42 protein-coding genes are annotated in these 46374 nt (G+C 59.6%); 20 read left to right on the top strand and 22 right to left on the bottom strand.

Annotated features, from left to right (window positions below):
* The first annotated feature begins 242 nt into the window (after positions 1–242).
* Together QRN38_RS16410 and QRN38_RS16415 are read left to right on the top strand one after the other, a co-directional pair.
* Positions 243–476 carry a hypothetical protein gene (locus tag QRN38_RS16410; RefSeq protein WP_005763699.1) on the top strand — a complete coding sequence of 78 codons (234 nt, stop codon included), beginning with the start codon at positions 243–245 and terminating at the stop codon, positions 474–476.
* On the top strand, positions 473–775 hold the full coding sequence (locus tag QRN38_RS16415) for a cell division protein ZapA (RefSeq protein WP_003379947.1): 303 nt from the start codon (positions 473–475) through the stop codon (positions 773–775). The genes QRN38_RS16410 and QRN38_RS16415 overlap by 4 nt, the downstream gene beginning before the upstream one ends.
* A gap of 79 nt (positions 776–854) precedes the next feature.
* Here the strand turns inward: QRN38_RS16415 and QRN38_RS16420 are convergent, their stop codons facing one another.
* Together QRN38_RS16420 and QRN38_RS16425 are read right to left on the bottom strand one after the other, a co-directional pair.
* Positions 855–1568 carry a 3'-5' exonuclease gene (locus QRN38_RS16420; RefSeq protein ID WP_024667749.1) on the bottom strand — a complete coding sequence of 238 codons (714 nt, stop codon included), beginning with the start codon at positions 1566–1568 and terminating at the stop codon, positions 855–857.
* Positions 1565–3499, bottom strand: coding sequence for a DUF294 nucleotidyltransferase-like domain-containing protein (locus tag QRN38_RS16425; protein ID WP_024667748.1), 1935 nt, complete (start codon positions 3497–3499; stop codon positions 1565–1567). The genes QRN38_RS16420 and QRN38_RS16425 overlap by 4 nt, the downstream gene beginning before the upstream one ends.
* Positions 3500–3728: 229 nt before the next feature.
* On the opposite strand from QRN38_RS16425, the gene QRN38_RS16430 reads away from it, so the two are divergent.
* Positions 3729–4175 (top strand): response regulator, encoded by a 447-nt coding sequence (locus QRN38_RS16430; protein ID WP_005763705.1) that lies wholly within the window; start codon positions 3729–3731, stop codon positions 4173–4175.
* 78 nt (positions 4176–4253) lie between these two features.
* On the opposite strand, the gene QRN38_RS16435 is transcribed toward QRN38_RS16430, so the two are convergent.
* The 7 genes from QRN38_RS16435 to QRN38_RS16465 all read right to left on the bottom strand — a co-directional run bounded on the left by QRN38_RS16435 (position 4254) and on the right by QRN38_RS16465 (position 14068).
* Positions 4254–8024 (bottom strand): coiled-coil domain-containing protein, encoded by a 3771-nt coding sequence (locus QRN38_RS16435; RefSeq protein WP_174518906.1) that lies wholly within the window; start codon positions 8022–8024, stop codon positions 4254–4256.
* 697 nt (positions 8025–8721) lie between these two features.
* A complete protein-coding gene (locus QRN38_RS16440) occupies positions 8722–9153 on the bottom strand; it encodes a hypothetical protein (protein WP_011103153.1) in 432 nt (143 codons plus the stop codon).
* Positions 9150–9596 carry a hypothetical protein gene (locus tag QRN38_RS16445; RefSeq protein ID WP_011103154.1) on the bottom strand — a complete coding sequence of 149 codons (447 nt, stop codon included), beginning with the start codon at positions 9594–9596 and terminating at the stop codon, positions 9150–9152. Before QRN38_RS16445 ends, QRN38_RS16440 begins: the two co-directional genes overlap by 4 nt.
* The gene (locus QRN38_RS16450) at positions 9593–10036 is read right to left on the bottom strand and encodes a hypothetical protein (protein WP_005763718.1); all 444 of its coding nucleotides are present in this window, start codon (positions 10034–10036) and stop codon (positions 9593–9595) included. The genes QRN38_RS16445 and QRN38_RS16450 overlap by 4 nt, the downstream gene beginning before the upstream one ends.
* The gene (locus tag QRN38_RS16455; protein WP_057418225.1) at positions 10033–10959 is read right to left on the bottom strand and encodes a DUF6402 family protein; all 927 of its coding nucleotides are present in this window, start codon (positions 10957–10959) and stop codon (positions 10033–10035) included. The genes QRN38_RS16450 and QRN38_RS16455 overlap by 4 nt, the downstream gene beginning before the upstream one ends.
* 6 nt (positions 10960–10965) lie before the next feature.
* Positions 10966–11532 (bottom strand): PAAR domain-containing protein, encoded by a 567-nt coding sequence (locus tag QRN38_RS16460; RefSeq protein WP_080269654.1) that lies wholly within the window; start codon positions 11530–11532, stop codon positions 10966–10968.
* Positions 11533–11890: 358 nt separating this feature from the next.
* Positions 11891–14068 carry a malate synthase G gene (locus QRN38_RS16465; RefSeq protein WP_057417625.1) on the bottom strand — a complete coding sequence of 726 codons (2178 nt, stop codon included), beginning with the start codon at positions 14066–14068 and terminating at the stop codon, positions 11891–11893.
* A 322-nt stretch (positions 14069–14390) separates the two neighbouring features.
* Here QRN38_RS16465 and QRN38_RS16470 point away from each other — a divergent pair, with 322 nt between their 5' ends.
* Entirely contained in the window at positions 14391–14909 is a 519-nt protein-coding gene (locus tag QRN38_RS16470) for a glycine cleavage system transcriptional repressor (RefSeq protein WP_005763732.1), read from the top strand.
* Between the two features lie 19 nt (positions 14910–14928).
* Here QRN38_RS16470 and QRN38_RS16475 read toward each other — a convergent pair whose 3' ends face one another.
* The 3 genes from QRN38_RS16475 to QRN38_RS16485 all read right to left on the bottom strand — a co-directional run bounded on the left by QRN38_RS16475 (position 14929) and on the right by QRN38_RS16485 (position 17578).
* Positions 14929–15231, bottom strand: a complete 303-nt coding sequence (locus QRN38_RS16475; protein WP_024667741.1) for a helix-turn-helix domain-containing protein — start codon at positions 15229–15231, stop codon at positions 14929–14931.
* Between the two features lie 359 nt (positions 15232–15590).
* Positions 15591–16478 (bottom strand): EamA family transporter RarD, encoded by an 888-nt coding sequence (gene rarD, locus QRN38_RS16480; RefSeq protein WP_005763735.1) that lies wholly within the window; start codon positions 16476–16478, stop codon positions 15591–15593.
* A 125-nt stretch (positions 16479–16603) separates the two neighbouring features.
* Positions 16604–17578, bottom strand: coding sequence for a serine/threonine protein kinase (locus tag QRN38_RS16485; protein ID WP_007244503.1), 975 nt, complete (start codon positions 17576–17578; stop codon positions 16604–16606).
* 195 nt (positions 17579–17773) lie between these two features.
* On the opposite strand from QRN38_RS16485, the gene QRN38_RS16490 reads away from it, so the two are divergent.
* The 6 genes from QRN38_RS16490 to QRN38_RS16515 are packed head-to-tail and all read left to right on the top strand — an operon-like array spanning position 17774 to position 23324.
* A complete protein-coding gene (locus QRN38_RS16490) occupies positions 17774–18793 on the top strand; it encodes a LacI family DNA-binding transcriptional regulator (protein ID WP_007244502.1) in 1020 nt (339 codons plus the stop codon).
* Positions 18777–19778 (top strand): ABC transporter substrate-binding protein, encoded by a 1002-nt coding sequence (locus QRN38_RS16495; protein WP_057417624.1) that lies wholly within the window; start codon positions 18777–18779, stop codon positions 19776–19778. Before QRN38_RS16490 ends, QRN38_RS16495 begins: the two co-directional genes overlap by 17 nt.
* Complete coding sequence (locus QRN38_RS16500) at positions 19778–20647, top strand: ABC transporter permease (RefSeq protein WP_005763744.1); 870 nt, start codon at positions 19778–19780, stop codon at positions 20645–20647. Before QRN38_RS16495 ends, QRN38_RS16500 begins: the two co-directional genes overlap by 1 nt.
* Positions 20644–21438 carry an ABC transporter permease gene (locus tag QRN38_RS16505; protein WP_057417623.1) on the top strand — a complete coding sequence of 265 codons (795 nt, stop codon included), beginning with the start codon at positions 20644–20646 and terminating at the stop codon, positions 21436–21438. Before QRN38_RS16500 ends, QRN38_RS16505 begins: the two co-directional genes overlap by 4 nt.
* Entirely contained in the window at positions 21435–22466 is a 1032-nt protein-coding gene (locus QRN38_RS16510; protein WP_007244498.1) for an ABC transporter ATP-binding protein, read from the top strand. Before QRN38_RS16505 ends, QRN38_RS16510 begins: the two co-directional genes overlap by 4 nt.
* Before the next feature lie 24 nt (positions 22467–22490).
* Positions 22491–23324, top strand: a complete 834-nt coding sequence (locus tag QRN38_RS16515) for a phosphodiesterase (RefSeq protein ID WP_044390896.1) — start codon at positions 22491–22493, stop codon at positions 23322–23324.
* 146 nt (positions 23325–23470) lie between these two features.
* Here QRN38_RS16515 and QRN38_RS16520 read toward each other — a convergent pair whose 3' ends face one another.
* The 3 genes from QRN38_RS16520 to QRN38_RS16530 form a co-directional block, all read right to left on the bottom strand.
* Positions 23471–25387: a PhoX family protein gene (locus QRN38_RS16520; protein ID WP_007244496.1), complete on the bottom strand. Its 1917-nt coding sequence runs from the start codon at positions 25385–25387 to the stop codon at positions 23471–23473.
* An 81-nt stretch (positions 25388–25468) separates the two neighbouring features.
* Positions 25469–26233 (bottom strand): TOBE domain-containing protein, encoded by a 765-nt coding sequence (locus QRN38_RS16525; RefSeq protein WP_007244495.1) that lies wholly within the window; start codon positions 26231–26233, stop codon positions 25469–25471.
* 191 nt (positions 26234–26424) lie between these two features.
* Positions 26425–27159 carry a ComF family protein gene (locus tag QRN38_RS16530; RefSeq protein WP_057416272.1) on the bottom strand — a complete coding sequence of 245 codons (735 nt, stop codon included), beginning with the start codon at positions 27157–27159 and terminating at the stop codon, positions 26425–26427.
* A 90-nt stretch (positions 27160–27249) separates the two neighbouring features.
* On the opposite strand from QRN38_RS16530, the gene bioB reads away from it, so the two are divergent.
* The 10 genes from bioB (at position 27250) to QRN38_RS16580 (ending at position 38544) form a co-directional block, all read left to right on the top strand.
* Entirely contained in the window at positions 27250–28308 is a 1059-nt protein-coding gene (bioB, locus tag QRN38_RS16535) for a biotin synthase BioB (RefSeq protein WP_057418510.1), read from the top strand.
* Positions 28309–28371: 63 nt separating this feature from the next.
* Positions 28372–29562, top strand: a complete 1191-nt coding sequence (gene bioF, locus QRN38_RS16540) for an 8-amino-7-oxononanoate synthase (RefSeq protein WP_057418511.1) — start codon at positions 28372–28374, stop codon at positions 29560–29562.
* Complete coding sequence (locus QRN38_RS16545; RefSeq protein ID WP_007244492.1) at positions 29555–30286, top strand: alpha/beta fold hydrolase; 732 nt, start codon at positions 29555–29557, stop codon at positions 30284–30286. The genes bioF and QRN38_RS16545 overlap by 8 nt, the downstream gene beginning before the upstream one ends.
* Positions 30279–31088: a malonyl-ACP O-methyltransferase BioC gene (bioC, locus tag QRN38_RS16550; RefSeq protein WP_007244491.1), complete on the top strand. Its 810-nt coding sequence runs from the start codon at positions 30279–30281 to the stop codon at positions 31086–31088. The genes QRN38_RS16545 and bioC overlap by 8 nt, the downstream gene beginning before the upstream one ends.
* Positions 31089–31119: 31 nt before the next feature.
* Entirely contained in the window at positions 31120–31800 is a 681-nt protein-coding gene (gene bioD / locus QRN38_RS16555; protein WP_057418512.1) for a dethiobiotin synthase, read from the top strand.
* A 154-nt stretch (positions 31801–31954) separates the two neighbouring features.
* The gene (locus QRN38_RS16560; protein WP_003382340.1) at positions 31955–32251 is read left to right on the top strand and encodes a hypothetical protein; all 297 of its coding nucleotides are present in this window, start codon (positions 31955–31957) and stop codon (positions 32249–32251) included.
* Positions 32252–32599: 348 nt separating this feature from the next.
* On the top strand, positions 32600–34405 hold the full coding sequence (locus QRN38_RS16565) for a phenylacyl-CoA dehydrogenase (RefSeq protein ID WP_005763774.1): 1806 nt from the start codon (positions 32600–32602) through the stop codon (positions 34403–34405).
* Positions 34406–34722: 317 nt separating this feature from the next.
* Positions 34723–36021, top strand: a complete 1299-nt coding sequence (locus QRN38_RS16570) for a GGDEF domain-containing protein (RefSeq protein WP_017699234.1) — start codon at positions 34723–34725, stop codon at positions 36019–36021.
* Between the two features lie 168 nt (positions 36022–36189).
* Positions 36190–37968 carry an acyl-CoA dehydrogenase C-terminal domain-containing protein gene (locus tag QRN38_RS16575; protein ID WP_007244487.1) on the top strand — a complete coding sequence of 593 codons (1779 nt, stop codon included), beginning with the start codon at positions 36190–36192 and terminating at the stop codon, positions 37966–37968.
* A gap of 414 nt (positions 37969–38382) precedes the next feature.
* A complete protein-coding gene (locus tag QRN38_RS16580) occupies positions 38383–38544 on the top strand; it encodes a YqaE/Pmp3 family membrane protein (RefSeq protein WP_002555565.1) in 162 nt (53 codons plus the stop codon).
* A 40-nt stretch (positions 38545–38584) separates the two neighbouring features.
* Here the strand turns inward: QRN38_RS16580 and QRN38_RS16585 are convergent, their stop codons facing one another.
* From QRN38_RS16585 to pqqF, 7 genes are all read right to left on the bottom strand, one after another.
* On the bottom strand, positions 38585–40417 hold the full coding sequence (locus QRN38_RS16585) for a S9 family peptidase (RefSeq protein WP_057418513.1): 1833 nt from the start codon (positions 40415–40417) through the stop codon (positions 38585–38587).
* Entirely contained in the window at positions 40380–41549 is a 1170-nt protein-coding gene (pqqE, locus tag QRN38_RS16590; protein WP_005763799.1) for a pyrroloquinoline quinone biosynthesis protein PqqE, read from the bottom strand. The genes QRN38_RS16585 and pqqE overlap by 38 nt, the downstream gene beginning before the upstream one ends.
* On the bottom strand, positions 41542–41838 hold the full coding sequence (pqqD, locus tag QRN38_RS16595) for a pyrroloquinoline quinone biosynthesis peptide chaperone PqqD (protein WP_005614032.1): 297 nt from the start codon (positions 41836–41838) through the stop codon (positions 41542–41544). Before pqqD ends, pqqE begins: the two co-directional genes overlap by 8 nt.
* Positions 41835–42590 carry a pyrroloquinoline-quinone synthase PqqC gene (pqqC, locus tag QRN38_RS16600; protein ID WP_005614033.1) on the bottom strand — a complete coding sequence of 252 codons (756 nt, stop codon included), beginning with the start codon at positions 42588–42590 and terminating at the stop codon, positions 41835–41837. The genes pqqD and pqqC overlap by 4 nt, the downstream gene beginning before the upstream one ends.
* An 8-nt stretch (positions 42591–42598) precedes the next feature.
* A complete protein-coding gene (gene pqqB / locus QRN38_RS16605; RefSeq protein WP_024667196.1) occupies positions 42599–43510 on the bottom strand; it encodes a pyrroloquinoline quinone biosynthesis protein PqqB in 912 nt (303 codons plus the stop codon).
* 97 nt (positions 43511–43607) lie between these two features.
* Positions 43608–43682 (bottom strand): pyrroloquinoline quinone precursor peptide PqqA, encoded by a 75-nt coding sequence (gene pqqA / locus QRN38_RS16610; RefSeq protein ID WP_003422658.1) that lies wholly within the window; start codon positions 43680–43682, stop codon positions 43608–43610.
* Between the two features lie 135 nt (positions 43683–43817).
* Positions 43818–46145: a pyrroloquinoline quinone biosynthesis protein PqqF gene (gene pqqF / locus QRN38_RS16615; RefSeq protein ID WP_057418514.1), complete on the bottom strand. Its 2328-nt coding sequence runs from the start codon at positions 46143–46145 to the stop codon at positions 43818–43820.
* Positions 46146–46374 lie beyond the last annotated feature (229 nt).

The raw sequence follows: 46374 nt of genomic DNA on the forward strand, positions 1-46374 counted from the left end.
CGGCGTTGAGGGCAGTCAGGGTGATATCATTTTGCTCATTGGCTGTGCGCATTTGTCGCAGTTCGGGGCGGTCTGACGAACAGCAGGAACCGGATTCCGAATACGTAGTCACAAGCCCCCTACGCGTTTACGTTATCGACATGTCAATGTCATGACAGATCGGTATCAAAGCCTGAGCGCTGGCATGCGCAGCGACTTTTCTTTATCGTACGCGCCCGTTGAAATTTGCTCGAGAAATCAAAATGTTGGAAGCCTCCCTTAGCCAATTGGAACAACTTGTCGGTGACCTGGTGCAGCAAAACCAGACCCTGCAGGACACGAATGCACAGCTCGGCGCCGAGCTGGCAAAAGCCAAGGACGAGAACGAGAACTTGCAACTGAGCCTGATGGAGCAGGAAGAAAAGCAGGGCAGTACCGCCGCCCGTATCCAGGCACTGGTTGACCGCGCGACCAGCGCAAGTGCTGTTGGCGCATGAACGTCGATGGCAACGGTGTAACCGTTCTTTCAATTCTGGGTAATGAGTACTCGGTCAAGGCCCCGGCTGGCGAAGACCTGACTCTCATGAAGGCCGCCGCGATGCTCAATGCGTCGCTGGCCGACACCAAGCGCAAATACCCGACATTGATCGGCGACCGTTTGCTGGTCCTGGCAGCCCTGAATCTCTGCTCGCAGCAGATCGAGCTTGAGCAACTGCACAAGGTCGAATTGAAGCGTTACCGCGAGCAGGTCGATGCCACGGTGGATGTGATCGCCAAGACCATTTCCCAGGGCTGAGCCCAGGTCGCTCCCACAAGGCTTATGCCGAGTGCTGAGGCGTGTGTCGTGCCAATGCACACGCGAGAAGCAGTTGCCATCAGAACGAATGCGACTGCTTGCGCCTGCGCCACTGCCCCAGTGATTCTGCCAGTCGCAAGGGGCTGTCGATCTGCTGGCGGCGGGCGTGGCTGAACAGAATCAACGCCAGCTCTGCGGTGACCAGTGCATCGGCGCTGGCGTTGTGGCGTTCTTCGGCGTGCAGGCCAAAAAACTGCGTCCAGTCGTCCAGCCCGGCGTGCCGCAGGTTGGCCTGTTCGCAGAGCATCGGGGCTATTTCGGCGGCGTCGAAAAACGCATGCTGCAAACGGTAGTCCAGGCTTTCTTTCAGCGCACGCGCCAGCATGTGCTGATCGAATGGTGCATGAAAGCCCAGAATCGGGCTGTCGCCGACAAACTCCATGAAATCCAGCAACGCCTCGACCGGCTCGCTGCCCGCTGCAATCGCACTGGGTGCCAGCCCATGAATCAGCACGGCCGGGCTGAGCTTGTGATCGACGCGCAACAGCGTGCGCTCGAACTGCTGGCCCAGATCGATGGCTCCGTCCTCAATCACAACCGCTCCGATGGACAGCACCTGATCGCGGTTCATGTTCAGCCCGCTGGTTTCCAGGTCCAGCACCACCCAGCGCTGTTGGCGCAGCGGTTTGTCGCTGAGCTTCGCGCAGACCGGCAATTGCTTGATCCGCTTCAGTTGATGAGCGTCCAAAGGGACCTTTTTCGGACGTGGCTTCAACCACTCGAACAGGTTCATAGCTGATAACGCATGGTCAGGCTCATCTGCAATCGCTGCGCCTGACGAAACGATTCACGCAGAATGCGTCGGTCCAGGTGGTTGAGTGTGTCCGGGTCGATGCGGTTGGAGTAGGCGAGGTTCTGGCGACTCTGCAATTGGTGTTGCTGCATACGGGTCTGCTGAATGAAGTGATAAGCCTCCTCGTAGGCGGCACCGTCCAGCGGGTCGATGACTTCGCGCTCGACCAGTTGCCGCAAGCGTTCCTGAGTATTGTTGACGCCGATACCGTTGGCCAGCGCCAACAGGCGCGCACCGTCGACAAAGGGCGTCAGACCTTCGGTCTTGAGGTCCAGGGTGTCTTTCTCGCTGCCTTTGCGCGCCAGTACGAAATCCTTGAAGCGGCCCACCGGCGGCCGTTGACGCAGGGCGTTCTCGGCCATCATGCGCTGGAACAGCCGATTGTCTGCCACCTGATCGAGAATGCCGCGGCGCAATTGCTCACCGCCGCTCTCATCGCCCCAGACCACGCGCAGGTCGAAGTAGATGCTCGATGCCAGCAGGTTCTCCGGGGTGGCCTCGCGAATAAAGGCCGAGAAGCGCCTCGACCATTCAAGTCGCGACAGGCACAAATCAGGGTTGCCGGCCATGATATTGCCCTTGCACAGCGTAAAACCGCACTGCGCCAGGCTCTGATTGATGCGTTCGGCAATGGGTAGCAGCAGTGTGCGGATCTGCTCTGCCTCTGTGGCATCGCTGGCTTCAAACAGAATGCCGTTGTCCTGATCAGTATGCAGCGTCTGTTCGCGTCGGCCCTCGCTGCCGAAACACAGCCAGCTGAACGGCACGCCGGGGTCGCCTTTTTCCGCGAGCGTCAGTTCGATCACCCGACACACCGTGTGATCATTGAGCAAGGTAATGATCTGGGTAATCTGCGTGGACGAGGCGCCGTGCGCGAGCATGCGATCAACCAGCTGGACGATATCGCCCCTCAAACCGGCAAGCGCTTCGATGCGCGGCGCATTGCGGATGGTGCGCGCCAGATGCACCAAATCGACCCGTTGCAGGGAGAACAGATCCCGCTCCGACACCACACCGCACAACCTCCCGTCTCTGACCAGGCACACATGGGCGATATGACGCCCGGTCATGGCAATGGCTGCGTCGAACGCGCTGGCGTCCGGGCTCAGGTGAAACGGTGAGGGGCTCATGGTGTTTTTGACCGGCGCGCTGAAATCGGCATTCACATCGGCAACCGCTTCACGCAGGTCGCGCAGGGTGAAAATACCCAACGGCGCTTGCTGCTCATCGACGATCACGATGCTGCCTACTTGCTGTTCATGCATCAGTTTTACCGCATCGCGCATCGGCATGTCGGGGCTGCACATCACCGGATGACGCATGGCCAGCTCGCCCAGGCGCGTGTTCAGCGAATACTGCGTACCAAGGGTTTCGGCGGCGCGCTGCTGGACCTGCTGGTTGACCTGATCCAACAGGCTGCTGACCCCGCGCAGGGCGAAGTCGCGAAATGTCGTGGACAGCGCGAACAGCTTGATGAAAGCCTGCTTGTTCAGTTGCAGGCAGAAGGTGTCTTCGGCGGCCAGATGCTCGGTGCGCGTGGCACGCTCACCCAGCAGGGCGGCGAGCGGGAAGCACTCGCCCGTGGTAATTTCGAAGGTGGTTTCGGTGCCTCTTTTCGCGGAATGAGGACGTTCACCGACGATTCGCCCCTGTTTGACGATGTAAAAGTGTTCTACTGGCCCATCGCCGGGCTTTATGATGCTCTCGTCTGCCGCATAAAACCTGAGCTGACACTGCTCGACGAGATACGCCAGATGAGCGTTTTCCATCTGGTTGAAAGGCGGGAATTTTTGCAGGAACTGCATGGTGCCGTGTATGTTCTGCAGCACGGCTGTCTTGCCTGCCTGGGTGAACGCATCTGCCTTGCTCATGGCCTGTTCCGCACTCTTGTTATTGGTGCTCATGGTCGGCCGCTTGTAGCCAGGTGCCCATTGGACGTAAGTCTTACGCCTGAGGCGATTGGCAAAGTGATGGTGATTGCTGGAACCGATTTGACGAGCGCAATGGACTGCGAGCGAAGACTGGCCGGGATGCCGACGAACTGCATCGCAGATTTGACAGAATCTGCTGTCGGATAGTCCAGGGAACGATGAGATTGCAATGATTGACCAAGATATTTTGAGCGACGATGAGCGCAATGCCCTCCATGAGGTCATGCTCTCGCCTGATCGCGGCGCACCGCAACGGGTCCTGATCGTTGATGACGACAGTGACGCGCGCGAGCTGCTGGCCGAGATTCTGAGTCTCAATGACATCAGTTGCATGACTGCGCCCGGTGGTGACAGCGCCCTCAAAATGATTCAGACGCGCCAGTCTATAGGCCTGTTGATCACCGATTTGCGCATGGCGCCTTTCGACGGTCTTGACCTGATCCGCAAGGTCCGCGAGTCGGACCGCGCCGAGTTGCCCATCATCATCGTTTCCGGCGACGCCAACGTGCGCGACGCCATCGACGCCATGCACCTGAGCGTGGTGGACTTCCTGCTCAAGCCGTTGAACACCAAACAACTGGTGAAGCTGGTGAAGCGTGAGCTGGGAATGAGTTGAAGCATTCGTCGTACAGCTGAATGACCAGCGTGCCGATCCCGGCATTGGCCCGCTGATCATGGGCCAGTCACCCCGTCTTCACGGCGGCGGAAACTGCGCTGCGGTGCGCTGACCGTCGACATTGGAGAGCTTCTGCCAACGCAGCAGGTTACGCCAGCCAACCACGGTTGAATCCCGCGCTCGCTCACGAACGATCAACACCAGTGGTCGCCACGTTTCTTTGGTCAGCAAAATATCGTCAATGGCCTGCTGGGCCTTTTCCGCTGCCTGCACATCCCCGCGCTGCAAAGCGAGTGCCTGAATACCGCGATAGCCGTCTATCTCGGCGCCTGCCCGGCCTTTCATCGAGTAATTGACGTTGTACTGGCAATACTTGCTGTCCTTGCCCAGACGCTTGATCGTCGCCTCGAAAGCGTCAAGGTGCATGGCCGCGCGCAGGCGGTTGTCCGGGGTGTTTTTGTTGCCTGTTTCATCCGGCTCCAGTGTTTCGATGCAACGCATCAACCACAGGTCGCGGTTGGCGGTGATTTCGGCCTGCATGTCGCGCGGCGTGGAGTAATGTCGGTCCAGATCGGCGTCCTGTTTGTCGCCAATCAGGAAGGGCGATATTTCGTTCTTTTCCAGTGCCCAGGCCAGGTCCCGGGACATGCCCAGTTGCAAACCCAGCCCCTGACCCTGAACCCCATGGTTGGCACCTTTTTCTGCTGGCGTGGCCGAGCTGGCAATCGGCGCGAAGTTCAGGTTGGCGGTGACCCCCATCCGTTGCTGAGCGGTGTCACCCTTGGCGCCGACAACGCTGATGAATCCGCCGGTTTCCGTGCGTGTTTCCTTGATTCGATCCGCTTCGACGTACACCGAGGGTTCCGGCGTCAGGGTTTGAGAGGCGTGACTGGCGCCATCCTTGAAACGTACCGCCGGGACGCGCAGTGCCACACGCGCCGCGACGTTGCGGGTGCTGGACGTCGCATCGATCTGGCTGACAGAGACCTCCGGGTTACGCGCCAGTATGGCTTCCAGCGGCCCGGCGTAACGCTGGCCCTTTTGCGGATCGATGATGTCCCAGCGCACCATGCTGTCCAGCGCGGTCAGCATGTTGCCGCGCATTTCATCGTCCTTGTGTCGGGTGCGAAAAAAGCGCATGAGGGTCGAGCTGGTTTGAGTTTCCTGAGCGGTAAAGCGGCCAGTGAGCGCAGCCTGTATCGCCACACCCTCTGCAACCGCACTTCCTGCCGCTACACCGATGGTGGCTTCGGCGGCTTCGGTTCGTGCTTTGCCGAAGGACATTTCCATGCCCAGAATCGGCATGAACAGCTGGGCAAACGCTTCGTCACTGCGAGATTTCTCTGCCGAAAAGATCGGTGACACGATGGGCGATATCAAGCTGTAGGGCAGCGACGGCAAGCCTACGCCCAGCGTGCCTCCGCCGCCCAGTCGCAGCCGGTCGCGCAGGCGGCTTTCAAGAATGAACGGCTTGAAAAACGTCACGATGTCGCTTTTCTCGCTCAAGTGCCGGGTTTTCAGCAGCTTTATCGCTGCGCTCAAGTCCTGATCAAGCACCTCTTCAACAGACTCAGCAGGTTGCAGCGCTGGCGGCAATACCTCGCGCAGGTGCTCATCGACACGATTGAGGGCTTCGTAGACCGACAGCTTGCTGTTGGCCAGTTCGCTGTACAGCTGCGGCAGTTCGATGTGCTGAGCTTTGTGCAGTACGTTGACTGCGCGCTTGCCATTCGCGTCCGGCTTATCCCATATCTGTGATAGCCGCTGCTGCTGAACGCGGGCCTTGAGCAGGCTTTGCATCGATTTGCCATCGCGCTTTTTGAGCGTCACCTGCGACAGGTGAGTGCCTTTCTTCTCCAGAGATTTAAGGTGATCGAGCATGGCGTGGGCTGCCGAGATTTCAAGTTGCAGTCCCGGTGCGCGCTTGGCGTTTTTCAGCGTTTCTTCCAGCATGCTGATACGCGCGGAAATAACCTGATCAACCTGCTTTCTGGGTGATTGCAGGCCCATGCTTTCGCCCACCGAGTAGGCCCGATCCAGCGTCGATTTGGCAAAGGGTGTCTTGTTCAGCGTGGGGACCAGGCGGCGTGGCAACGAGCTTTTCGTCGGTGCCGTTGCTGTTGCTTGCTCCGGGGTATTGGCCGCCACAGCGCGCATGACCCATTCCATCGTCGCTTTCTTCAGGCGCTGGTCATGTTGCGCATAGGGCGTGCCGGGAGCGTTGCTGAAATAACCGTTACGAACCGCGTTGAAAGCGGCGTGATCGACATCGTCGAACGACTTCTCGTCTCCATCCAGTTTGCTGCGTGCCACCTGTTTGGCGGTTTGCAGCCATGCCTTGACCTTGCCGTCGGGCTCTTTCTGCTGCGCTTCATCGGCATTCCAGAACACCCGCAAAGGCTTGGCCCGCTCGGCCACTATCGGTGCAGTGCCGTCGCTGGAGAGCACTTGCAGCATTTCCATGCCACGCGGCACATTTGCCAGTTTTCGACAGAGGTCGAGCGCGTCCCGCTGGACGCTGTTGTTGTTGTTGTTGTTGTTGTTGTTGTTGTTGGCGCTGCGGGTCCTGACCGACTTCGACATCTCCTCGGCAACGCGAGGCCAATATTCCAGTGGGTGCTGGTTCAGCAAGTCGAGCACGCGGTTGGCGCGCGTGGCGTCATTGCCCGTCACGTCTGCCAGCGCCGACGTCACCACCTCGATAACCGCAAAAGCTGGCAGCGGTGTGGGTGGCGGCGTGCCTTGCAGGCGATCGCCGATACGTTGCAGGGCCGCTTGAATTTCGTCCGCGCCGGTTGCTGCAAAAGCGTGCGCTTCACCGATCTGACTGGCGAGGTACTGCTCGCGAACGTTCTTGAGCGCGGTTTTGTCGATTCGTTCCTGAGCTTGGTCCTCTGCAGGCGCGGCGACCTGTTCTGATGCGGGTAGTTTCTGATCAAGTGTCTTGAGTGCAAAGCGCTCATCATTGACGATCGCGATTCGCTGATGAATCTCGCCCAGCTCGTCGTTCAGGCGAGCAACATCGGCATCGACCCGCACCAGTTTTTTTGCCAGCTGCTGATGCGTTTGCATGGCCTGCGAACGCGCTGCAAGCGTCTGCCCAATGGCGGTGTCCAGTCTGTCGGCTTCGTCTGACCCTTCGGGCGTTTCCTGTCGCTGGGCGCGCAAGGCAGAAAGCTGCGTGTTGGCTTGCGCGGCCGTGTGCTCGGCAGCGGTCATGTCGTGATCGAGTGAAATCAGCTCACGAGTCTGCGCCACCTTGAGTTGCAGTTCGATTTCGATAGCAGCGTGCCGGTCGGCGAAACGGACATCCACCGCCTGCATGCGTGTGCGCAACTCGCTCAGCCACTGCTGAGAAAACTCGGCTTTCTGTTCAACCTGATCCTGCCCTTCACTCAGCGCGCCCAGTTGCAACACCTCTGTACCCTGAATCAGCTCACGAAGTTGCTGACTGGCCAGGCGGGTGGTGGAGTCGGCTTGTTGAACGCGAGCCCTGGCATGGTCCAGTCGTTCGGTCGACGAGGGCGGGGTGGCCTGTTCGAGCGATTCAAGATGCTCACGCGCAGCGACCAGTGCGTGGGTGGCTGTGGCGAGCACCTTGCTCTGGTGATCGAGCCGGGTGCTCAGCTCTTTCACCGCCGCTGCGATGGTTTCAGGGCTTTGCTGTGAGTTGATCTTGATCTTGATCTTGGTCTTGGCGTTGCTGCCATTGCTTGCGACTTCGCGCAGCGGGGCAGGCTTTAGCCACGGAAAAACCTTGGTGGTAATACGCCTTACCGTTGAAGGGGCGGGACGCTCCCAGAGAGACGTCGGTGCCGCCTTCAGATGGGTCAGCGCCGACTCCACCATGCGCTGCAGTTCATGCGCTTCCTTGAGCAACGGATCATGACTCTCCTCGTTCGATACCTGCTCACCTTCCTCCGGAATCCCGCTGCGCAGGGGCCGGTTGAGAGTACGACCGGTGCCGGGAATACCAAGACTGAAATTGGTCTGACGTTCGGAAAGTTTGCCAGCGATGCGCGTCTTCAGCCCGTGTGCTTGCTGAACACCTGGCGCTGATTTAGGCGCCGCAGGATTGGCGACGGGGGGAGGCTCAGTCGCTCTTGCCGTGACAGGCGGCGGTGCCGGCTGCGACGAAGAGCCTGTTTCCAGAGGTACAACCGGGGTAGCAGAACGAGTATTGATTCTTAAGGTCATGAGCGGGCTCCATCGGCTCAGATATCAAGTTCGACAGATCAATACAGGTGGTGGTAGTAATCGACACTGCGCATTCGGTGGTGCGTAAAACGTGTTCGAAGGGCTGTCGCGGCGGAAGGCGACACTTCTTCAAACTGCCTGGGCGGCACGGGGAGGCGTGTTTGCTTGGGGGCAGAACGGGGGCTACGTTGCTGACTCGCGGTTTGCGTCCTTTGGTGGGTCAGCTGTGGCAGGTGCCTGAAACGTTTCCCTGCCTGAGCGGGAGGTTTTCGGACCTGTCTGGATGGGTGGTCGAAATATGGATTCGGTTCCGGTTTTTTATTTTGATGAGCGTAGAGATGCCGGGAATTCAATGGGTGGCAGGCTGATCACCGATGCAGTCGGGTACATTCGGGCCGATGGGGATCATTCCGGCATAGACCATGCCTGACCCACCACCCCAAGACATTGGCCCACCTGCCGACTCCAGATCATGAATCTCGGTTTCCGAGATCAGTTCGCCAGTGCGGTGATCGTAGAGACGAAAAAATGCAGGATAGCCCCACCAAGGGAGCCATTCCCGAGGTACGCCTTCGTTCGGGTCGGGCATTGTGTGAAACATCATGGGCAAAACCCAAAATGGCTTGAAAAGCTCTACGCGATAACATCCGCCAGGGCTAATGTAGGGGTCACTCAAGCGTTCGGCCAAGCCTATTTCCCACCACTCCGACGCAGCCCATATGCTGCCTGCAATGGTGATGTAGGCTGCAAGAAAGATGATGCGCTTCGATGGCGACTTCATTCTTGAGGCGCAGCACGTGTAGCTGGGCGGTCCCCCCTACAGTCAGGGACATTCGGGCCGATGGGGATCATTCCTGCGTAGACCATCCCTGACCCACCACCCCAAGACATTGGCCCGCCTGCCGACTCCAGATCATAAATCTCGGTTTCCGAGATCAATTTGCCAGTGCGGTGATCGTAGAGACGGAAAAATGCAGGGTAGCCCCACCAAGGAAGCCATTTCGGTGAATGATCTTTATAGGGGTTGGCTTTTCTATGAAACATCATGGGCAAAATCCAGAACGGCTTGAACGTTTCAACTCGATAGCATCCACCCGGACTGATATCAGGTTCGTTCAGGCTTTCCGCCAAGCCCTTTTCCCAGTACTCCGAAGCAGCCCATAGGCTTCCAGCGGTCGTGATGAAGGTTGCAAGAAAGATGATGTGTGTCGATGGCGACTTCATTTTTGGTTCGTGACATGTGAAGAGCGATCACCGATGCAATCAGAGACGTTCGGCCCGATTAGGATCATTCCTGCGTAGACGAAACCCGACTCTTCTCCCCAATCTATTCCCCATCCTGCTGTTTCAAGGTCATAAATCTTGTTTTCTGAAATTAGTTCACCGTTGCGATTGTCATACAGCCGATAGAAGCCAGGGTAGCCCCACAACGGGAACCATTTTGGCGGTACGTCTTCGTCAGGATGAGGCTTGCGATGAAACATATTCGGCAGTACCCAGAATGGTTTAAATGTTTCGAGTCGGTAGCAGCCATCAGGGCTGACGATCGGGTCACCTGACCTTTCCGCCAAGCCTTTTTCCCACCATTGCGACGCGGCCCACAGGCTGAGTGCGATAAGAAAATAGGCAGAAAGGAATTGGATTTTTCTCGCGCTTATTTTCAAATGGGAATTTCCAGATCAATGAATGGGTCGGCTTTTTTCCATAACACATCCGAATAGATAAAGAAGTCTCCGCCGTTACTTGTATTATCCCTGTATTTTCGAAAGTGATTATTGGCTATGGCCGCAAATGGCCCCTCTTTCAGGCGTATGATTAAGTTTCCTTGTGGCGTCACAGCTATAACGGTTTCTGCTTTCGTCAGCACACGGTCCTCTGTCCATGTGCCCAAGTATTGAAAGCCGTTGAAGTCGTAGTGATCGCGAATGTAAAAACCTAAGTGCTCGACTCTGAAATAATGCTGCGCTTGCTGAGTAATAGGGTGTTCTTTGGTAAAAACCTCCCCCACGACACCAACCTTGAGTGTCGCGGTGCCTAAAGCTCCGTACATGTCATCCAGTGCATCCCATGCTCCACCAAACTCGGTAAAATTTACCTGAGAGGATACGTCTATTTGTCGGGCGGTCATAAGCGTGGAACCCAGCTTAAACGGAGCGCTTCCATGCCATCCCTGCTTTTTCAAAAGCTTTTTTAACCGCAAAAGCGCATTGGGCGTAGTCAATCTGGACTCCGCCACGGCTATTGCGGTTCGACAGCGCTCAAACTGCATTGCCCACTCCATTTTCACTATGTCTTCATCGCATTGCTCAGGAGATAAGCTCATCGGATCAGGCTGTGTTTCCGGCTTTTTCCAATCCGCCGGCATCTCCCACCCCGGGCTATCAAACCATCGTTGCATCAACGCCGCAGCGATATCCCAGCCCATGTTGCGCATGGCGCCCGGGATGCGGGACAGGGCGAGGTTTTCGATGATGACTTGCTTGGGTGGCGTGTCCAAGGGTGCATAGGTGCGTGACACACCCTGTGGCAGGGCAAAGTAGGTATCGGGACCGACGGCATTGGTGCGCTGGAAATCATTCAGGGACATGTTCAGTTACTCCATCACAGGCCAAGGGGCGGAGGCGGCAAACTGCAGGGTCGAGGGGCTTGAGCTGCCATGTTTGCGGCTGTGGCCGTGCTCATCGAGGGTGCCGCGAGCCGTGCATTGGTTATGTTCCAGCAGCACATAATCCAGATGCCCAAGGCGATTGCGTTGGTGGGTGAGCATTTGAAAACGCTCGTCACACACGATTCGGCTTTGTCTGGAAGTCGACGAAGTGTAGGACTGAGCAAGCACGACGGGGGTATATGCCCGTTTCATTGGCGGGGTAACGGGTATGGGTTCGGAAGAGGATTCTCTTTCGACCAGGAAAAAGTTCTGTTGGCAAGAGACCAGTCGTGCACCGCAGGTTGTCAGGTCGCCTTCAAGCGCCAGTGGTTGGCCTTCTACGAGGTAGTCGTTCTGCCCGCTGATTATCTTGGTAGGGCCATGCAGCGGACAAATAACATCACACCCGACATGCGCCGTGGGGAACCCATCAATAATATGGCTTTCGGAGCCTGTCATGACGTGTCCTCCATGATCCGTCATGTCACCTACAACAATTGCCAATCGGTTCATGCAACTCTCCTTGAGCAGAACTGAAGTCATGGCCACTATTAACGCTCATCAATTTAAACGGCGTTGTTTAAGGGGGATGACTTTTGTTAATTCAACAGGAAGAGAGATAGCACTGTGCGTCGTGCGCGGAAATACCTTGTGTTTACGTTTTTATAATTAAAGACTCGACTTACCTATACTGATCAGGTGTCTTACGCGGGGAATGACTTTTTCCCACAAGCGGGATGAAGTTTGTTTTGCTTCTATGATGTATCGAGTTAGAAAGTATCTGGGTCGTTCAAACGAAAAAACGCGATGTTTACTCATCACCTTCCCGAAGAGGCAGCAAGCCGCCTCTCCGGTCCAATGAATGAAATCCTTACACCCGGTTTTTCGCCTTGAACTCGCGACGGCGGCGATGCAGCACCGGCTCGGTGTAGCCGTTGGGCTGTCGCGTGCCTTCTATGACCAGTTCGACGGCCGCCTGGAAGGCGATGTTGCTGTCGAAGTCTGGTGCAAGTGGGCGGTACAGCGGGTCGTTGGCGTTCTGGCGGTCCACGACAGGGGCCATGCGTTTGAGGCTTTCCAGTACCTGCGTTTCGGTGACGATGCCATGCCGCAGCCAGTTGGCCATGTGCTGGCTGGAGATGCGCAGCGTGGCGCGGTCTTCCATCAGGCCGATGTCGTTAATGTCGGGGACTTTCGAGCAACCCACGCCCTGATCGATCCAGCGCACCACATAGCCAAGAATGCCCTGGGCGTTGTTGTCCAGTTCGTTCTGGACTTGTTCCGGTGTCCAGTCGGTGTTCGGCGCGAGCGGTAGGGTCAGGATGTCATCCACCGAAGCCTGTTCGCGCTGGGCCAGTTCTGCCTGGCGGGCGAACACATCCACCTTGTGATAGTGCAGAGCGTGCAGCGCAGCCGCGGTGGGTGATGGCACCCAGGCGGTGTTTGCGCCTGCCAGCGGGTGGGCGATTTTCTGCTCCAGCATGGCGGCCATCAGATCGGGCATGGCCCACATGCCCTTGCCGATCTGCGCACGACCTTGCAGGCCGCATTTCAGGCCGATATCGACGTTGGAGTTCTCGTAGGCCGAGATCCATTTTTCAGCTTTCATCTGCGCCTTGCGCACCACCGGGCCTGCTTCCATCGACGTGTGGATTTCGTCACCGGTGCGGTCCAGAAAGCCGGTGTTGATGAACACCACCCGCTCGCTTGCGGCCTGAATGCAGGCCTTGAGGTTGACCGTGGTACGGCGCTCCTCGTCCATGATGCCGACTTTCAGCGTGTTGCGCGGCAAGCCCAGTACCTGCTCGATACGCCCGAACAGCTCGTTGGTGAACGCGGCTTCCTGCGGCCCGTGCATCTTCGGTTTGACGATGTACATCGAGCCGCTGCGGCTGTTGCTGCGTGTGTTATTGCCGTTGAGGTTGTGGATCGCAGCGAGACTGGTCAGCAGGCCATCGAGAATGCCTTCCGGCACTTCGTTGCCATGCTTGTCGAGAATCGCGTCGATGGTCATCAGGTGGCCGACGTTGCGGATGAACAGCAACGAGCGGCCGTGCAGGGTGACTTCGCCACCTTGTGGCGTGGTGTAGACCCGGTCCGGGTTCATGGTGCGGGTGAAGGTTTCGCCGCCCTTGGACACCGATTCAGCCAGATCACCTTTCATCAGGCCCAGCCAGTTGCGGTAAACGACCACTTTGTCGTCGGCATCGACGGCCGCGATGGAGTCTTCGCAGTCCATGATGGTGGTCAGCGCGGCTTCCATGACGATGTCTTTCACGCCTGCCGGATCGGTCTGGCCGACCGGGCTTGCAGCGTCGATCTGCAATTCGAAATGCAGGCCGTTGTGCTTGAACAGCACGGCGAACGGTGCCGAGGCATCGCCTTGAAAACCGACCAGTTGTGCATCGTCGCGCAGGCCGGTGTTGCTGCCGCCCTTGAGGCTGATGACCAGTCTGCCGTCGATCAATTTGTAAGCAGTCGAGTCAACGTGCGAGCCCGCCGCCAGCGGCGCAGCCTGATCAAGAAAGGCGCGGGCGAAGGCGATGACCTTGTCGCCACGCACCTTGTTGTAGCCCTTGCCTTTTTCCGCGCCGCCTTCTTCGCTGATCGCATCGGTGCCGTACAGCGCATCGTACAACGAGCCCCAGCGTGCATTCGATGCGTTGAGCGCGAAGCGTGCGTTCATCACCGGCACGACCAGTTGCGGGCCAGCCATGGTGGCAATTTCTTCGTCGACGTTTTGCGTGGTGATCTGAAAGTCCGCTGCTTCTGGCAGCAGATAGCCGATCTCCTGAAGGAAAGCTTTGTAAGCCGAGGCGTCGTGCGCCTGGCCTGCACGCGACTGGTGCCAGGCATCGATCTGCGCCTGCAATTCATCACGCTGGGCGAGCAGTGCCTTGTTCTTTGGCGCGAGGTCGTGGATCAGTTGGTCCGCACCGGCCCAGAATGCGTCCGCATCGACGCCGGTTCCGGGGGTTGCTTCGTTCTGCACGAAGTCGAACAGGACTCTGGCGACTTGCAGGTCACCGACTTGAACGTACTCAGTCATTGCACTTGCCTCACTCTGCTCAGCAGGGTCGAGCACACTCAGGGAGCGCTCTATCATTGATCTTGGTTTTATGTAGTGATCGCTGCGGGATACTACATCAGCCGCAGTCGTGTGAAAACGTCGCTGGATATGTCATTAAACGACTGAATCCCAACGTCCGTTCACGCCGAGGGTCACGGTGCTTCCAGATTCGCTCAGGATTGTTCCATAAAGCCTGCCAGACGGTACACGATTTGCCACACATCAGGTGGGCTTCAAGCAGGCCTATACTCGTGCGAGCGTCGCAGTTTTCAAATCATCTGCATTGAAAGAGGAATTGACCGTGGATCATCTCGTCGTAACGCTGGTTGCCCCGGACAAACCGGGCCAGGTCGAACGCATTGCCCAATGCATCGCGGAGCACGGTGGCAATTGGCTGGAAAGCCGCATGTCACGCATGGCCGGGCAGTTTGCCGGGATCCTCAAGGTCGGCGTCGAGCCGCAGCAATACGACGACCTGATCAAGGCGCTGAACGCACTGTCAGCCTATGGTATTCGTATGCTGCTGGCCGACAGCGCAGTAGAAACGAGCGACACGACCCAACTGATCAGCATGAAACTGGTCGGCAACGACCGCCCCGGCATCGTGCGCGACATCACCCGATTGCTGGCCGGACAGGGCGTCAACGTCGAACACCTGATCACCGACGTCACCCCGGCCCCCATGAGCAGCGAACTGCTGTTCCACGCCGATGCAGTGCTGGGCGTGCCAGTGGGTTTATCGCTGGATGATCTGCAGGCCGGGCTTGAGACACTGGCTGATGATCTGATGGTGGAGTTGGTGTTGGGTGGTGAGGAGTGATTCCTGAAACTGATTGTGCTCAGGCGCGTTTGGCTTCTTGCTCCGGGACCAGCCTGACCTCTACCCGTTGACCCAGTGCCCTTGCAGCGCTGGCCAGCGTTGCAAGGGTCATCCCCGGATCATTCTGATCCAGAGCGCGGTCTACTGCGGTTCGGCTTGTGTGCATACGCTCGGCGAGAGCCTTTTTGGTAACCTTCTGATGTTTCATGACCTCGGCGATCTGCCAGGAAATAACCCGTTTGAGTGCCGCGGCAGACACCTCCTCCGCAAAGCCTTGCTCGGCAAGAAAGTCATCGAAGTCAGAGCCAATGTGCTGGTTCATTATTTGTTCCTTTTGAGTGCTGCTTTGCGCTGTCTGGCCTTTGTTCATCTCGTTAAAGGATCTTGGCGATCAAATCCCATCAGGCCTTTATAGACTTGAGGTGTACCAAAAAATGTGCACTCCTTAAGCGCTCTTTGAGTATACCCAGGTTATCCAAGTTAACCGTGCACCTGCCTGTGGATAACCTGGGGGAATAGCCCTGCGCGCCCCGCCGGCTGTGGCTCGGCGAAGACTGATCAAAAAACCAACAGTTTCAAGGGCTTGTGCACAGATAAGGTCAGTCTGCCTGTGGATAACCCTTGGAGAACTTCTTGCAGGCCACGGGGGGCGTGGCCTGCATAAATTTGTGTGTTTTTTGATCAGCGGCGGCCGCGGGATTTCAGCCAGATATCCACACTGTAGACAGCCAGCCCCGCCCAGATGAAGGCGAAGGTGATGATGGTGCTGGTGGTCAGGTGTTCGCCGTACAGCAGAACGGCCAGCAGCAGGACCAGAGTGGGTGCAATGTATTGCAGGAAACCCAGTGTCGTGAACGGCAGATGGCGAGCGGCGGCGTTGAAGCACACCAGCGGTATCAGCGTCACCGGGCCTGCCGCAGCGAGCCAGATGGCCTGGGTGGTGGTCCAGAATTCTGCCTGTGCGGTGACGGCCGTCGGGTTGAGCGTTAGCCAGATCAGGGCCAGCGGCACCAGCATCCAGGTTTCCACGACCAGGCCGGGCAGGGCGGCGACCGGGGCTTTTTTGCGGATCAGGCCGTAGAAAGCGAACGTCAGTGCGAGCGCCAGTGATATCCACGGCAGGCTGCCAACGTGCCAGACCTGCTGCGCGACGCCCGTTGCAGCCAGAACGACTGCGACCCATTGCAGACGCCTGAGCCGTTCGCCCAGCAGCAACATGCCCAGCAACACGTTGACCAGCGGGTTGATGTAGTACCCAAGGCTTGCCTCAAGCATGCGGCCGTTGTTCACGGCCCACACGTAGACGATCCAGTTGGCGGCAATCAGGGTGCCGCTCAGCGCGAGCACGGCCAGCCGTTGCGGGTTGTTGCGCAGGTCACGCCACCAGCCGGGGTGTTTCCAGAACATCAGCACGATCAAGCCGAAGAGCGCCGACCACAGCGCACGATGGATGATGATCTCGATGGCTGGAACGGCGGCAATGGCTTTGAAATACAGGGGGAACAGGCCCCAGATGGTGTAAGCACTCAGGCCCAGAATGTATCCGCGGCGTGGATTGGCAGCTTGCATGGAGCGTCCCTTTTAATGCAGAAATTTCCGGTTTTATTGTGGAGTGATGCGGTTGATGGTTTTGATCGTACTCACGCTGGAGCGTCGCACGATAACCGGGGTTATCGTGCCTCACGTTCTACAAATCAAAACAGTTTCAGCGGCTCTTCATTCAGTGCGGCCATCTGCTCGCGCAGGGCCAGGATGTGGTCGCCCCAGTAACGCTCGGTGCCGAACCACGGGAAACTGTGGGGGAAGGCCGGGTCATCCCAGCGGCGGGCCAGCCAGGCGCTGTAATGCATCAGGCGCAAGGCACGCAGCGGTTCGATGAGGGCCAGTTCGCGTGGGTCGAAATCGTGAAACTCGTTGTAACCGTCCATCAATTCGGAGAGCTGGCCGAGGCGTTCCTGGCGGTCGCCGGCGAGCATCATCCAGATATCCTGGACCGCTGGACCAAGACGGCAATCGTCCAGGTCGACGATGTGGAACATTTCGTCGCGGCACATCATATTGCCGGGGTGGCAGTCGCCATGCATGCGGATGTTGGTGTGCGGTGTGGCAGCGTAAACGTCCTCTACGCGCTTGAGCAGATCGCGGGCCACCGACTCGTAGGCCGGTAACAGGCTGCGCGGAATGCAGTTGTTTTCCAGCAGGTAATTGACCGAGTCATTGCCGAAGTTCTTCACGCCCAGCGCTTCGCGATGTGCGAACGGTTTGGTCGAGCCGACCGCATGGATACGCCCCAGCAACTGACCCAGGCGATACAACTGATCAAGATTGCCCGGCTCCGGCGCGCGTCCGCCCCTGCGCGGGAATAGCGTGAAACGAAAGCCGGCGTGCTCGAACAGGGTTTCGCCGTTGTGCACCATGGGCGCGACCACGGGCACTTCGACGTCCACCAGTTCGAACGTGAAGCTGTGCTCTTCGAGAATGGCCTCGTTGGTCCAGCGCTGCGGGCGATAGAACTTGGCGATCAGCGGCTGACCGTCTTCGATACCGACCTGATACACGCGGTTTTCGTAGCTGTTGAGTGCCAGGATGCGGGCATCGCTGAGAAAACCGATGCTTTCGACGGCATCGAGAACCAGATCGGGAGTAAGTGTTGCAAACGGGTGAGCCATGACTACTCCTGCGCGCAGCAGGTTGCCGCGTCGGACCGCTGATGGTAACGCAGACCGGTCCCGGTTCGCCAAACCCCTGATGTTTAAAGTGCCCAAGGGTCGAGTTGTCACCAAACGGTCATCACCCGGACGCGGTTTAGCCATGTTCGCCACATAGAGTTGCTGTCAATGAGATCGATCTCAAAGCGAGCCGCCATGACCGATTTGAAAGATGTTGCACGCCTGGCCGGCGTTTCCCGAGCCACCGCTGCACGCGCGTTCGCAAGCCCCAAGGTGGTACGTATCGAGACCCGTGAGCGCGTGTTCGCCGCTGCCCGTGAACTGGGTTTTCGACCCAACCGGTTGGGCAGGCAGTTACGCTTGCAAACCACCAATCTGATTGGCGTCATCGTGCCAAACCTGCTCAACCCGGTGTTTGCCGAGCAGTTTCAGGCCATGGAACGGGCGGCCCGTGCGCGAGGCTACAACCTGTTGCTGGCGACCACCGACTACAGCGCCGAACGTGAAAGCGCCGTGGTTGAAGAGCTGCTGCGCCAGCGGGTCGACGGGTTGGTGCTGACGGTGACGGACGCCGAGCATAACCGTGTGCTGGAGAGTCTGGTCAGTGAGGACACGCCGTTCGTGCTGGCTTATCACCAGACCGACAATGAGGATTACAGCGCCGTGTCTGTGGATAACCGCGCAGGCATGGCACTGGCGACACAGTACCTGATCGATGCCGGCCACCAGCGTATTGCCATGGTTGCCGGCCCGGTCATGCAGTCCGACCGCGCCCGCCTGCGTTACGAAGGCTACCGCGATGCCATGAACGAGCGTGGGCTTGAGGCGCGGCCAGTGATCGAAATGCCGGCACATACCAACGCCGAGTTTGCCGCGCTCGAACCCTTGCTGCGCGGCCCGAACTCACCCAGCGCGTTGGTCTGCTCCAACGATTTGCTGGCCATCAGCCTGATTGCCGAATTGCGCCGCCATGGCTGGGGCGTGCCCGAACGCCTGTCGGTCATCGGCTTTGACGGCATTGCGCTGGGCACTCAGATGCACCCCACGCTGTGCAGTGTGGTTCAGCCCATCGCCGAACTGGCGCACACCGTCATCGAACAATTGCTGGCCCGGATTGCCGGCGCCGCAGCGGCTTCTCATTGTCTGCCGTGCCATATCCGGCCCGGTGAAAGCACCCAGCCCTACCAGGAGATGCTTCATGTTCAGCCTCAGTAAAACCCTCGCGGCGCTGCTGTTATGCAGTGCGGCCAGCCTCGCCCAGGCCGCCGAAACCGCCATCTGCTACAACTGCCCGCCTGAATGGGCCGACTGGGGTACTCAGCTCAAGGCGATTGCCGACAGCACTAGCGTGCAAGTGCCGCTGGACAACAAGAACTCCGGGCAGGCGCTGGCGCAGATCGTTGCCGAGCAGGCGGCACCGGTCGCCGACGTGGTGTATTACGGCGTGACCTTCGGCCTGCAAGCGCAAAAAGCGGGTGTGGTCGACACCTACAAACCCAAACACTGGGACGACATTCCGGCAGGCCTGAAAGACCCGCAGGGGCACTGGTTCGCCATTCATTCGGGCACCCTCGGCATCATGGTCAACGTCGATGCACTGGGCGGTCTGCCCGTGCCGCAGAGCTGGGCAGATTTGCTCAAGCCTGAGTACAAGGGCATGGTCGGTTACCTTGATCCCTCCAGCGCGTTCGTCGGCTACGTTTCCGCCGTGGCAATCAATCAGGCTATGGGCGGCACGCTGGACAACTTCGGCCCGGCCATCGACTACTTCCAGAAACTGGCGAAGAACTCGCCCATCGTGCCCAAGCAAACTGCCTACGCTCGCGTACTGTCAGGCGAGCTGCCGATTCTGGTCGACTATGACTTCAACGCCTATCGCGCCCGCTACAAGGACAAGGCCAACGTCGCCTTCGTGATTCCGAAGGAGGGCACCATCGGCGTTCCCTACGTGATGAGCATGGTTGCCAAAGCGCCGAACCGCGCCAATGCCGAGAAGGTGCTGGATTTCGTCCTGTCTGACGCGGGCCAGGCGCTGTGGGCCAAGGCTTATCTGCGTCCGGTGCGTTCGAAGATGCCTGCCGACGTGGCCGCACAGTTCCTGCCCGACAGTGACTACGCACGTGCCGGTGTGGTGGATTACCAGCGCATGGCCGCCGTGCAGGAAGCCTTCGCCGCACGTTATCTGCGAGAGGTGAAGTAATGCCAGCCTCGCCGGAACACGCGCTGGCTCTGCGCAAGGACGGGTTTTTCAGGCTGCGGCTGCGCCCGACCGCTGCGGTGGCGCTGGCCCCGGCGATGGCGGTATTGCTGGCTTTCTGGCTGCTGCCGTTGACCCATCTGATCCTGCTCGGTGCGCAAGGCACCGATGGCAATGGCAGCGGCTACTGGCAGGTATTGAGCAGTGCTCAGTACCTGGGCAGTCTGGCGCAGACTTGTCTGCTGGCGCTGGTGGTGACGCTTGTGGCGTTGCTGATCGGCGGCATCAGCGGTGTATTTCTGGCCCGTAATCATTTTTTTGGACGTTCTGCGCTGGTGGCACTGCTGACCTTTCCGCTGGCATTTCCCGGCGTGGTGGTCGGCTTTCTGGTGATTCTGCTGGCCGGTCGGCAAGGCATCTTCGCTGCACTCGGTCTGCAACTGGCGGGGGAGCGCTGGGTGTTTGCTTACTCGCTCATCGGTCTGTTCATCGGCTATCTGTACTTTTCGATACCGCGCGTGATCCTCACCGTCATGGCCGCCTGCGAAAGCCTGGACCGCAGCCTTGAAGAAGCCGCGCATTCATTGGGTGCCGGTCACTGGCGGGTGGTGTGCGATGTGATCGTGCCGGGCCTGGCACCGGCTTTGGTGTCCTGCGGGGCGATCTGTTTCGCGACGTCGATGGGCGCATTCGGCACGGCATTCACGCTGGGTACGCGCTTGAATGTCACGCCGGTGGCGATCTACAACGTATTCACCAATTACGCCAACTTCACCGTGGCCGCAGCGCTGTCGGTGATCCTCGGCCTGGTGACCTGGGCGGTGCTGTTGCTGGCCCGGCGCATGGTCGGAAAATCGGGAGTTGCCCTGTGAAACGCTCTCCGTTGTTTGCTGCGCAATTGGCGTTCACGCTGTTGGTCTGCGCGTTCATGCTGGTGCCGGTGGTGCTGTCGCTGCTGGCCGGCGTGACCCGCAATTATTTTCTGGGCCTGTCGAGCGGTTTGACCTTCGACTGGCTGGTACAGGTCTGGCAGGGCTATTCGCCGACGGTCTGGCTGTCGCTGCAATTGGCGGTGGCCTGCGCGATCTGCGTGTGCCTGGTCGGCGTTCCGGCGGCGTATGCGCTGGTACGCATGAACAATCGCTTCAGCCGCGCATTTGAAGAGCTGATGGTGCTGCCGGTCGCCATGCCTGGCCTTGCCAGCGCCCTGGCGTTATTGCTGACCTACGGCCAGTTCGGCAGCTTTCGCAGCAGTTGGCTGTTCATTCTGGTGGGCCACGTGCTGTTCACGTTGCCGTTTCTGGTGCGCCCGGTGATGGCGGTCATGCAGCGTCAGCAGTTGCCGGTGCTCGAGGAGGCCGCGGCCAGTCTTGGGGCCGGGCCGATCAAGCGTTTTTTCAGCGTGGTGGTGCCGAACTGCCGGGCCGGGATTCTGGCCGGTGTGTTGATGGTTGTGACCCTGTCGCTGGGTGAATTCAACCTGACCTGGATGCTCCACACGCCGACGACCAAGACCCTGCCGGTCGGCCTGGCCGACAGTTATGCCTCGGCCCGGCTGGAAGTCGCCAGCGCCTACACCCTTCTTTTTCTGTTGCTGATTGTGCCGCTGCTGATTGCGTTGCAGGCCATCAGCGCGCGTCTTGCCCGTGGAGAGAGCCGATGAGCGGAACCACCATTCGCCTGAAAGGCTGCCGCAAGGCATTTGCCGACGGCACCGTTGCTGTACAGGATTTGCACCTGACCATCGAACCCGGCGAAACGCTGGCGATTCTCGGGCCGTCCGGTTGTGGCAAGACCACCACGTTGCGCCTGATTGCCGGGCTTGAGCGGCCGGACGTCGGGCAGGTGCTGTTCGACGATCAGGACGTCACGCGCCTGCCCATCGAGCGGCGTGACGTGGGCATGGTGTTTCAGAACTATGCGTTGTTTCCCAATCTCGATGTGGCCGGGAATATCGTCTACGGTCTGAAGATTCGCGGCCTGTCGGCTGCCGAGCGCAACAAGCGTTGTGACGAGTTGCTGGAATTGGTCGGCCTGACCGGTCACGGCAATCGTCGCGTTAACGAGCTGTCTGGGGGGCAACGTCAACGGGTTGCGCTGGCCCGTGCACTGGCGCCGCGCCCTCGGGTGCTGTTGCTCGACGAGCCGTTGGCCGCACTGGACGCGCAGTTGCGCGAGCGCTTGCGCAGCGAGCTGGATCAGCTTCTGCGCGGGCTGGGCATCACCTCGGTTTTCGTGACTCATGATCAGGGCGAAGCGATGGCCTTGGGCGACCGGATTCTGGTGATGGAAAAAGGCTGCGTGTCGCAGTTGGCGACGCCACGGGAAATCTATCAGCGGCCCGCCAATGCTTTTGTCGCAGGGTTTGTCGGCAATCTGAATGCGTTCAGTGTGGTTGCGCGCACCTCGTCGGGCCTCACGGTCAGCGGCGGCGAGTTGCCGTGGAATGGCGCAGACATGCCGGGCACGGTGTATTGCCGTCCTGAGCACCTGCGTTTGGTGCCGGGGCATGGCCATCTTCAGGGTCGTCTGGTCGGGCAGTTTTTTCAGGGCGCGCAAAGCCGCTTGCTGGTCGATGTCGGCGGCCCGCAGCCGCTGTTGGTCGACAGCACCGACAACGTGATTTACCCCGCCAACGCCGCCATTGGCCTGAGTGTCGAGCCGCAACAACTGTTCACCCTGCATTCGTGAAGTCGTTTCCGTAGAGAGTTTATTTTGAATCGTCCGTTTCTTATTGCCCAGATCAGCGACCTGCACCTCAAAGCCGACGGGCGCCTGACCTATGGCGTGGTCGACACGCTGGGCGCATTACGCCGCGCCGTTGCCCACATCAATGCCAGCAAGCAGCGCCCCGACATCGTGGTCATCAGTGGTGATCTGGTGGACTTCGGCCGCGAGGATGAATATGCCGTGCTCAAGCCAGAGCTGGAGCGCTTGCAGATGCCGTTTTATCTGGTGCCCGGCAATCATGATGATCGCGAAAACCTGCTGGCTGCGTTCGCCGATCAGGTGTATTTGCCTTTGGCGGCCAGCGGGCCTCTGGACTGGGTGGTGGAACAGTATCCGCTGCGCCTGATCGGCATGGATACGACCATCCCCGGCGAACATGGCGGGCGGCTGGATTACTGCCAGCTGGACTGGCTGAACGCACAATTGTCGCGCCGCCCTGATGTGCCGACGGTGATTGTTCTGCACCATCCGCCGTTCATCACCGGCATCGGCCACATGGATCGCGAACCGTTCGGCAATGCTTCAGCACTGGAGCGGGTGATTGCTCAGCATCCGCAAGTGGAGCGTTTACTGTGCGGGCATTTGCATCGACCGATGCAGCGGCGTTTTGGTGGCAGTGTTGCCTGTATTTGCCCAGGGACCTCACACCAGATCGTGCTGGACCTCGACCAGGCCGCCCCCGCTCATTTCAACCTGGAACCGGCAGGCTACGTGCTGCACCGCTGGGACCCGGAGCAAGGGCTGGTCAGCCATAACGCCGTGTTCGGGGACTATGAAGGGCCGTACCCGTTTTATGATGAGGGTGGGTTGATTGATTGATTGATTGATCTGATCGCTCCCACGCTCTGCGTGGTAGCGCTGTTCTGGACGCTCTGCGTCCTCTTCTGAAGATGACGCAGAGCGTCACGAACTGCATGCCCACGCGGAGCGCGGGCACGATCATCACTTCTTCTGCGGGATTGAAGTCAGGCGCCGATCACGCCGCCATCTTCGCGGGTGATCACCATCACCGATGAGCGTGGTTTGCCGTTGGGCAAGTGCTCGGGGAAGGTGGAGCCGCCGTTTTCGCCAGGGTGCTGAATGCCGATGAACATCGTCTTGTAGTCCGGCGCAAAACTGATGCCGGTGATTTCGCAACCGACCGGGCCGACCAGAAAGCGGCGAATCTCGCCGCTGGCAGGGTCTGCGCAAAGCATCTGGTTGTTGCCCATGCCCGCGAAGTCGCCCTTGTTGCTGGAGTCGCCGTCGGTCTGAATCCACAAACGACCGGATTCGTCGAAGCTCAGGCCGTCCGGGCTGTTGAACATGTTCTGCGCGTTGATATTGCTCGACCCGGCCTGCGGCGTACCGGCATGCACGGCCGGGTTGCCCGCGACCACAAACAGGTCCCAGTCGAACGCCATGGCCGACGCATTGTTGCCTTCTTCGCTCCAGCGCAGAATCTGCCCGTACTGGTTCTTGGCGCGCGGGTTCGGTCCACCGACCGGCTGACCTTCATCGCCGCGTTTGATGTTGTTGGTCAGCGTGCAATACACCTGGCCGTCCTTGGGGCTCACCACGATCCATTCCGGGCGGTCCATGCGTGTGGCTTTTACGACACTGGCAGCCATGCGCGCATGAATCAGCACTTCAGCCTGATTGTTGAAACCGGCAGCGGCGTCCAGGCCATTCTTGCCGTGGGTCAGTTCGATCCACTGGCCTTTGCCTTTCGGGTGATCCGGGTTGCTGTCGCCCGCGTCGAACTGCGCCACGTACAAGGTGCCGTGGTCCAGCAGGTCGCGGTTGGCTTTGGGGTTCTGGTGATCGATCTTGTCGCGGCTGATGAACTTGTAGATGAACTCGCCACGCTCGTCATCGCCCATGTACACCACGGCGCGCCCGCCCTTGGTCTGGGTGAACGCCGCGTTCTCATGCTTGAAGCGCCCGAGCGCCGTGCGCTTGACCGGCGTGGACTTGGGATCGAACGGGTCGATCTCCACCACCCAGCCGTGGCGGTTCACTTCGTTGGGGTTTTTCGCAACGTCGAAACGCGGGTCGTGCGGGTGCCAGTTGATCTCCTTGCTGGCGGCGACGACGCCGTAGCGCTTCATGCCCGCATCGAATTTCTGCTCCGGGTTGCTGCTGCCGAAGCAATCGGTGAAGTTCTCCTCACAGGTCAGGTAAGTGCGCCACGGCGTCTGGCCGCTGGAGCAGTTCTGGAAAGTCCCCAGCGCGTGGGTGCCGCTCTTGTCGGCGTCGGTCTTGAGCCAGTCGTGACCGGCAGCCGGGCCGCTCAGCTTGATTGGCGTGTTGCCATGCACGCGACGGTTGTAGCGTGAGTCCTGGACGAACTGCCATTTGCCTTGCTTCTGCTGGACTTCGATCACCGACACGCCTTCGGCGGCGAGCGCCTTCTGCACCTCTTCGGCCGATTGCGGCTCTTTGCCGTGATCGAAGAGGTAGCGGTAATTGGTGTATTCGTTGTTGATCGCCATCAGCGCGCGGTCTTTGTGACCCGGCATCGGGAACAGGCACATACCGTCGTTGTTGTCGCCGAACTGCACTTCCTGAGCCTGGGCGGTGCCCTTGCCGCTCGGGTCGAACGCCGGGCCATTGGCTTGCAATGGTTGGCCCCAACTGATCAGCACGGAAGACGTATACCCTTTTGGCAAACTGATGCTGTCGGCCGTGGCGGTGGGGATGCTCTCGAAACCCAGCAATGCGCCGGACGCTGCACTGACGCTGTTTGCCAGTACCGTGCGGCTCAGGATGTTGCCGCCCAGGAACATCGCTGCGCCACACAGTGCGCCCGCGCTGATGAAGCCCCGACGGGTAAGACCGGCCCTGCTTGCGCCGACCATGTTTTCCAGATCGGTGGTTTGATTTTCTTCTAATAATTTCATCATCACGGCTCCCTCGAATATGGCAGCCACCTTAGTGCGCGCATATGACGGAATTGTGTCGCAGTGATGACTTCCCGGCGCTTACGTCGGTATACCCAGCAGCACGAACGAGGCCGCGAATCCTGCCTGCACGGTAACGCCGGTTTTCAACTGCTGAGCCTGCAGGTGTGCAGGTGTCGCCAGGGCGCACAATGTCAGGCCGCTCGGGAGTTTGATGCGCACTTCGCTTGGACCATCGTCGGCGTCGATCACGCTCTCGATCTGCCCGACCAAGCAATTGTTTCCATTTGTTACTTCGACGTGTTGCGCATGCAGTTCCAGCCAGCCGGCCTTGATCAGCGCCACCGCGTCGGTGCCCACTTCCAGGCCTAAATCCCGCGTGCTGTCGTGGGTCACTTGCGCTTCGATGAACACCTCATCGGCCAATTGCAGGCGAACCTGGTCATGATGACCCTGGCGGGTGATCGCCACGATGCGCCCCAGCAACTGGTTGCGCGCACTGGTGCGCAGGGTCAGGCGATTGAGCAGGTCCAGGTCGCTGCTGTCTTCGGCCGCCTCCAGCACCTGAGCCTGCAAGGCCTGCACCCGCTGATAGAGACGCAGCACCCGTTCGCCCTCGCCCGACAGTTTGGCGCCACCGCCACCGCGCCCACCGACACTGCGTTCTACCAACGGCTTTTGCGCCAGGTTGTTCAGCTCGTCGATGGCGTCCCAGGCCGCCTTGTAACTCAAACCTGCGCTTTTCGCCGCGCGGGTGATCGAGCCCTGTTCGGCAATGTGCTGCAACAGCGCAATGCGTTGCGGGCGGCGGACCATGTGTTGCGTGAGTAACGGAGGCAGGGACATGGTGATCCGGGGTGGCTGGAGAGGAGCGGGCAGTATGATCGTTCTCGCGCATGGCGTCGAAAGCCGGACGCGGAGCGTGGGAGCGATGAACGTTTTGAGATGACCATCGTGCCAATGCTCCGCGTTGGCATGCCTTTCGTGACGCTCTGCGTCACCATTCTGCATTAAAAGCGTCTGAGCATATGGCCCGGTCAATCCCCCGGCTTGGGCGTTCGCGCCAGGCAATACACGTCCACCCGCTGTGCACCTGCACTGTTCAATAATCGAGCAATGACCTCTGCCGTCGAGCCGGTGGTCAATACGTCATCGACCAACGCCAGGTGTTTGCCGTGCACCCAATCGGGATCGATCAATGCGAATGCGCCGCGCAAGTTGCGTTTGCGCGCTTTGGCGTCGAGACCCTGTTGCGCTGCGGTTTCTCGACTGCGTACTACATGCTGTTCATCGACAGGCAGTTGCAACTGTTTGCCCAGCCATCCGGCCAGCATTCCCGCCTGGTTGTAACCGCGCTGGCGCAAGCGTTTGTTGGCCAGCGGCACCGGCAGCAGGTAGTCCGGACGCGGCAGGCCTTCATCGAAGCGGTGTTGCAGAAACTGGCCGCACAGCTCAGCGAGCAGCCGCCCCATGGGCCATTTGCGGTTGTGTTTGAAACGGGTGATCAGGCTGTCTATCGGAAACTCATACAGCCACGGCGCAACCACTTGGGCAAAGGCCGGAGGACGCTTGCTGCATTGCCCGCAACTCAGGCCGAAGACCGGCAAGGGCAGCGCGCAGTATTCGCACTGCTCGCCAAGCCAAGGCAACTCGGCTTCGCAGGGCACGCAGATGGGCGCTGGGACCTCGCTGCGCTCATCGCACAATAAACAGATTTGTTTGTTTTTTAACCAGATGTAAACCTGATGATCGTAGCTGGGTTGACAGCGCATGGCTCTTCCTTAAATATGCCCGACATCCGTGTAGCGCCTGTGGTCTTTTCCGCCCTCGCGCATTGCCCAGAAACACCAAGGAGCCGCCCGATGAGCGCCAGCACCACCGCCACTTTGCGTCACGACTGGACTTTAGACGAGGTCAGGGCGCTGTTTGTACAGCCATTCAATGACCTGCTGTTTCAGGCGCAAACGGTGCACCGCGCTCACTTCGATGCCAACCGCGTCCAGGTTTCTACCCTGCTGTCGATCAAGACCGGCGCCTGCCCGGAAGACTGCAAGTACTGCCCGCAGTCCGGTCACTACAACACCGGCCTTGAGAAAGAAAAGCTGCTTGAAGTGCAGAAGGTCCTCGAAGAAGCTGCGCGCGCCAAATCCATCGGTTCGACCCGCTTTTGCATGGGCGCGGCCTGGAAGCATCCTTCCGCCAAAGACATGCCTTACGTGCTGGAGATGGTCAAGGGCGTGAAAGCCATGGGCCTGGAAACCTGCATGACCCTGGGGCGTCTCGATCAGGAACAGACCGAAGCGCTGGCCACCGCCGGGCTGGATTACTACAACCACAACCTGGACACCTCGCCGGAGTTCTACGGCAGCATCATCACCACCCGCACCTACGGCGAGCGTCTGCAAACCCTGGCCTATGTGCGCGATGCCGGCATGAAAATCTGCTCCGGCGGCATTCTGGGCATGGGCGAGTCGCTCGACGACCGCGCCGGGCTGCTGATTCAACTGGCAAACCTGCCAGAGCACCCGGAATCGGTACCCATCAACATGCTGGTCAAGGTGGCCGGTACGCCGCTGGAAAACGCCGAAGACGTGGACCCGTTCGACTTCATCCGCATGCTGGCGGTCGCGCGTATTCTGATGCCGCAATCCCACGTGCGTCTGTCCGCCGGGCGCGAAGCGATGAACGAGCAAATGCAGGCGCTGGCGTTCTTCGCCGGTGCCAACTCGATTTTCTACGGCGACAAGCTGCTGACCACCGCCAACCCGCAAGCCGACAAGGACATGCTGTTGTTCTCGCGTCTGGGCATCAAGCCTGAAGCGGGCGAAGGCCATGCCGACGAAGTGCATCAGGCCGCCATCGAACAGGCGCTGGTCGAACAGCAAAGCAGCGCAATGTTCTACGACGCCGCCTCTGCCTGATGCCTTGAGCGGGCCGGACGTTTTGGCCCGCTTTGAATCGCCATATTCCGGACCGGGGCCTGCATGTCTTTCGATCTCCGCACGCGCCTTGATGCCCGTCGCACCGCACACCTCTATCGCCAGCGCCCACTGCTGCAAAGCCCGCAAGGCCCGCAGGTCATTGTTGATGGTCAGCCATTGCTGGCGTTCTGTAACAACGACTACATGGGCCTGGCCAACCATCCCGAAGTGATCGCTGCCTGGCAGGCAGGTGCCGAGCGCTGGGGCGTGGGCGGCGGGGCATCGCATCTGGTGATCGGCCACAGCACGCCGCACCATGAATTGGAAGAAGCGTTGGCCGAATTGACCGGACGTCCGCGAGCGCTGTTGTTCTCCAACGGTTACATGGCCAACCTCGGTGCGGTCACAGCCCTGGTCGGGCAGGGCGACACGGTGCTGGAAGACCGCCTCAATCACGCTTCGCTGCTGGACGCCGGTTTGCTCAGCGGCGCACGCTTTTCCCGCTATCTGCACAACGACGCCGGCAGTTTGAACGCGCGTCTGGAAAAAGCCGTGGGCGATACGCTGGTGGTGACAGACGGCGTGTTCAGCATGGACGGCGATATCGCTGACTTGCCCGCGCTGGCGCAGGCTGCCAGGGCCAAAGGTGCCTGGCTGATGGTCGACGATGCCCATGGCTTCGGGCCGCTGGGTGCCAATGGCGCAGGTATCGTCGAGCATTTCGGCCTGAGCATGGAGGATGTGCCGGTGTTGGTCGGCACCCTCGGCAAATCGTTCGGCACCTCCGGGGCATTCGTGGCGGGCAGCGAAGAATTGATCGAAACCCTGATCCAGTTCGCCCGTCCGTACATCTACACCACCAGCCAGCCACCTGCGCTGGCCTGCGCCACGCTGAAAAGCCTGCAATTGTTGCGCAGCGAGCATTGGCGTCGTGAGCATCTGGCGAGTTTGATCGGCCAGTTTCGTCGCGGCGCCGAGCAGCTCGGTCTGCAATTGATGGACAGCTTCACGCCGATCCAGCCGATCATGATCGGCGATGCCGGGCGCGCATTGCGTCTGTCGCAGTTGCTCCGTGAGCGCGGCTTGCTGGTGACGGCGATTCGTCCGCCGACCGTGCCTGCGGGCAGCGCTCGTTTACGCGTGACGTTGTCTGCTGCGCACAGCGAGGCCGACGTGCAGCTATTATTGGAAGCTCTGGAGCAGTGCTACCCGCTGCTGGATGCAAGTGAATCCACGGAGCCCGTCCATGCGTGATCGTCTGATTCTACTGCCGGGCTGGGGCCTGGGCGTTTCTCCGCTGGAGCCGCTCGCGGCTGCATTGCGTGGGCTTGATGAGCACCTGCGGGTCGAGATCGAGCCGTTGCCGGACATCGACAGCTGCGAGGTGCCGGACTGGCTCGACGAACTGGACGCCAACCTGCCGGACAACGCCTGGCTAGGCGGCTGGTCGCTGGGCGGCATGCTTGCCGCCGAGCTGGCAGCACGGCGCGGTGAAGGCTGCTGCGGGTTGCTGACCCTGGCCAGCAACGCCTGTTTCGTCACCCAGGGCGGGTGGCCGAATGCGATGCCCGCGCAGGATTTCGATGCGTTTCTGGCAGGTTGTTCGGTGGATCCCGACGCGACGCTCAAGCGCTTCAGTCTGTTGTGCACACAAGGCGCGGAAGACCCACGTGGTCTGGCACGCCTGCTCAAGGCCGGCGCGCCGCACAGCTCTAAAACCGCGCTGGTCGACGGGCTGAAAATACTTCAGCAACTCGATACGCGCAGTGCGCTGCAAACCTATCGCGGCCCGCAACTGCACCTGTTCGCCGGGCTTGATGCTTTCGTGCCGGCCGAGGCTGCAGGTGATCTGCTGGCCGTGTTGCCGGATGTCGAGGTGGGCCTGATCGAAAAGGCCAGCCATGCGTTTTTGCTGGAAAACCCACACGCAGTGGCGGCCGCGATCCAGGCCTTTCTACATGAGTCTGGCGATGACTGACCTTTCACATCCCAAGCCGCCCTCGGTATTGCCCGACAAGCGCCAGGTTGCAGCGTCGTTTTCCCGAGCGGCAGGCAGTTACGACAGCGTGGCCGAGTTGCAGCGCAGTGTCGGCAGCGAACTGCTGTCTCGTCTGCCTGCCGGGTTCACGCCTTCGCGCTGGCTGGATCTGGGGTGCGGCACCGGCTATTTCAGTCGTGCGCTGGCCCGGACATTCAGCCAAAGCGAAGGCATCGCGCTGGACATCGCCGAAGGCATGTTGCGCCATGCGCAGCCGTTTGGCGGCGCGCAGCATTTTGTTGCCGGTGACGCCGAGCATTTGCCGTTGCGCGACGAGCGCTGCGAGCTGATTTTCTCCAGCCTCGCCGTGCAGTGGTGCGCCGACTTTGCGGCAGTGCTTAGCGAAGCTCATCGCGTATTGTCGCCGGGCGGCGTGTTTGCCTTCGCCAGCCTTTGCGTCGGCACGCTGTACGAATTGCGTGACAGTTGGCGTGCCGTTGACGGCCAAGTGCATGTGAATCGCTTTCGTCACGAAGATGACTATCGCCAGCTGTGCGCAGCCAGCGGCCTGCGGGTGCGTAGCCTGGAAGTGCGTCCGCAGGTGCTGCATTACCCGGACGTGCGCAGCCTGACCCATGAGTTGAAGGCGCTCGGTGCCCACAACCTCAACCCCGGGCGGCCCAACGGCCTGACCGGGCGCGAGCGGATTCTGGGCATGGTCCAGGCCTACGAAGGTTTTCGTCAGCCAGCCGGGCTGCCTGCCACGTATCAAGTGGTTTATGCAGTGCTTGAAAAAGCCTGATGGCTTCACGTTATAAGGAAAGATGGTCGAGATGAGCGCAGCCTATTTCATTACCGGAACCGACACCGACGCGGGCAAGACCACCGTGGCTGCCGGGCTGTTGCATGCCGCCCGGTTGAAGGGCCTGAGCACCGCGGCGGGCAAACCTGTGGCCTCCGGCTGTGTGATGACGGCAGAGGGGCTGCGTAATTCCGATGCGCTGGCGCTGCAGGCCGAGTGCTCTGTCGAGCTGGACTACGATGAGGTCAATCCACTGGCATTCGCCCCCGCCATTGCTCCACATCTGGCGGCGCTTGAAGCAGGCGTTACGCTGACTGTCGATTCACTGCTGCAACCGATGCGCCACATTCTGAACAAACAGGCGGATTTCACCTTGATCGAAGGTGCAGGCGGCTGGCGCGTGCCATTGGCCGGGGAACATAATTTGTCCGACCTGGCCATTGCCTTGGGGTTGCCGGTGATTCTGGTGGTGGGCGTGCGCCTGGGCTGTATCAATCATGCCGTACTGACCGCCGAGGCCATTGCTCGGGACGGTTTGCATCTGGCGGGCTGGGTGGCCAACGTTATTGACGCAGAGACCTCTCGGCTCGAGGAAAACCTCGCCACGCTGCGCGAGCGTCTGCCTGCGCCCTGTTTGGGGCGCGTGCCACGGCTGAGCGAGGCGAGCGCCGAAAATGTGGCGCGATATCTTGATCTGCAACTGTTGGGCTGACAGCGTCGCTATCTTGCTGACAGGCAAGGGTGTTTCGGGTTTTTGAAGACGCAGTCTATGATACGGCCTAGTGCCATTAGTCTGTTTGTCGAGTATTTACGTGCAAATGCTGGTTCAATGGCACGTGTTCGTTTTTTGAACTGAGGATCGGCTTATGCAAATCACCATGAACAACACCCTTTACCCAGGTCTGAGCGCCATGCAGGTCGGGCAAGGCCGTGTCGATCAGGCGGCTACCCAGATCGCCAGCTCCAACATCGAAGTGTCGGGCAGAAGCCAGTCTTCGGACTTTCAGCTCGAAAACCTGCGTTCTGTCGATCGCAGCCAGCGTTCGGATCTGTCCTCCAACATTGTCGAACTCAATGCTGGCAAGAACCAGATTGAAGCCGGTGTTGCGGTTCAGAAAGCCAGCGATGAAGCGCTCGGCACATTGATTGACACCTACGCCTGATACGGGGTTTCTGAAAGTCCTGTGTAACGCTCACGCCGTGCCTGACCTGTACGGCGTCGTCTGCTGAATTTCCCCGCATCACGCTTTTGTATCGTCCCTGCAACGCCTCCATCCTTTACTAAACTTTTGCTTACGCTTTTCTTCGCGTCGTGCGCCTGTGCGTGTGCGGTTGATAAAGCAACGTGGACGAATGGTGCGTGCTTCGCTATTGACAAGGTTTGGGCGTAAACGTATGTTTCAAACACCTGTTTGACCGCAAGGCATGCGAGATTGTCTGGTGCTTGAAGCTGTGCTTTTAGCGACCGCCCGGTCATTCGTTCCAGGATTCATCAGCAGAGGTTTATCGCTATGCCTGACTACAAGGCCCCCTTGCGTGATATTCGTTTCGTCCGTGACGAGCTGCTCGGTTACGAAGCGCACTATCAGAGTCTGCCAGCCTGTCACGACGCCACTCCGGACATGGTCGACGCCATTCTCGAAGAGGGTGCCAAGTTCTGCGAGCAGGTGCTTGCGCCGCTGAACCGTGTTGGCGATACCGAGGGTTGCACCTGGAGCGAGTCGGGCGTGAAGACGCCGTCCGGTTTCAAGCAAGCCTACAAGCAGTTCGTCGAAGGTGGCTGGCCGAGCCTTGCGCATGACGTCGCGCACGGCGGTCAGGGCCTTCCCGAGTCGCTGGGCCTGGCTGTCAGCGAGATGGTCGGCGAAGCCAACTGGTCGTGGGGCATGTACCCAGGCCTGTCGCATGGTGCGATGAACACCATCTCCGAGCACGGCACGCCCGAGCAGCAGGACGCGTACCTGACCAAGCTGGTCTCCGGCGAATGGACCGGCACCATGTGCCTGACCGAATCCCACTGCGGTACCGACCTGGGCATGTTGCGCACCAAGGCCGAACCTCAGGCTGACGGCACCTACAAGGTGACCGGCACCAAGATCTTCATTTCTGCTGGCGAACACGACATGGCCGATAACATCGTCCACATCGTGCTGGCCCGCCTGCCGGATGCACCGGCTGGCACCAAAGGCATTTCGCTGTTCATCGTGCCCAAGTTCCTCTCGGCTGCCGACGGCGGTGTGGGCGAGCGCAACGCGGTGAACTGCGGCTCGATCGAACACAAGATGGGCATTCACGGCAACGCCACGTGCGTGATGAACTTCGACGGCGCTACCGGCTACCTGATCGGCCCGCCGAACAAGGGCCTGAACTGCATGTTCACGTTCATGAACACGGCGCGTCTGGGCACTGCACTGCAAGGTCTGGCGCATGCCGAGGTCGCGTTTCAGGGCGGTCTGAAATACGCCCGGGACCGTCTGCAGATGCGTTCGCTGACCGGCCCTAAGGCGCCGGAAAAAGCAGCTGACCCGATCATCGTTCACCCTGACGTGCGCCGTATGCTGCTGACCATGAAGGCCTTCGCTGAAGGCACTCGGGCCATGGTGTACTTCACCGCCAAACAGGTCGATATCGTCAAGTACAGCGAAGACCCGGAGCAGAAGAAGTCCGCCGACGCGCTGCTGGCGTTCATGACACCGATTGCCAAGGCTTTCATGACCGAAGTGGGTTTTGAAGCTGCCAACCACGGCGTGCAGATCTACGGCGGTCATGGCTTTATCGCCGAGTGGGGCATGGAGCAGAACGTTCGCGACAGCCGCATTTCGATGCTGTACGAAGGCACCACCGGTATCCAGGCCCTCGACCTGCTGGGCCGTAAAGTGCTGATGACCCAAGGCGAGGCGCTGAAGGGCTTCACCAAGATTGTCCACAAGTTCTGCCAGAGCAATGAAGGTAACGAAGGCGTTCAGGAATTCGTTACACCATTGGCTGCATTGAACAAGGAATGGGGCGAGCTGACCCTGAAAGTCGGCATGGCCGCGATGAAGGACCGTGAAGAAGTCGGTGCTGCGTCGGTGGATTACATCATGTATTCCGGTTATGCCTGCCTGGCTTATTTCTGGGCCGACATGGCGCGTCTGGCTGCTGAAAAACTGGCCGCCGGTACCGCTGACGAAGCGTTCTACCGTGCCAAGATCCAGACGGCGCGCTTCTACTTCCAGCGCATCCTGCCGCGCACCCGCACCCACGTTGCCGCCATCCTGTCGGGCGCTGGCAACCTGATGGACATGAAAGAAGAAGACTTCGGCCTGGCTTACTAAGCCCTGCATTAGTCATGGAAACCGCCTGATCACTGATCAGGCGGTTTTTTTATGGATGCGTTTTGGCGGATGACGACGGAGCATACGATTTTCCGTGTTGACTATCGTGCGTCGCTCCGCGTCGCATGCCGTTCTGGACGCTCCGCGTCCGGTCATGAATCGCGGCGCGGCGAGAATCACGCAATAAACATTTCCAGCCTCCTGCCGTTACAGAAGTAGCTTGTTTATTGATCCTGCCGAATGCATTGTTCGCTGGCTGAGGGCACAATGCCACCAGTCTGTGCGCCATTTCGATGCCAGGTAGGAGGGAACCTCTTTTGTTGCGTCCATCAGCTGCACGCTTGAGTCATTTTCTGCCTTCGCTTGGCTTGCTGGTGGCGGGGTTTGCTGCTGCGTACGTAAAAGACCTCAACGTGTTTCTCACTTCGCTGTTCAACGTGCTGCCGACACTGGTGTTGCTGTTGGGCGGTGCGTATTGCTGTGTTTACCGGCGCCAGCGCGAGCTGTTTCTGATGGTCACGGTGTATATCGCCTATTACCTTCTCGACACCCAGACCGACTTTTACCGTGACAACGGCAAGGTGCGCGAGGATGCCGCGGTCATCTTCCATCTGGTCTGTCTGCTGCTGCCGGTGTTATTCGGCCTTTATGCTGCGTGGGAAGAGCGTACTCACCTGTTCCAGGATCTGGTGGCGCGGCTTGCGGTGCTGATTGCGGTTGGCAGCGTGGCTCTGGGGCTGGAGCAGAGTTACCCGGTCGAACTGCAAGTGTGGCTGGCGGATATTCGCTGGCCCGCGCTGCACGGTTCGTGGATGAGCCTGATTCAGTTGTCTTACGCGATGTTTCTGTTGTCGTTCGCCGTGCTCATCTGGCAGTACCTGGAAAAACCGCGACCGCTGCATGCCGCACAGATCGTTGGTCTGCTGGGTTTGTTCTGGGCGCTGCCGAAAACGTTCATCCTGCCCTTCACCCTCAACATTCTCTGCAGCCAGGTCATGCTGATGATCGCCGCCGCCGTTGCTCACGAGGCTTATCAGATGGCCTTTCGCGACGAGCTCACCGGCTTGCCCGGACGTCGGGCGCTCAATGAGCGCATGCAGCGTCTGGGGCGCAATTATGTGCTGGCGATGAGTGATGTGGATCACTTCAAGAAATTCAACGACACCCACGGCCACGATGTAGGGGATCAGGTGCTGCGTCTGGTCGCCAGCAAACTGTCGAAAATCACCAACGGTGGCGGCAGGGCGTACCGCTATGGCGGTGAAGAATTCGCCATCGTGTTTGCCGCCAAAACCATCGATGAATGTATGCCGCACCTGGAAGCCATTCGCGAAACCATCGCCAATTACGCGATCCAGTTGCGCAACAAAGACAGCCGTCCTCAGGACGATCAGCAAGGACGCCAGCGGCGCAGCGGCGCTCACGAGGCCAGTGTATCGGTGACGGTCAGTATTGGCGTAGCCGAGCGTCAGCCAGAGCACCGCACCCCGGAAGAAGTGCTCAAGAGCGCAGACCAGGCGCTGTACGCGGCCAAAGGCGCAGGGCGCAATTGTGTGGTCGCCTACGGGCAGTTGAACCGGCGCGGCGCAGTGCGCACCACCGAAGCTGCCAACTGAGCAAATCGGCACTTTCTCGTGACCTGTTATGACTATTCAGTCATGACACGACCCTATGTCTCTGAAATGTTGTTCGGGTAGACTCGTGGTTATCGACAGCTGATCTGCGTCATTGCGTGCATCGATCAGCTTCCACAGGTCTCTTGCTCCGTGTTCACGAGGTTTGCCATGGCTGACTACAAAGCGCCACTGCGCGATATGCGCTTCGTCCTCAATGAAGTGTTCGAAGTTTCCAGACTCTGGGCTCAACTGCCTGAGCTGGCTGAAACAGTCGACGCCGAAACGGTCGATGCCATTCTTGAAGAAGCCGGCAAAGTCACCAGCAAGACCATCGCCCCGCTGAGCCGCAACGGTGATGAGGAAGGCTGCCACTGGAAAGACACTGTCGTGACCACTCCGGCAGGTTTCCCGGAGGCCTACCGGATTTACGCAGAGGGCGGCTGGGTCGGCGTGGGTGGCGACCCCGTGTTTGGCGGTATGGGCATGCCCAAGATTGTTTCGGCTCAGGTCGAGGAGATGATCAACTCCGCCAGCCTGGCGTTCGGCCTGTACGCGATGCTGACCTCCGGCGCCTGCGTATCGATAAACACCCACGCCACCGAAGCGCTCAAGGCCAAATTTTTGCCCAACATGTACTCGGGCGTCTGGGCAGGTTCGATGTGCCTGACCGAGGCGCACGCCGGTACGGACCTTGGCATGATTCGCACTAAAGCCGAACCGCAGACGGACGGCGCCTACACGATCACTGGCAGCAAGATTTTCATCACCGGCGGTGAGCACGACCTGACCGAGAACATCATTCACCTGGTACTGGCCAAGCTGCCGGACGCTCCGGCCGGGCCGAAAGGGATCTCGCTGTTTCTGGTGCCCAAGTTCATGGTCGGTGACGACGGCAGCCTCGGTGCGCGCAATACCGTCAGTTGTGGTTCCATTGAGCACAAGATGGGTATTCAGGCGTCGGCCACCTGTGTGATGAATTTCGATGACGCCGTCGGTTATCTGATCGGTGAGCCGAACAAGGGCCTGGCGGCGATGTTCACCATGATGAATTACGAACGTCTGGGTGTCGGTATCCAGGGCTTGGCGTCCGGTGTGCAGTCTTATCAGAACGCTGTCGAGTACGCTGTTGATCGTCTGCAAAGCCGTGCCCCGACCGGTGCACAGAACAAGGACAAGGCCGCTGATCCGATCATCGTCCACCCTGATGTGCGGCGCATGCTGCTGACCATGAAAGCCTTCAACGAAGGCGGTCGGGCATTCTCCAGTTACGTTGCTCTGCAACTGGACATCGCCAAGTTCAGCGAAGATGACACCGCGCGCAAACGTGCCGATGATCTGGCAGCGCTGCTCACGCCAGTCGCCAAGGCGTTCCTGAGCGACATCGGTCTGGAAACCACGGTCCACGGCCAGCAGGTGTTCGGTGGTCACGGTTACATTCGTGAGTGGGGTCAGGAGCAACTGGTGCGTGACGTGCGTATCACGCAGATCTATGAAGGCACCAACGGCATTCAGGCACTGGACCTGGTGGGGCGCAAGATCGTCGGCTCCAATGGCGCGCTCTATCAGTTGTTCTCGGATGAAGTGCGCCAGTTTATCGATACTTCCGACAGCTCGCTCGGTGAATTTACCCGACCGCTGACGGCAGCGTTGAATATGCTGGACGAGCTGACCGGCTGGGTGCTGGACCGCTCGCGTAGCAACCCGAACGAGATCGGCGCTGCATCCGTTGAGTACCTGCATCTGTTCGGTTACACCGCTTACGCCTACATGTGGGCGATGATGGCCAAGGCAGCCTTTGGCAAGGAGCAGCAGGACGACTTTTATGCGAGCAAGCTGGGCACGGCGCGCTTCTACTTCGCCCGCCTGCTGCCGCGTATTCATTCGCTGGATGCCTCGGTGCGGGCAGGCAGTGAATCACTGTTTTTGTTGGAGGCATCACAATTCTGACTTGAAAAAGTCGTGTAAGCATTTGCTTACACTCCGTGGTGCCAATTGACCTCTTCCCAATAAAGGGATCCAAAGTTAATCTTTGTACATGGACGTAGCGCAGGAAGCGCAACAAGACATAACAGGGACACGTAGGGAAGCCTGCCAGGACGGCGGGGTGAAAGGGAAATCAGGGAAACAGTCTGGAAAGCCCCGCTTAGGCGGGGTTTTCTTTGTCTGCGTTTTAAGGATTGAGGTTTTCGCTGTTCATCAATTCCGCCTTGAACGCCCCTCGCGCTGCGTGTCGCGGTCCTGTCTGGAGAAAGCCCCAAGAGAAAGAATAATGGCGTCGTGCCAGAGCCGGTTGAACCCTCACCGCCGGCAAGGGTCGATTAGCTGTATGGCCAATCAGAGCCAATCAATCAGGAGCTTTTCATGGACATCATTCGTATCATTTTCGCCATTCTGCTGCCTCCGGTGGGCGTGTTCATGCAAGTCGGCTTCGCTGGCGCTTTCTGGCTGAATATTCTGCTGACCCTGCTGGGCTACATTCCAGGCATCATCCACGCGATCTACATCATCGTTTCGCGTAAGTAACGCCTCGGCGCATTCGTTGATCGTTCCCCATCGGGAACGATCACACGGCCTGATCAAGCACGTCCCGGTAAAAACGCCACTCCTTCTCCAACGCATCTGCCTGGTTATGTGCCTTGCGGAACCCATGATGCTCGTCCGGGTAAAAGTGCCCTTCGGCCTTGATGCCGTTGTCCTGCAGAGCCTTGAGCATGGCGCGGGTCTGATCCGGCACTACCACGGCGTCCAGCTCGCCCTGGAAGAAAATCACCGGCACGCTGATTCGGTCTGCATGCAGCAAGGGCGTGCGGGCCTCGTAACGTTCGATGTCCTTGACCGGGTCGCCGATCAGCCAGTCCAGATAATCGCCCTCGAACTTATGCGTTGCCTTGGCCAGTGCGACCGGATCGCTGACGCCATACAGGCTGGCCCCAGCGCGAAACACGTCCTCGAAGGCCAGTGCGCACAGCGTGGTGTAACCGCCAGCGCTGCCGCCACGGATGAAGGCCTGTTGTTCGTCAATCAAGCCGCGCTCGGCCAGATGCGTGACCACGGCGCAAGCGTCTTGCACATCCGCCACGCCCCAGGTCAGGTGCAGGCCTTGGCGATAGGCGCGTCCGTAGCCGCTGCTGCCGCGATAATTGAGGTCTGCAACGGCAAAGCCGCGATGCGTCCAGTATTGAATGCGCGGGTCGAGTACCGGGTAACAGGCTGAGGTCGGGCCGCCGTGGATGAAGACCACCAACGGCGGCTTTTGCGCACCCGTCATGGCCGGATAGAAATAGCCATAGGCCTCGGCTCCGCCGCTGGGATAGCACAGCGCCTGCGGGCGGCTGATCAGTTCGGCAGGCAGCGGGGAGCCACCGCCTGCCAGCACGTGCAAGCTGTGATCGGCGCGGGAAATGGCCAGCACTGCCGCCGTGCTCACGGCCGAAGCGGCGATGCAATAGACAAACTCTTCGTCAACCGCGAGGCTGCGAAAGCGGCTGTAACCAACGCTGAAATCCTCTGTTGAGCCATCGGCCTGACAAAGCCCCAATACCCCTGAACCGTCCTGCGACCAACTGGCCAGATAGCCGTCGTTGATCGGCAGCCAGGTGCAACTGCCCAGTTGCCAGGGTGCGGAAGCATGATCGGCAGAGGCGGCAGGAAGCGCAGCAAACCCGGACGGTGTTTCGCCCCACGGCTGCCAGAACCCGGCGCGGTCGGTCAGGCAATACAAGCGGCTCCGGGCATCAAAACGAGGTTGCTGCAGGGATTCTTCAGCGCCGTCGCCGGCAATGCATATGGCGACGCCCCATTGGCCATTGTCCTGCTTTGCCGCACACATCAGGCGGCTGCGGGTCCACGGTTGATGCGGGCGCTGCCATTCGATCCAGGCCAGGCGCTTGCCGTTGGCACTGACGATCGGCGAGGCATAGAAATCAGCGCCTTCGGCCAGCAACACGCGCTGCCCGTCAGCCAGATTGATAGCGACCAGTCTATGGGTGTTGTGGTCTTCTTCGACGGCGAGTACCTGGCCATTGCTGAAGAACACGCCGCCATAGCGTTTGTCGCCCTGAGTCAGCGCAACCGGCACGCTGGCGTCCAGCGCCTGACGGTAAAGCTGTTGATCGCGCTCGTTGACGAACACCACGGCATCGTCAGCCAGGCAGAACGAGCCGCCGCCGTACTCGTACACCCGGCTGCGCACACTGAAGCCTTGCGGCGTCAGGCAGCGCTTGCTGTTGGCGTACCAGTGCCAGATGCGACAGGCGCCGTCTTCGGGGCGGTATTCGTTCCAGAACAGGCCCGCCGAACTGACGTCCAGCTCGGCGAAGTCAACGCCAGCGGCGACCGCCTGTGCGGCGGTCAGGGTGTCAGGAAGATTTTGCGATGAGGCGTGAGTTTCGGTCATTGCGAAAGGCCAGCTCTTCAATGGTTTGAGTAGCGGTTTCGGACTCGTCGCGAGCCTGAGTGATGATCCCGTGGTGATAAGACTTGCTGCACACCGGGTCGGCATTGGCAGCATCGCCGGTCAGCATGAACGCCTGGCAGCGACAGCCGCCGAAGTCCTTTTCCTTCTCGTCGCACGAACGGCACGGCTCGGGCATCCAGTCGTAACCGCGAAAGCGGTTGAAGCCGAACGAGTCGTACCAGATGTGCTGCATGCTGTGTTCGCGCACATTGGGAAACTGGATCGGCATCTGTCGCGCGCCGTGACAGGGCAGGGCGGTGCCGTCCGGGGTGACGGTCAGGAAGATATTGCCCCAGCCGTTCATGCAGGCCTTGGGACGCTCTTCGTAGTAATCGGGGGTCACGAAGATCAGTTTGCAGGGATGGTCTTGCGCGGCCAGCTGGTCGCGGTACTCATTGGTGACCGCTTCGGCGCGCACCAGTTGATCCTTGGTGGGCAGCAGACCGACGCGGTTCAGGTGCGCCCAGCCATAGAACTGACAGGTTGCCAGCTCGACGAAGTCCGCTTCCAGCGCCAGACACAGCTCGATGATCTTGTCGATACGGTCGATGTTATGCCGGTGGGTTACGAAATTCAGCACCATCGGATAGCCGTGCTTCTTCACCGCTTTGGCCATTTCCAGCTTCTGTGCGAAGGCTTTTTTCGAGCCGGCGAGCATGTTGTTCACTTGCTCGTCGCTGGCCTGAAAGCTGATCTGGATATGGTCCAGCCCGGCCTTTTTGAAGGCAATGATCTTTTCTTCTGTCAGGCCGATACCTGAGGTAATCAGGTTGGTGTAAAAGCCCAATCGCCGAGCTTCGGCGATCAGCTCGGCCAGGTCTTGGCGCACCAGCGGCTCGCCGCCGGAAAAACCGATCTGGGCGGCCCCCATTTCACGCGCTTCCTGCATGACCTTGAACCACTGCTCGGTGGTCAGCTCCTGACCCTGCCTGGCGAAATCCAGCGGGTTAGAGCAGTAAGGGCATTGTAGCGGGCAGCGATAGGTCAGCTCGGCCAGCAGCCACAGCGGCAGGCCGACCTCCGGGGTGGGCGGTATGTAAGGGCTGTGGGCAGCAGGCGCGATATCAGACAAGATCGATCCAGTACTTTTCTTTGGCCACTTTCATGAAGTCGTCGACGTCCATTCCAAGCTCGGGGATGTTGGGGAATTCCCTTTGCAGTTCGGCGATGATAGCGGCGATCGTGCGCTCTCCATCAATCAGCCCACCGATCAGGCTCGCGCTGTCATTGAGCTTGATCATGCCTTCCGGGTAAAGAACCACATGGGCTTTTTGCGCAGGCTCGTATTGAAAGCGATAGCCGTGGTGCCACTTGGGCGTAAGTGCTCGAAAAGCCGGATCGTGTTTTATCTCGTGCTTCATGGCGTAATCCCCTTATGCCAGACCTTCTGGTCTGTGACGCTGTGGTACGGGGGGCGGTTCAATTCATACGCCATGGACATGGCATCGAGCATGCTCCACAGAATGTCGAGTTTGAACTGCAGGATTTCCAGCATGCGCTGCTGGCCTTCATACGTAGTGTAGTGCTGTAACGTGATTGCGAGGCCGTGTTCCACATCGCGACGTGCCTGACCCAGGCGAGTACGGAAATACTCGTAACCTGTCGGGTCAATCCACGGGTAATGCTGTGGCCAGCTGTCCAGGCGCGATTGATGAATCTGCGGCGCGAACAACTCGGTCAGCGAGCTGCTGGCGGCCTCTTGCCAGTTGGCGCGGCGGGCGAAGTTCACGTAAGCATCGACCGCAAAGCGCACACCGGGCAGTACCAGTTCCTGCGAGCGCAACTGATCCGGGTCCAGCCCCACGGCCTCGCCGAGGCGCAGCCAGGCTTCGATGCCACCGTCTTCACCGGGCGCGCCGTCGTGGTCCAGCAGGCGCTGAATCCACTCGCGACGAATCTCGCGATCCGGGCAATTGGCCAGAATGGCGGCGTCCTTGAGCGGGATGTTCACCTGATAGTAAAAGCGGTTGGCGACCCAGCCCTGAATCTGCTCGCGGGTCGCGCGGCCTTCATACATCGCCACATGAAACGGATGATAGATGTGGTAATAGGCGCCCTTGGCACGCAAGGCCTGCTCGAATTCAGCCGGGGACAGCGCAGTCGCTTCACTCATGTCAGCTCCTAAAGCTCGATGCTCATGCCGTCGAAGGCGACTTCAACGTTGCGCCGGACCAGTTCGGCGCGCTCCGGCGAGTCTTCGTCGAGAATCGGGTTGGTGTTGTTGATGTGGATAAGCACCTTGCGCTGCTCGGGGAAGCCTTCCAGCACGTCGAGCATGCCGCCAGGCCCGTTCTGTGCCAGATGGCCCATTTCCCGGCCGGTGCGGGTGCCGACGCCACGGCGCTGCATCTCGTCATCGTCCCACATCGTGCCATCGACCAGCAGGCAGTCGGCGTCGCGCATTTTCTCGGCCAGTGCTTCATCGACCTTGCCCAGGCCCGGCGCGTAGAACAGCTTGCCGCCGGTGCGTGTGTCTTCGACCAGCAGGCCGATGTTATCGCCCGGATGCGGGTCGAAACGGTGTGGCGAGTAAGGCGGTGCCGCGCTGCGCAGGGGGAACGGTGTGAAGCGCAGGTTCGGGCAGGCCGGAATCACGAAGCTACCTTGCAGCTCGATGCGGTTCCAGTTCAGGCCGCCGTTCCAGTGCTTGAGCATTTCAAACAGCGGGAAGCCGGTACTCAGGTCTTCATGGACCATGTCGGTACACCAGACCTGATGCGGGCAGCCTTCGCGCAAACTGAGCAAGCCGGTTGTGTGGTCGATCTGGCTGTCCATCAGCACGATGGCGCTGATGCCGGTATCGCGCAGTGCCCGGCCTGGCTGCATGGGCGCGAAGCTCTGCAATTGCGCGCGGATGTCCGGCGACGCGTTGCACAGCACCCAGTTCACGCCGTCGTCGGACAGCGCGATGGACGACTGGGTACGCGCTTGCGCCCGCAGGCTGCCGTCACGAAAACCCGCACAATTGACGCAGTTGCAGTTCCACTGCGGGAATCCACCGCCCGCAGCGGAACCTAGAATCTGGATGTACATGTCAGCTCCCTGGCACACAATCTGGAACACAAAAACAAAGAACCGCTACAACCATAAAAAAAGCCCCGGCGAACCGAGGCTTCACAGCGCACTGAAATCAACGGCTTGCGAAGTACATGGTGACTTCAAAACCGATACGCAGATCAGTGTAAGCAGGTTTAGTCCACGACATAAAAATCTCCTCGGATGAATGCTACGGTTGGTGACTACATCTTAGTGCACCGCTGACGGCATACGTTCAGATGCTTAGGGAGCTATGTTACTCAATTTAACAATTTGGCAGGGCCAGAATCTGCAGGAAAGACCGTTACCGTTCAGGTAAGGATAACGGGACGGCCGCGCTGGCAGGGCGGCTGGCTACGATGAGCCAGCCGCCTGCAGCGTCAATCAGTTGGTTGGCGGTGGCGAGCAGCGAGTGTGTATCCAGATTTGACAGGGCGCGCTGCAGGGCTTGCGAATGATGCGCCCGATGCCCGGCAAGGTACGCCTGCCAGTGTATATCTGCCTGTTGCTGATCCGGCATGTTTGCGGGGTCGAACTGGGCGGACAGCACCCGGATTTGCTCAGGCAGGTCTGCAGTGCGAATGAGCGCCGGCAAACGGCCGATAAACGCCTCGATGTGCTGAAAAAGCTGATCGGCACTGCAGGTGGGCGATTGCACACCGAACAGCAGCCCGGTCCTCCCGGCGATCTGCCTGATGCCGCTGAACACCGCGTACCCCAATTGCAACTCGACGCGCAGCCGCTGGTAGAACGGCGCTTGCAGCAGGTGCGCGAGCAGCCGCCAGGCGGCTTCATCTTCGACTGAGGCCGTTGGCGCAGGGCAAAATACCAGCACGGCGTTTTCGGACGAGGACGATGCTTCGCTGCTCCAGCGTTTGCCGAGGCGAATGGCGGGTAGCGTGGGCACGTCTGTTTGCCGGGTGCCCGGGGTGGCGTTCAGTGCGGTGTTCAACTGCAACTGGCTGGCGGCGCAGAACCCGCTGGCGAAGCTGATCCAGCGCGAATGTTTCCAGACGGTGTGCAGATCACCCGTGGTTTGCGCCTGTTTGCTGATCAAATAGTGATCAGCAAGATGCTTGAGCAACTGGCGAACAGGGATCAGCGGTTCACTGGCCTGCCCGGCGTGTGTCAGCGGTCCAGGTGCGGCGTGTCGCAGGCGTTGCAGAGCGTGTTCGATGACCGCCACCATCGGTGCCCGCAAACCGTTCAGCTGTATCTGCCAGTAGTTGCCGTAGGCACTGAACGTCAGGTTTACACCGGCTTGCCGGGCATCCTCGATCAGTGGCGTGAGCCGGGTATTGAGCATCTGCCAAAGCGTCGGCTGCGCTGAAGGTAATTCCCAACGCAGGTAAAGCGCCGCTTCAGGGCTGTCTTCGGCTATGGATTCCAGAAATGGATTGGGCGCTGGCAGGCGCCATTCGGCCAGCGTGCTGTCCAGGTTATCCACTGGTGCCGAGCCGATCAGAGCGTTGCTTGTGAGTTGTTCCAGCAGCTCACGCAATGCGTCAGCGCCTTGGTCACTCAACTGTGCAGGCAGTTCACGACAGTGATGGTGTGCCAGGGTCAGTGCTCCGCCCATTTGCAGGCGGCGCTGTTCCAGGCGTTGATATTCCGCGATCAGCGCTGGCCATTGGGTTTTGAAGAACTGGAGCCAGCTCAAAAGCAGCGATTTTATCGTGGATGCGCTCGGCCGATTTGCGTTGAGCTCGATATCCAGCAGCATTTGCCCATCAAACTGATACAGCGGCGTTGCGTTAAGCGACTCGATCAGGCCCCGCTCGATCAATGTGGCGATCAGCCCGCCCGGCTGCGCGGCATTCAGCCAGTGACAGAGGAACGTTACGGCCTCGTCAGCTTTTGCGGGCAGGTGCTCGCAGGCGAACAGCAGGTGTTTTTGCTCGTCGATGTGTTCAAGGCTGGCTGGGCGCTTCATCAGCGGCGCAGGGGCGTGCTGTCTGACTTTTGTGCCGCTGGCGAACAGTGCGCCATGCGTATTAGCCAGCGTTTCCAGTTCCGCCAACGATTGCGGACCGCTCAGGCACAGGGTTATCTGTGCGGCCTGATAGAAGCGCTGATAGAAGTTTTGCAGCGCCTGTTGAAATGCCGGGTTGGGCACCGAGAGGCTGTAGCGATTGCCCGCATGAAAACCGCGCAGCGGGTGCTGTGGATTGACTGCAGCCAGCAAACGTAACTGATCGCGCGCGTTTGCATCGCCACGCCAGGCGATGAACTCGGCGTGCAACACTTCGCGTTCGCGCAGCTGATCGGCGACGGTCATGCGCGGCCGGGCGAGCATGTCGCACAGCCGCTCCAGCCCTTGAGCGAATGCCGTCTGCGGCAGTTCGAAGAAGAAGTCGGTGGTGCGTTCACGGGTACTGGCATTCACCTGACCGCCGTGACGCTGCACGAACGTCATCAGGTTTTCCCCGGCCTGGAAGCGCTCGGTGCCGAGGAAAAACAGATGCTCCAGAAAGTGCGCCAGCCCCGGCCACGCCAGCGGCGCATCGTGACTGCCTGCGGCCACGCGTAACGATGCCGCACTGCGCTTGAGCCGCGAATCGTGACACAGCGCCACACTCAGGCCGTTGGCCAGCGTGATGCGTCTGAGGTCAGCGGATTGAGGGGCAGGCATGAGGGCGTCCACGGCAGCAGGGAAGGCGATGGGTCATGCTAGCGGATAACCGGCGGAGTTCGCGAGCCTGGCATGATAGTTGAGATGGTCAGTACAGTCGCAGAAATTGGATCGCCTGAAACACAGTCTTCGCGAACAAGTTCGCTCCCACAGGGGCCATGTGTGCCCCGTAAATGGACTGCCCCCCGGAAGTTGGACAGTTTTAGCTTGCCGCCTGAGTCCTGTATTT

This window comes from Pseudomonas sp. CFBP2511, from assembly GCF_030209255.1.
GTDB lineage: Bacteria > Pseudomonadota > Gammaproteobacteria > Pseudomonadales > Pseudomonadaceae > Aquipseudomonas > Aquipseudomonas avellanae.

Excerpts from the sequence above, each read along its gene's own strand:
- QRN38_RS16460 (WP_080269654.1), bottom strand. The coding sequence starts at position 11,532 with ATGAACCGATTGGCAATTGTTGTAGGTGACATGACGGATCATGGAGGA.
- QRN38_RS16445 (WP_011103154.1), bottom strand. The coding sequence starts at position 9,596 with ATGAAGTCGCCATCGACACACATCATCTTTCTTGCAACCTTCATCACG.
- QRN38_RS16510 (WP_007244498.1), top strand. The coding sequence starts at position 21,435 with ATGAGCGGAACCACCATTCGCCTGAAAGGCTGCCGCAAGGCATTTGCC.
- QRN38_RS16475 (WP_024667741.1), bottom strand. The coding sequence starts at position 15,231 with ATGAACCAGCACATTGGCTCTGACTTCGATGACTTTCTTGCCGAGCAA.
- QRN38_RS16565 (WP_005763774.1), top strand. The coding sequence starts at position 32,600 with ATGCCTGACTACAAGGCCCCCTTGCGTGATATTCGTTTCGTCCGTGAC.
- QRN38_RS16520 (WP_007244496.1), bottom strand. The coding sequence starts at position 25,387 with ATGAAATTATTAGAAGAAAATCAAACCACCGATCTGGAAAACATGGTC.
- pqqD (WP_005614032.1), bottom strand. The coding sequence starts at position 41,838 with ATGAAGCACGAGATAAAACACGATCCGGCTTTTCGAGCACTTACGCCC.
- QRN38_RS16415 (WP_003379947.1), top strand. The coding sequence starts at position 473 with ATGAACGTCGATGGCAACGGTGTAACCGTTCTTTCAATTCTGGGTAAT.
- QRN38_RS16425 (WP_024667748.1), bottom strand. The coding sequence starts at position 3,499 with ATGAGCAAGGCAGATGCGTTCACCCAGGCAGGCAAGACAGCCGTGCTG.
- bioF (WP_057418511.1), top strand. The coding sequence starts at position 28,372 with ATGTCTTTCGATCTCCGCACGCGCCTTGATGCCCGTCGCACCGCACAC.
- pqqB (WP_024667196.1), bottom strand. The coding sequence starts at position 43,510 with ATGTACATCCAGATTCTAGGTTCCGCTGCGGGCGGTGGATTCCCGCAG.
- QRN38_RS16455 (WP_057418225.1), bottom strand. The coding sequence starts at position 10,959 with ATGTCCCTGAATGATTTCCAGCGCACCAATGCCGTCGGTCCCGATACC.
- QRN38_RS16430 (WP_005763705.1), top strand. The coding sequence starts at position 3,729 with ATGATTGACCAAGATATTTTGAGCGACGATGAGCGCAATGCCCTCCAT.
- rarD (WP_005763735.1), bottom strand. The coding sequence starts at position 16,478 with ATGCAAGCTGCCAATCCACGCCGCGGATACATTCTGGGCCTGAGTGCT.
- QRN38_RS16420 (WP_024667749.1), bottom strand. The coding sequence starts at position 1,568 with ATGAACCTGTTCGAGTGGTTGAAGCCACGTCCGAAAAAGGTCCCTTTG.
- QRN38_RS16525 (WP_007244495.1), bottom strand. The coding sequence starts at position 26,233 with ATGTCCCTGCCTCCGTTACTCACGCAACACATGGTCCGCCGCCCGCAA.
- pqqC (WP_005614033.1), bottom strand. The coding sequence starts at position 42,590 with ATGAGTGAAGCGACTGCGCTGTCCCCGGCTGAATTCGAGCAGGCCTTG.
- QRN38_RS16530 (WP_057416272.1), bottom strand. The coding sequence starts at position 27,159 with ATGCGCTGTCAACCCAGCTACGATCATCAGGTTTACATCTGGTTAAAA.
- QRN38_RS16495 (WP_057417624.1), top strand. The coding sequence starts at position 18,777 with ATGTTCAGCCTCAGTAAAACCCTCGCGGCGCTGCTGTTATGCAGTGCG.
- QRN38_RS16575 (WP_007244487.1), top strand. The coding sequence starts at position 36,190 with ATGGCTGACTACAAAGCGCCACTGCGCGATATGCGCTTCGTCCTCAAT.
- bioD (WP_057418512.1), top strand. The coding sequence starts at position 31,120 with ATGAGCGCAGCCTATTTCATTACCGGAACCGACACCGACGCGGGCAAG.
- bioC (WP_007244491.1), top strand. The coding sequence starts at position 30,279 with ATGACTGACCTTTCACATCCCAAGCCGCCCTCGGTATTGCCCGACAAG.
- QRN38_RS16465 (WP_057417625.1), bottom strand. The coding sequence starts at position 14,068 with ATGACTGAGTACGTTCAAGTCGGTGACCTGCAAGTCGCCAGAGTCCTG.
- QRN38_RS16560 (WP_003382340.1), top strand. The coding sequence starts at position 31,955 with ATGCAAATCACCATGAACAACACCCTTTACCCAGGTCTGAGCGCCATG.
- pqqF (WP_057418514.1), bottom strand. The coding sequence starts at position 46,145 with ATGCCTGCCCCTCAATCCGCTGACCTCAGACGCATCACGCTGGCCAAC.
- QRN38_RS16485 (WP_007244503.1), bottom strand. The coding sequence starts at position 17,578 with ATGGCTCACCCGTTTGCAACACTTACTCCCGATCTGGTTCTCGATGCC.
- QRN38_RS16410 (WP_005763699.1), top strand. The coding sequence starts at position 243 with ATGTTGGAAGCCTCCCTTAGCCAATTGGAACAACTTGTCGGTGACCTG.
- QRN38_RS16500 (WP_005763744.1), top strand. The coding sequence starts at position 19,778 with ATGCCAGCCTCGCCGGAACACGCGCTGGCTCTGCGCAAGGACGGGTTT.
- QRN38_RS16580 (WP_002555565.1), top strand. The coding sequence starts at position 38,383 with ATGGACATCATTCGTATCATTTTCGCCATTCTGCTGCCTCCGGTGGGC.
- QRN38_RS16435 (WP_174518906.1), bottom strand. The coding sequence starts at position 8,024 with ATGGTGGAGTCGGCGCTGACCCATCTGAAGGCGGCACCGACGTCTCTC.
- bioB (WP_057418510.1), top strand. The coding sequence starts at position 27,250 with ATGAGCGCCAGCACCACCGCCACTTTGCGTCACGACTGGACTTTAGAC.
- QRN38_RS16545 (WP_007244492.1), top strand. The coding sequence starts at position 29,555 with ATGCGTGATCGTCTGATTCTACTGCCGGGCTGGGGCCTGGGCGTTTCT.
- QRN38_RS16440 (WP_011103153.1), bottom strand. The coding sequence starts at position 9,153 with ATGAAGTCGCCATCGAAGCGCATCATCTTTCTTGCAGCCTACATCACC.
- QRN38_RS16490 (WP_007244502.1), top strand. The coding sequence starts at position 17,774 with ATGACCGATTTGAAAGATGTTGCACGCCTGGCCGGCGTTTCCCGAGCC.
- QRN38_RS16585 (WP_057418513.1), bottom strand. The coding sequence starts at position 40,417 with ATGACCGAAACTCACGCCTCATCGCAAAATCTTCCTGACACCCTGACC.